The 57,671-nt window shown below is 39.1% G+C and carries 33 protein-coding genes (1 of these 33 running past the window's edge); 6 read left to right on the top strand and 27 right to left on the bottom strand.

Going from position 1 to position 57,671, the window contains the following annotated elements; genetic code table 11:
* A protein-coding gene (locus tag RM549_RS03980; RefSeq protein ID WP_311681730.1) for a glycosyl hydrolase 115 family protein crosses the window boundary here: on the top strand, positions 1-2,555 show its 3' portion. The gene continues 328 nt to the left of window position 1, outside the view; only the last 2,555 of its 2,883 coding nucleotides appear in the window; the start codon falls outside the window, past its left edge; the stop codon is at positions 2,553-2,555.
* A 180-nt stretch (positions 2,556-2,735) separates the two neighbouring features.
* On the opposite strand, the gene RM549_RS03975 is transcribed toward RM549_RS03980, so the two are convergent.
* The 12 genes from RM549_RS03975 to RM549_RS03920 all read right to left on the bottom strand — a co-directional run bounded on the left by RM549_RS03975 (position 2,736) and on the right by RM549_RS03920 (position 24,043).
* The gene (locus RM549_RS03975; protein ID WP_311681728.1) at positions 2,736-4,319 is read right to left on the bottom strand and encodes a rhamnogalacturonidase; all 1,584 of its coding nucleotides are present in this window, start codon (positions 4,317-4,319) and stop codon (positions 2,736-2,738) included.
* A 35-nt stretch (positions 4,320-4,354) separates the two neighbouring features.
* On the bottom strand, positions 4,355-4,669 hold the full coding sequence (gene rhaM, locus RM549_RS03970) for an L-rhamnose mutarotase (RefSeq protein WP_311681726.1): 315 nt from the start codon (positions 4,667-4,669) through the stop codon (positions 4,355-4,357).
* Positions 4,670-4,678: 9 nt separating this feature from the next.
* Positions 4,679-6,064 (bottom strand): TolB-like translocation protein, encoded by a 1,386-nt coding sequence (locus RM549_RS03965; protein WP_311681725.1) that lies wholly within the window; start codon positions 6,062-6,064, stop codon positions 4,679-4,681.
* Between the two features lie 32 nt (positions 6,065-6,096).
* On the bottom strand, positions 6,097-7,119 hold the full coding sequence (locus RM549_RS03960; protein ID WP_311681724.1) for an arabinan endo-1,5-alpha-L-arabinosidase: 1,023 nt from the start codon (positions 7,117-7,119) through the stop codon (positions 6,097-6,099).
* A 39-nt stretch (positions 7,120-7,158) separates the two neighbouring features.
* The gene (locus RM549_RS03955; RefSeq protein ID WP_311681723.1) at positions 7,159-8,490 is read right to left on the bottom strand and encodes a glycoside hydrolase family 88/105 protein; all 1,332 of its coding nucleotides are present in this window, start codon (positions 8,488-8,490) and stop codon (positions 7,159-7,161) included.
* 86 nt (positions 8,491-8,576) lie between these two features.
* On the bottom strand, positions 8,577-9,683 hold the full coding sequence (locus RM549_RS03950) for a PKD domain-containing protein (protein WP_311681722.1): 1,107 nt from the start codon (positions 9,681-9,683) through the stop codon (positions 8,577-8,579).
* Positions 9,684-9,804: 121 nt separating this feature from the next.
* Positions 9,805-11,373: a RagB/SusD family nutrient uptake outer membrane protein gene (locus tag RM549_RS03945; RefSeq protein WP_311681720.1), complete on the bottom strand. Its 1,569-nt coding sequence runs from the start codon at positions 11,371-11,373 to the stop codon at positions 9,805-9,807.
* A gap of 38 nt (positions 11,374-11,411) precedes the next feature.
* Positions 11,412-14,399, bottom strand: a complete 2,988-nt coding sequence (locus RM549_RS03940) for a SusC/RagA family TonB-linked outer membrane protein (RefSeq protein WP_311681718.1) — start codon at positions 14,397-14,399, stop codon at positions 11,412-11,414.
* Positions 14,400-14,820: 421 nt separating this feature from the next.
* Positions 14,821-16,221, bottom strand: a complete 1,401-nt coding sequence (locus RM549_RS03935) for a sulfatase-like hydrolase/transferase (RefSeq protein ID WP_311681716.1) — start codon at positions 16,219-16,221, stop codon at positions 14,821-14,823.
* Between the two features lie 5 nt (positions 16,222-16,226).
* On the bottom strand, positions 16,227-18,668 hold the full coding sequence (locus RM549_RS03930) for a glycoside hydrolase family 31 protein (RefSeq protein ID WP_311681714.1): 2,442 nt from the start codon (positions 18,666-18,668) through the stop codon (positions 16,227-16,229).
* 88 nt (positions 18,669-18,756) lie between these two features.
* Positions 18,757-20,847, bottom strand: coding sequence for a RagB/SusD family nutrient uptake outer membrane protein (locus RM549_RS03925; RefSeq protein WP_311681712.1), 2,091 nt, complete (start codon positions 20,845-20,847; stop codon positions 18,757-18,759).
* 40 nt (positions 20,848-20,887) lie between these two features.
* Positions 20,888-24,043: a SusC/RagA family TonB-linked outer membrane protein gene (locus tag RM549_RS03920; RefSeq protein WP_311681710.1), complete on the bottom strand. Its 3,156-nt coding sequence runs from the start codon at positions 24,041-24,043 to the stop codon at positions 20,888-20,890.
* Positions 24,044-24,479: 436 nt separating this feature from the next.
* Here RM549_RS03920 and RM549_RS03915 point away from each other — a divergent pair, with 436 nt between their 5' ends.
* The 4 genes from RM549_RS03915 (at position 24,480) to RM549_RS03900 (ending at position 31,481) form a co-directional block, all read left to right on the top strand.
* Positions 24,480-27,221 carry a glycosyl hydrolase gene (locus tag RM549_RS03915; RefSeq protein WP_311681708.1) on the top strand — a complete coding sequence of 914 codons (2,742 nt, stop codon included), beginning with the start codon at positions 24,480-24,482 and terminating at the stop codon, positions 27,219-27,221.
* Positions 27,222-27,252: 31 nt separating this feature from the next.
* Positions 27,253-28,380, top strand: coding sequence for a glycoside hydrolase family 88/105 protein (locus RM549_RS03910; RefSeq protein ID WP_311681706.1), 1,128 nt, complete (start codon positions 27,253-27,255; stop codon positions 28,378-28,380).
* Between the two features lie 49 nt (positions 28,381-28,429).
* On the top strand, positions 28,430-30,247 hold the full coding sequence (locus RM549_RS03905; RefSeq protein WP_311681704.1) for an alpha/beta hydrolase fold domain-containing protein: 1,818 nt from the start codon (positions 28,430-28,432) through the stop codon (positions 30,245-30,247).
* 118 nt (positions 30,248-30,365) lie between these two features.
* Positions 30,366-31,481 carry a formylglycine-generating enzyme family protein gene (locus RM549_RS03900; protein WP_311681702.1) on the top strand — a complete coding sequence of 372 codons (1,116 nt, stop codon included), beginning with the start codon at positions 30,366-30,368 and terminating at the stop codon, positions 31,479-31,481.
* Positions 31,482-31,641: 160 nt separating this feature from the next.
* Here RM549_RS03900 and RM549_RS03895 read toward each other — a convergent pair whose 3' ends face one another.
* The 12 genes from RM549_RS03895 to RM549_RS03840 form a co-directional block, all read right to left on the bottom strand.
* The gene (locus tag RM549_RS03895; protein WP_311681700.1) at positions 31,642-33,045 is read right to left on the bottom strand and encodes a Gfo/Idh/MocA family oxidoreductase; all 1,404 of its coding nucleotides are present in this window, start codon (positions 33,043-33,045) and stop codon (positions 31,642-31,644) included.
* 288 nt (positions 33,046-33,333) lie between these two features.
* The gene (locus tag RM549_RS03890) at positions 33,334-33,684 is read right to left on the bottom strand and encodes a cupin domain-containing protein (RefSeq protein ID WP_311681698.1); all 351 of its coding nucleotides are present in this window, start codon (positions 33,682-33,684) and stop codon (positions 33,334-33,336) included.
* 39 nt (positions 33,685-33,723) lie between these two features.
* Positions 33,724-34,731 (bottom strand): class 1 fructose-bisphosphatase, encoded by a 1,008-nt coding sequence (fbp, locus tag RM549_RS03885; protein WP_311681696.1) that lies wholly within the window; start codon positions 34,729-34,731, stop codon positions 33,724-33,726.
* Positions 34,732-34,802: 71 nt separating this feature from the next.
* Positions 34,803-36,602: a pectate lyase gene (gene pelA, locus RM549_RS03880; protein ID WP_311681690.1), complete on the bottom strand. Its 1,800-nt coding sequence runs from the start codon at positions 36,600-36,602 to the stop codon at positions 34,803-34,805.
* 12 nt (positions 36,603-36,614) lie between these two features.
* The gene (locus tag RM549_RS03875) at positions 36,615-38,504 is read right to left on the bottom strand and encodes a pectinesterase family protein (RefSeq protein WP_311681688.1); all 1,890 of its coding nucleotides are present in this window, start codon (positions 38,502-38,504) and stop codon (positions 36,615-36,617) included.
* 1 nt (position 38,505) lies between these two features.
* Complete coding sequence (locus tag RM549_RS03870) at positions 38,506-40,974, bottom strand: glycoside hydrolase family 95 protein (protein ID WP_311681685.1); 2,469 nt, start codon at positions 40,972-40,974, stop codon at positions 38,506-38,508.
* A complete protein-coding gene (locus RM549_RS03865; protein WP_311681683.1) occupies positions 40,974-41,783 on the bottom strand; it encodes a rhamnogalacturonan acetylesterase in 810 nt (269 codons plus the stop codon). The genes RM549_RS03870 and RM549_RS03865 overlap by 1 nt, the downstream gene beginning before the upstream one ends.
* A 309-nt stretch (positions 41,784-42,092) precedes the next feature.
* A complete protein-coding gene (locus tag RM549_RS03860; protein WP_311681680.1) occupies positions 42,093-43,742 on the bottom strand; it encodes a glycoside hydrolase family 43 protein in 1,650 nt (549 codons plus the stop codon).
* Between the two features lie 10 nt (positions 43,743-43,752).
* Positions 43,753-44,760: a DUF4861 family protein gene (locus RM549_RS03855; protein ID WP_311681678.1), complete on the bottom strand. Its 1,008-nt coding sequence runs from the start codon at positions 44,758-44,760 to the stop codon at positions 43,753-43,755.
* 40 nt (positions 44,761-44,800) lie between these two features.
* A complete protein-coding gene (locus tag RM549_RS03850; RefSeq protein ID WP_311681675.1) occupies positions 44,801-46,066 on the bottom strand; it encodes a glycoside hydrolase family 88/105 protein in 1,266 nt (421 codons plus the stop codon).
* A 290-nt stretch (positions 46,067-46,356) separates the two neighbouring features.
* Positions 46,357-47,808, bottom strand: a complete 1,452-nt coding sequence (locus RM549_RS03845; RefSeq protein WP_311681673.1) for a glycoside hydrolase family 28 protein — start codon at positions 47,806-47,808, stop codon at positions 46,357-46,359.
* A 47-nt stretch (positions 47,809-47,855) separates the two neighbouring features.
* Positions 47,856-48,896, bottom strand: a complete 1,041-nt coding sequence (locus RM549_RS03840) for a pectinesterase family protein (RefSeq protein WP_311681671.1) — start codon at positions 48,894-48,896, stop codon at positions 47,856-47,858.
* A 343-nt stretch (positions 48,897-49,239) separates the two neighbouring features.
* Between RM549_RS03840 and RM549_RS03835 the strand changes: the two genes are divergently transcribed.
* Positions 49,240-50,271, top strand: a complete 1,032-nt coding sequence (locus tag RM549_RS03835; RefSeq protein WP_311681669.1) for a LacI family DNA-binding transcriptional regulator — start codon at positions 49,240-49,242, stop codon at positions 50,269-50,271.
* A gap of 60 nt (positions 50,272-50,331) precedes the next feature.
* Here RM549_RS03835 and RM549_RS03830 read toward each other — a convergent pair whose 3' ends face one another.
* The 3 genes from RM549_RS03830 to RM549_RS03820 form a co-directional block, all read right to left on the bottom strand.
* Positions 50,332-51,708 carry a glycoside hydrolase family 28 protein gene (locus tag RM549_RS03830; protein WP_311681667.1) on the bottom strand — a complete coding sequence of 459 codons (1,377 nt, stop codon included), beginning with the start codon at positions 51,706-51,708 and terminating at the stop codon, positions 50,332-50,334.
* Between the two features lie 134 nt (positions 51,709-51,842).
* Positions 51,843-53,459, bottom strand: coding sequence for a RagB/SusD family nutrient uptake outer membrane protein (locus tag RM549_RS03825; protein ID WP_311681665.1), 1,617 nt, complete (start codon positions 53,457-53,459; stop codon positions 51,843-51,845).
* A 9-nt stretch (positions 53,460-53,468) separates the two neighbouring features.
* Complete coding sequence (locus RM549_RS03820) at positions 53,469-56,570, bottom strand: SusC/RagA family TonB-linked outer membrane protein (RefSeq protein ID WP_311681663.1); 3,102 nt, start codon at positions 56,568-56,570, stop codon at positions 53,469-53,471.
* Positions 56,571-57,671: the final 1,101 nt, after the last annotated feature.

Here is a 57,671-nt window from a genome sequence, read left to right as displayed (position 1 = left end):
TTGTTCATAAAACCATCCAGAACCCAAAATCTAACAACGACCAGGTTCTTGTAATTGCAGGAACCGATCCAAGAGGAACAGCTTATGGAGTTTTTGAATTTTCAGAAAAAATAGGAGTTTCTCCGTGGTACTGGTGGGCAGATGTGCCCGTGGATAAAAAAGAAGAAATTGTTCTAAATGATCCTGATTTTTTTTCCGAAGAACCCAGCGTGGAATACCGCGGAATCTTTTTAAACGATGAAGATTGGGGGCTGCAACCCTGGGCTGCTAAAACTTTTGAACCTGAAGTTGGTGATATTGGACCCAGAACTTACGCAAAGATTTTTGAACTATTGCTGCGGCTGAAGGCAAATACTATCTGGCCGGCAATGCATCCCAGCACAAAAGCCTTTTTTCACTACCCCGGCAACCCGGAAATGGCAAAAATGTATCACATAGTTTTGGGCAGTTCTCATGCAGAACCTATGCTGCGCAACAATGTGGATGAGTGGGATAAAGAGAAAATGGGATCTTTTAATTATCTCTCCAATCAGGAGAATGTTCAGCAATATTGGGAAGAAAGGGTTAAAGAGGCATCCAATCTCGATGCTATTTATACCGTTGGGATGCGTGGCATTCATGACAGCGGTATGGAAGGTGTGGAAGGTATTGAAGAAGCCACCGCTAACCTTCAAAATGTCATTAATGATCAGCGGGCAATGCTTGCCAAACACAATGATCAAAAAATTGAAGAAATCCCACAGGTTTTTACTGTTTACAAAGAAGTACTTGATCTTTATGATCACGGGCTGGATCTACCGGAAGATGTTACCATTATGTGGACTGATGATAACTACGGCTATATTCGTCGTCTCGCCAGCGAAAAAGAACGTGCAAGAAAAGGCGGCAGCGGAGTGTATTATCATGCTTCTTACTGGGGGCGTCCTCATGATTATTTATGGTTAAGTACTACCCATCCCGGCCTGATAAGGGAGGAAATGATGAAGGCCTATCAAACTGGTAATAAGAAGATCTGGATCCTTAATGTAGGTGATATAAAGCCCGCAGAATATAACATGCAGTTGTTTATGGATATGGCTTATGATGCCACAAAATTTGAAGATCCAGAATACGTAACAGAGCATTTAAAATCTTTCTATTCATCTACTTTTGGAAAAGATTTTGGATCGAAAATTGCCAATTTGAAGATGGCGTATTACCAACTGGCTTTTGAGCGTAAGCCGGAGTTTATGGGTTGGAGCCAAACGGAACCCACTACACAAACAGATACTACAGCTTATAGTCCGTTTTATTGGGGTGACGAAATTTCCAAGAGAATTAAGAGCTATAATGAACTGGAGGAGAACGCAGAGGAAATTAAGCAGCAGTTAGCCTCTAAATATCAGGATGCGTTTTTTCAACTGGTATACTATCCTGTAAAAGGCGCTTCTTTTATGAATAAGAAGTTTCTCTACCGCGATCTCGCCATAAAATATCAACAGCAGAAACGTCTGGAAGCAAAGGAAAACGCAGCATTATCTTTGCAGTATTATGACAGCATTATTGAAATTACTAAAAATTATAATAAGGAAATTGCCAACGGAAAATGGGAGCATATGATGGATATGCAACCGCGAAGATTGCCCGTTTATTCCAAACCTGAAATTTCACTTAAAACTTTAGAAGAAAAAAGCCAATTTCCGGCCAATATTGCTGTGGAAAATCAGAAGAATTCTAAGGGTCTAAATTTGCCGGTTTTCTACTCTGATTTTCCCAATGAACACTTCTTTGATATTTTTCTTACGCAGCCGAAAGAACTAAAATGGAAGATTGCAAAGTCTCTGGATTGGTTAATATTGAATAAAAAGAAAGGGAAACTAAATAACAACATTTCTTCCGTTAGAATTACTACTGAAGTTGACTGGGAACAATGGAAAAAAGCTGATAAACCTGAAAATGCTCACCTTCAGGTCGAAATTGATCAAAAAATCTATATTCTGCCTATCAAGATAAACACTTCCCTCCTCTCTTCTGAAAAAGAAAACGTTTTTATTGAAATGAATGGTGTGGTTTCCATGTATGCTGAAAACTTCAGCAGTAAAGAGGTTCACGGTGAATATAAATGGCGAAAATTGCCAAATTTAGGCTATAGCAACAATTTGATGCAGGCTTTACCGCTAGATAAAAAGCCTTTGGACACTTTGGAGCTCCAGGATAACGCGCCCTACCTTCAGTATAACATTTACACGGAAACTGAGACCGAAAATGCCAGGCTTATCCTAAATGCCCTGCCAACACATCCACTTACAAGTGAACATAGTGTCAGGATAGGTGTTCAGTGGAACAATAACCCGATTAAAATTGTGGATTTTAAAACTTTCGGCAGAAGTGAAGAATGGAAACAAAACGTACTTCGAAATTTGGCAATTATCGACCTTCCTGTGGAAATCGAGAAAACCGGACATCAAAAACTTAGAATATACATGATTGATGAAGGTGTATCCCTGGATTTCATGTACCTGAAATTAAAGGATGTCCCTCTTCCATATAGCCTTTTACAAGAAACACGACTCTAATTTCTTTTCATCTAAGTTCAGCTGAACTTTTTCAGAATGATTAAGGAAGCCTTACTATTCCAGGATTCATTTCCATGATGGATTAAGCTTATCTGGATATTATAGTTACTGCCTGTTCTCAGATGTTCCGTTCTGGTTGATGGTTATGCAAACGTCTGGTCCTTTTCACCTCAACATCTACTATCCGTAGTCCTTTGTTGTGGCTTGTGGTATTTTCTGATCTTCAATCGCTTCACAATCTTCAATTTCTATATTCCCGGAATTCTTCAACTTCAGCACAGGAGCATCTTCAGCTTTCTGAGCATCTACATTGTGCAGCTCTGCACCTTTAACATCATCAAAAATAATTGCCGGTCTTACTTCTTCACCTAAATGATAAATGTTGATATCATGCATTTCGATATTTTCAGCATGCCTTACAAAAAATCCATAAGAAGGCATTATACCCATTTTTGCCGGTTCCGGATAAGTTTTTATATGCTCCGGAACTACTTTTTGAATCTGTGCTTGTGCTGAATCCAGCGGCTTATACCAAATATTGATATTACTGAATCTAACATCTTTGATATTGTGACCGGGAATCCCGCTAACGATGCTGGAAAAATGGGAATCTGCGTTATAGACGTTGATGTTACTGATGTTTACTCTCCTCAATTCTCCCGGTTCTACACCTTCTGGTCCGCGCATTCTTCCGGCAAGTCGAAGAAAGAATGGTGAATTAGTAGTGTTACGCATAGTGATGTTACTAATTGTAACATCTTCTAATAAACCTCCATCCACAGTTTCCAGAGCCAGCCCCCGGGAACGGTCGAAAACACAATTGCTAATTGTAATATTTTTAAAGCCTCCGTTGGATTCGGTACCAAACTTAATCCTGCCGGTTGGCCCTTCCTGGTCGGGAACCAAATGTCCTTCATTTGTCTGATAAGTACCATCAATCATAGAACCAACATCATAACCGGAAACCTGGCAATTGGTGATCGATACATTTTCTGTAGCACGGGCAAAACCGAGTCCGAAAGAACTTTTTAAAACAATGGCATCATCGTTTGGTGAATTCACCGTACAGTTGGAAATGCGCACATTCCTGCAGACATCTATATCTATGCCGTCACGGTTAGTATCTATTTTAAGATTATCTATGGTAAAATTATCGATACCAGTGGCCAGAATCCCAAAATGCCCTCCTTTTATAATAGTAAAATCCTTAAAAATTACGTTGGTGCACAGCTTTAATGCAATGGCTTTATTTCCTCCACCTTCCCACATAAGATTCCCAGCCGGAATTCCTTTTTCACCCCATTTTTCATAATCGTAAAAGCCCCTGCTAAGGTTTTCCCCCTGTATAGTTCCCGGGCCGGAAATTGTTATATTATTTAAGTTTTCTCCCCAGATAAGGCTATTACGCCAATAGCTATGCCCATAATCCTGGTATTCATTACCCGCGCCTTCCCCGGGGTCATCATATTTTCCACCGTCATTTTTTCCTGCTGCTTTTAATACCGCACCGGCTGCCAGGTAAAGATGAATATCACTTTTAAGTCTAATAGAATAGCTTAAATAAGTTCCTGCAGGGAAATAAATCATTCCGCCACCATCTTCTGCTGCCGCAATGATTGCTTTATTAATAGCTTCTGTGTCCAGAGTCTGGCCGTTACCTGTAGCGCCGTAATCTTTTATATTATATTTTCCTTTAGCTGTACCAATTAAAGATGTGAATAAGAACAAGAGGCAAAGACTGAAATTTTTAATCTTTTCTGGCATATTTCTGTAATTTCTAATTTAAGATTTTGATTAATTTACTTCATGTAAAAGACTTGCTCTAAAGATTTTTCCACCGGAGAATTATCAGGATTTGTCTCCATAATATCTGCCATGTAATCCCACCATTTTCGTAAAACAGATTCTTGAGATAGGTTCTCTACCTCAGCGTTATCTTTTAATTTCTGAACGGCAAATAGCGTGAGGGTTTCTTCATCCAGAAATATACTGTAATCGTAAATTCCTCTTTCAGATAAAAGCCTGCTCAATTCCGGCCAGATTTCATCATGACGCTTTTTATACTCTTCCTTAAAACCCGGCAGAAGTTTCATTTTAAAAGCTTTGGATTCCATTTTCTATACTTATATTTTATTCGGATATGTTCTTTCCAGCCACTCTTCAGGCACAGGAACGACTACAATATTCATGGAGCGGCCATCTTCTGAAAGCATCGCAGACTGAATTTGAATCTTTGTACCATCTGGTTTGAAGGTTGGGTGAAGGTGATCTGCCGCCGTTACTTTATGCCCGGTGGTGAGCATCTTCATTTCCCGGTTATTTCGATCTATTAGATAAAGACTCCTGGAGAAATCATCACCCACTGCCCAACGGCCATCCGGAGACCCGTGTACATGCCATAATCCGCTACCTTCTGATGTTTGCCCCGCAATTAACATTTCCCTGGTTCTCAGGTTAACAATAGCAAGTCCTGTAGGTTTTTCCCTTGTTCCGGAAGGACCCCAACTGGTTTCCTGCCCCGGATTTTCAGGATTTCTTACGGCAGTACTGGTAGTCGATTCTTCTAAAGGCTGCTCTTCAATATCAACATCCCGGTGGCCCATAATGGCCATGGCTACTTCATCTTTGGAAATCACCGCCTCATGCGTCACCCACTCATAATCTGCTTCAGGATAAAGAGGTCTTAATCCTGTACCATCTGCCATTACCGTCCAGGTTCGTTGAGGAGATTTCCCTCCGGTTTCCCAGGAAAAAATTATTTCTCCAGGATTCCATGTATTGGACTGGATGTGGCCTACCTGAAAAGGCACAGAAATCACATGTTCAATTTCCCCGGTTTTTATATTCATTTTAGCAATCCCTCCAGGGCCCGCTCCCATATTTCTAGGTCCGAAATTTTCTTCTACTTCAACATCCGGAGGTAAATGTTTCGCTGCTTCCTCACTTCCTATTCTAAAATAAATCCATTCCTCTCCAGCATCGAGGGCCATATCCCCGCCTGCACCTATCTCTTTTGGCGTAACTCCGACCACTCTTTGGTAAGTTTCGGCAGACTTCATTGTACCAGCTTCACTATCAGCAAAAAGTTGGGCAAGATCTGTTTCAATTATTTCAAGAGACCGGTTTTTTCCCCAATCTCCTTCCTCTACATCTTCTACGTTCCTCATATAATAGAGTTTCATCGAATTTTGAGCAATATTGAGCATGCCTGAATATCCACCTTCAGAAACCTGTACTAAATCTCCCGTTTCTTCATTTACTGCCATAGCTTCTCCCTTTACCCTGTTGGAGCGGAATATTAACCATTCGCCATCTGCAGTCCATTGCGGATGGGTAGGATAAATTTTGGAATCCCCAGCCGGTGTACTGGTAAGAAAAATTAATTCAGTCCCTGTTACAGGATCTGTTACTATTTTCCGTTCAGAAGGAAAGCGTGTGCCAATCTGGGCATTAGCCAGAGTAGTAACCATTATGGCGCCTACAAGAAAAACTTTTAAATTGAGTTTCATATTTATTTAGTGCTAAATTAATTTACAGTGAATTATATTCCTGAAAATACCTTCTGCTGAAAGTCTGCCATCTGAAAATACTCTCCTGTTGGCTCTGTTCTGGGCCAGCCGTCTTTATTTACATATAAAGGTGCTATATTCAGAAGGGAGGCACCATCAGCAGAACGGGTATAAGCGTGGTAAACAAGGTAAGTAATACCGTCTTCCACAAAGAATCCGTTGTGGCCACGGCCCGGCTCTTCATGATCTCCGGCTAAAAAGACACTATATTTATTATCCAACCAGCTTTCCCCTTCTTTTGTAAAATAAGATCCTTCCAATTTTTTTGATCTTCCAATTACAACCTGATAATTGCTGTCAAGCCCTTTACAACAGATCCCCCTGGAAGCAAAAATGTAATAATATTCAGGTCCTTTTATTATGAAAACTCCTTCTCCAAGTGAAGTTGTTAATTTGGTAACTTCGGGCGGATTATTTTTTAGTTGTCCGGTTTCAGGGTTCAATTCCACCATACGTAAACCTGCCTGGTAAGAACCGTAGAGCAGCCAAACTTTTCCATCTTCAGCAACAAAAACATTAGGATCTATTACATTAACTCCTTCTCCTCCATTCTTAAAACTTATTACCTGCCCTTCGTCTTTCCATTTATAATCAGGATCATTTGGATCTAATGTGGTGTTAGTGGCATAGCCTATGCTGGAATTAAAATTCATCCAGGCTGAAACTGAATAATACAAATGGTATTTCCCATTCCTATAATGAATATCCGGTGCCCAAAGATGACCATCCTGTTCCGGAATATCTTTTTTGTGCCAGTCTGGTAAGGACAGAGAATCAAAGACTCTTCCTGCTCTTTTCCAGTTAACCATATCTTCTGAAGCTTTTATAGATACCCCCCTGCCGGTCGAAAAGATATAATAAGTGCTGTCTTGTTTTATCATCACAGGATCGTGTACCCGCAAATCCCCTTCTAATGAATCTAAAGCAGAATTTTGTGCCTGCACTGCGGCAGCAAAGAAAAAAATAAAGAAAAAAGATTTAAAAGTTTCAGTCATTTTTGAGACAATCAATTAAGTCGGCAGCTGATAAGCCTCTTAATTCACCTTTAGCTGAAGTGAACTATCGTTTATTTCGAAGGTGTTATCCTTCAGCATCAAAATTACTTCAGCTCCGGCCAAAAGAACAGGACCATAACCATGAGCTGCATATTTATTTATAGGTCTGTAGTAGTAAAAAGCAGGGTCAAAACCCATTCCTGTTCCTACACAGGTTCCTTCTACCTGGCCCTCATTATTGACCTGAGTAGATACGGCATTCCAACCTAAAATTGTCATTGGTCCGTAAGTCAATTTATCCACATATCCCCTATTGATAGCACGTGCTATAGAATAGGTGAAAATAGCAGTTGCGGAAGTTTCGAGATAAGTATCTGGTCTATCAAGCAGCTGATGCCAAAAGCCCGTACCATCCTGATATTTAGCCAACCCTCTAATATGAGCCTGTAACTGGTGTAATACCTCCTGATAACCGGAATGTTCTTCGGGAAGCACCTCCAGTAATTCCACCATTGCCATAACAGCCCATCCATTTGCTCTGGCCCAGTGATATTGTGGTTTCTCTTCCATAGCTTCTACCCAGCCATGCATATAAAGACCTTTATCTTCATTATACATTCTTTCTGAAAACTGTTTGACCTGCTTTACAGCATCATCAAAATACTTCTCCTCGCCCGTTAATTTTCCCATTTGAGCCAGTGCCGGAACACTCATAAATAAATCATCCAGCCACAAAGTGTTGTCCTGCGGCCTGTTTCGAGCTAATGTTCCATCTTCCAGCCGGTATTGCTTTTCACTTATATACTGAATAAAATTGTCGATAACAGGTCTTAGATCTGCATCCAAACCTCTTCGCTCTGCTTTAATCATTGCTGCACAAATGGCGCCGGCATCATCAAGGGCTCCCGGATGTAATACAGAATGTACAGGGGAATTTTCGTAAGATTTCCCTCTATGCTCCTTCGCTATCTCTGCCAAAAATTTTATTCGAGTGTCGGTATAATCTTCAAAATATTTCTTCCCGGTTGCTTCTGAAGCCAGAAGCATTCCTGCATAAGTCACCCCCCATTCATAGCTTGTTAATCTAAAAGTGGCAGGAGCAAAAGCGACATTACCATCCAGATTCTTGAAATCTATTACTTCTGACTGATCTCTGGTATTTATAATTTTAGCAGGCGTACCTTCATCTAAAAACTCATAAACCCGGTCTAAAACCTCCTCTACCTCAGCAATATCGGGCGTTCCATAAGGCGTGGGGTATTCAGGTTTTAAAAGATGTAGCGGAGTATTTGCATCATTAATTTGTGCTACCATTCCCTGACTCAAAAACAGAAAGCATACAATTGATAATTGTAATAATTTTTGGTTCATTTTAAAGTTCATTTTATTGTGCTTAAAATATCTTCTAATCTAAACAGCCTTTTGTTCTTGTGCATCCCGTCCTGTCCTGTAATTCTTCATTTCAACACTACATCCCACACTTTTGAATGCCGTGCCTCTCCCTCGGGTCCTGTAATTTTTAGCACCACCACATATTTTCCACGCTTCTTATAGATATGCACTGGATTTTGTTCTTCGGAAGTATTTTCGTCTCCAAAATTCCAGTTCCATGAAGTCACTTCTCCCTCAGATTCATCATAAAAAGCTACTTGCCTCCTATTCATATTCAGAATTTTATGCGACCAGTCTGCCTTTAATTCTTCCCGGAATTCCGGTTCTAAAGGCATCAAAGTAAACGGTAGCGCATACGAAGCATTTCCGTACATAGTATGTTCTTCGGAAAGATTCCAGAAGCCGTTATTTGCCATTTTTTGAACATCATCATAATCTATAATTGCCCAGGATAATCCAATATTTTTATTCTCTTTGAGAAGAGATTCTACGGCACGGGCAGGATCATTACCGGCATAATCAAAAGGTGTGATCCAGAATTCCAGTATGAGCTTACCACTTTCCCCTGGTTTAAAATCATAATTATAGGCGGCATTAGCATATGGCAATTCTTTTATCCAGGGCTGACTTCCCCACACCATCGTCCACTCCTTACCCTGAGCGGGAGTGAAAATGTGGTAATTTTGAGCATGAACGCCGTGAAAAGAAAAAAAAGCGTCCATGGAGTCAAGTTCTCTATTAGGATGAAACCGATCTATAAACGGCCCACCGGACTGGTCTCCATCAACGATTACCTCAAAGGTATCATTCTGTAATCCCGGTAAGGAAAAATCCCAATAATCATCATAAGCCTCATATAAGAAATACAACCGGCTCATTCCCTTTACCCAACCTACTTTTACTTTCACATCCAGATTGTCTGGATTTGCCGCTGAATGCTTCCCACTGTCTTCCCAAAGCTCATCCATTCCTACTGCATAACTCTCTGGCACCATGTCCCAATCTAAAGGTTCTCCATCTACTGAAGGAATTTTGTCTGCAGGAAATTGAAATATTTTAAAACTTCTGTTCTCCTGGGACCAGCCGGTGCAGGTTATAATCAACATGAGGAGACCTAGCAACAGCCATGAAAACTTAAAGCTTCCTTTATCTTCTCTTAAATTTTTCCTCATTTGAAGAGCATTAAAATTTTACAATTTTCGGCATATATTAAATTACTGATATTACGCGCAAATGGGTTATGCCTATCACATAACCCATTTTACTCATCAACTTTAATAAAAAACAAATCTTTTAATAACCCGGATTCTGCTCTAAATTAGGGTTTGCATCAATGGCTGTTCGTGGGATCGGAAAAATTGTACGGAAAGGTTCAGATTCTTCCTTAAATTCCCAGGAATCTGTAAACTTCCCAAATCTAATTAAATCTCTCCTCCTGGTCATCTCAAAGGCTAATTCTCTCCCTCTTTCATCCAGAATATCATCCAAATTAATGGAATCTAACGGTGTAGCACCACTTCTCCCTCTTATTTCATTAATTATAAGACGTGCAGCTTCAAAATCTCCTTGTCTTGCCAAAGCTTCAGCTTTTGTAAGAAGTACATCTGCATATCTTATAAACGCCACGTCATTACTCGCGTTTCCTCCATTAGTATTTGGATCTATTTGCCACTTAATCCATTTAATTCCTGCATTCATAGGCTGGTTTCTTATTCCGGTAGCAGGTATAATGACATATGGAACCGGACCGGAATTAGAACGTTCAGGATCGTATAGTTGAGAATTATTATCTGGGACAATTCTTTCTACCATAACCACTTCTCCATTTCTTGGATCCCTTAGTTCACCATGTGATAAGAACATCGATTTTCTTGCATCTTCTTCGCTGTATAGAGCTTCAACAGAAGGTCTTGTTCCAAATCCATTTTGAGGTGTATATGGAAGTCCAAATAATCCGCCACTTATCCCTGGTAGTACTTTTTGAACAAATGGCTGCCCTATCCCACCGGGAACATTAGGAGTATAAACCCCTCCAAAAATAAATTCACTATTCCTCTCATTATCGGGTGCAAAATTTTCAAAATATTCCGGTAATAAAGTGTAGGCTCCAGATTCTATAACCCTGTTGGCGTAATCTATAGCCTCAGCATTGTAGGCTGTACCGGTATAAACTTCTCCATTTAAATACGTTGTAGCTAAGAGAGCATAAACTGCTTCTTTAGTTAATCTTCCATAATACTCGGCACCTACCGTAGTTTTGGAAGGTAACATTTCCGCAGCCTCCTGTAGTTCACTTACAACGAAATCGAATACTTCAGCCCTTGAATTTTGTTGAGGCAGGTTATTTGGATCTACTCTTGGCTCCAGAAAAATTGGCACACTACCAAAAAGATCCATCAAATAGAAATAGGCGTACGCTCTCAATGCCTTCAGCTCTGCTTTTGGACCTTCAATATCCTCCATTCCAGAAGCTTCCAGGGATGCAATAAGGCCATTGGTTTGTCCAACTGTGGCAAAGAAGGTATTCCACGTTGTTGTGAAGTAAGCATGACTGGCATCCCATTTATGTTCCATTAATTGTTCAGAATCTGTGTTTGCCCACCAGCCCTGGATCTTACCATGCAACAGGACCTGATCTGCAGGCAGTTCTAAAACTCTGTACTCAATACCCATTCCTGTAATTAAAGCAAAATTTCTGTAAACTCCAGATAAGGATGACAATACAGATTCTTCACTTGAATAAAATGTTTCTGGTGTATAAACGGAATATACTTCTTCGTCCAGTCCACAGCCAACCAGCATCAGCAAAGCAGCAACACCTATCGTGAACTTCTTATATAATATGTATTTATACTTTTTCATTTTGTATATTTTTCTTGTAATATTTATATGACTAAATTTTAGAAAGAGAGACTAACCCCAAGTTGGTAAACACTTGGTCTTGGATAAGCCAGGTAATCTATACCTATAGGTGCTGTCCCACCCTGATTTGTATTTGTTCTTACTTCCGGATCAAAACCTGAATAATTTGTTATTACAAAAAGGTTTTGTCCTGTAACGTAAACTCTTGCACGCTGAAGAACAGTATTTTCAGTATTAATTGTGTATCCAATGTTGATATTATCTAAACGTAAGTAACTACCATCTTCTATCCAGCGTGAAGAAATTTGTGGCGCCTGACTCCTACTTATTTCTGTGTCTTCAATAGCAGTACGCAAAACATTTAATCCGGGAGCTGATGACGGATAAGAAAATTCTGCCGCTGTATTATTCATAATATCATTTCCAACAACTCCACGTAAAGTGACAGAAGCATCAAAATCTCCCCATCTGAAATTATTTGTAAAACCATAAAGAAAATCTGGTTGGGCATTCCCTATTACCACTAAATCTGCACCTTCAACCCCATCTACATCCAAATATGTTTCCATCCCTTCATCATCATATCCCGTAAATTGTCTTCCATAAAAAGTTCCTATTGGAAGACCAGGACGAATAATTTGGGAAAAATCTTTAGGTGTTACAACACCAGATAGAGGGGCAGTTCTTATTTCATCCCTGGAAAACTGGTCATTAGAAAGAGAAATTACTTCATTCCTGTTTCTCGTCCAGTTAAAATTTGTATTCCAGCTAAAATTTTCATTTTGAATTATGGCTGCATCTATTGCCAGTTCAAATCCTTCGTTTTGAACCTCTCCGACGTTTGCCCATTGAGTATTCACAACAGATGGAGCTGTTGTCGAAAACTGTAAAAGAAGATCTGTAGTATTCTTTTTATAATAATCTATAGATCCGGAGATTCTTTCGTTCAGAATTCCAAAGTCCAATCCAATATTTAATTGGGAGGTTTGTTCCCATTGCAAATCTGGATTAGCATAATTACTTGGGAGTACACTAGGAATAGTTTCCCCTCCTAAATTATAAGATGCAGATCCTGAAATTGTTAATTGTTGCCTGTAAAGATCATTGGGTATTTCCTGATTACCCGTTATACCATATCCTGTTCTTAACTTTAAATTACTAATCGGCTCATAGTTAAAAAACTCTTCATCTGATATTCTCCAGGCAAAAGCACCAGATGGAAAAAGGCCATAACGATTATTCTCACCAAACCTACTGGATCCATCATTTCTTAATGTAAAAGTGAAAATATAGCGGTTGTCCATTAACTTATAATTTAATCTTCCGAAAATTGATTCCAAACGGTTAGCCGTTTTAAACGAATTATTAGCTAAGGTGTTACCAGACTGTATTAAATTCCATTTTACAGAACTTGATACAAATTGATTTGCTTCCGTAAAGGTGTATTCGTAAACGAACCTTTGGAAAGAATATCCTGCTAGAATATCAAGATGACTATTATCTGTAATGGCTTTTGAGTAATTTAAGGTCGTTTCAAGCAGCGTACTATAATTTTTTGCTTTATTAATTGAAGCACGGCCCCTATCTGTTTCACCCGATGGATGTGTAGCAGGTAAATTTGTAAAGCGCTGAACATTTTCATTGGATAAACCAAGATTTACCCTAAAGGTAAGTGCATTTGTAATGTCATAAGAAAAGTTTCCGCTCCCAAGAAAAAATTCTGTATTTCTTTCGTCATCTACCTCTGTCCAGGAAACAGGGTTAATGCGCAGTTCGCCAAGTTGGTAAAAAGAACCATCTTCATTGCGCACGGGCAATGTAGGCGCCCATCTTAATGCATCCTTTAATAAATTACCTCCTTCATTATTTACGTTCGAGGACACAGGAGTATTGTCTTCAGCAACATTCCCATAAGTCATATTAAACCCAATTTTGAGCCTGTCATCCAACGCTCTATGATTTGCGTTTAATCTACCTGTATATTTCTCCAATCCGGAAGAAAGTATTATCCCTTCCTGGGAGGTATACCCTAAGGATGCACGATAATTACTCTCTGCATTACCACCACCAAATGCAAGGTTGTGATTGTGACTAATTGCAGTGCGGAATATCTCATCCTGCCAGTTAGTATTAGCTCCTTCATCTGGATACTCCAGATCATTGTTTTCAGCATAATTTCTATATTCACTGGCAGATAAAAAGGGTAAGGTTTCCCTTATTGTGGAGACACCAACATAACTGTCATACGTCAGCGTTTCATTGGCCTTTCTACTTTTGGTTGTTATTACAATTACACCATTAGCACCACGAGAACCATATATAGCTGTTGCAGAAGCATCCTTTAATATATCAATAGATTCTATATCTGCTGGGTTTAAAGTATTCAGCGGATTAGTTGGCTGAGAGGAAAAAGGAGAAGATCCCTGCATTCCTGACACAAAATTATTTGATGATCCAAATTGAAGAGGAACTCCATCTATTACATAGAGCGGATCACTCCCGGCTGATATAGAACTTGAACCCCTTATTTGTACAGTTGAGGCAGCTCCAGGCTGACCACTGTTCTGAACAATGTTAACACCTGCAACTTTCCCCTGCATCAGCTGTTCAGGTGCTACAGCTACCCCGGCATTAAAATCTTCTGAACTAACAGAAGAAACGGCTCCGGTAAGATCTCTTCTTTGCTCTGTTCCATAACCAATAACTACAACCTCTTGTAGACTTGCATTATCAGCTTCCATTATTACATCATAATTATCCTCGGCACCTACCCGCACCTCCATAGTTTGAAGCCCCATAAATGAAAAAACAAGAACATCTCCACGAGAAGCCTCCAGGGAATACTGCCCATCAAAATTAGTTTGCGTACCCTCGGATGTCCCGTCAATTAAGATATTCACTCCCGGCATTGGGACACCATTATTATCTGTAACTGTTCCTGTCACGGTTTTTTCCTGAGCGAATAGCACCAGATTGAAAAACAAACAACAGAAGAAAACAATAAGTTTTTTAGGAAATTGTTTCATATGATATTAATTATAATTTTTGAAATAGTTAACATCTCAAATATATCTTCTTAAATTTCATAAGGCATCCTGCACTATGCTGTTTTGTTAAGGATTCGATAATAATTTTAGTTAAAAATCAGATAAATTATCATTTAAAAGAATTTTCACAAACTATAATTTTAATTTCGAAATGTCCTATACCCCAGATTAACCACCCTCTCACAAGATTATTTATGATTATATTTTACTAATATTAGAGAAAGAAGATCATGCCACCATTTTCTAATTATTCTTTTCTTTTGGATAGAAAATGATTGGTAAGGAAGAGAGATTCTAAAAAATGTTCAGTAGTAATGAAATTTAGAAATGATATCCTCAAAAAACATATAAAGCGTTTTCTAACGAGAATTATATGAAGTTTATAGTAAGTAATACTATTTTAATCCTGTAATTCCAGATTTACTTCCTTTGCATCCTTGGCAAATTGGTTTTTCAAATCATCCTCAAGACGTGAAGCGATATTAGGATGACCCTCTACCACATTTTCCTGTTCTTCAGGATCTTCCTCTATATTATATAATTCGAATTCTGACGGGGCATCTAAATGCCTTGTCCTTATAAACTTCCAGGGCTTATTAATAATACTCTCCTGGAGGTGTCCTCTGATATAAATAGGATTCTCCCAAGATTTTTCCGCTCCCGTTATTGCAGGCCAGGCATTTTTTCCTTCTATACTTTCTGGAATATTTTCTACTCCTGCAAGGGCAAGAAAGGTTGGCATAACATCAGCAGCAGAAAGATATGTTTTATTCACATCAGCGGAAAGATGGCCTTTCCAGTTTATAAGTGCCGGCACTCGTATAGCTCCTTCATAATTTGAAGTTTTCCAATCCCTTAAGGGTTCATTATTCCCAAGGACTGGATTAGGTCCAAATTTTCCATTATATTGATCTGTAGGGTACCAGCTTTCCATGGCACCATTGTCACTTATAAATAAAACAACAGTGTTTTTATCCAGACCTTTCTCTTTAAGAGAGGCAAGCAATTTACCTACACTATGGTCCATATGCGCCAAAGCAGCTGCATAATCCCGACGGGAAGGCTCTTCAAAAACCTCCTTATAAGGTTCCTTCCACTTATCCTCTTCCTGAAGTGGAAAATGAGGCGCACTATATGCTACCTGCATAAAAAAGTTTCCTGTAGAATAACTTTGTTTTTCCAACCATTCTATGGCTTCATCGGTAATAAGATCTGTAGCATGACCTTCTTCAGTTATAAATTTATCATTCCTGTACCAACTGGAATCACCGTTTTTATATCTATGGGTATATTGATCGATCTGGCCATGTAAAAAACCATAAGAATAATCGAACCCATAAGCTTTTGGGCCGCTTTCAGTCCGCAGTCCCAGATGCCATTTTCCAAAAAGAGCCGTACGATAATCTCTTTCTTTTAAAGCCTGTGGTAAAGTAGTAAGACTATCGGGAAGGCTTAGCTCACTTTTACCACTAATAGGAGCGACAATTCCCATTCTACTTGCTGGTCTACCCGTTAATAGACTTGCCCTAGATGGGGAACAGGTTGGAGCGACATAAAACCGTTCCAGCTGTACACCGGTTTCGGCAAGAGAATCAATTACAGGAGTTTGAATTTTAGATCCATGGTAGCTAAAATCCCCCCAGCCTGCATCATCTGCAATTATGACAAGGAAATTTGGAGTAATATCTCCCTTGTCTTTCGGATTATTATTTTCTTCTTTGCAGCTATAGATACTAATGGTAAGGATAAAAATTAAAACCTTTAGGAAAAAACTTCTTTTTCTTAACATATTGCTTCTCATTTCTATTACCTTTTTAAAATAATTTCGATTGTTTCATTATTGGTTTGAGGAGGTTTTATTTTCAGGATTCCTTCCTGTTTGAAATTGATCATCTCACCTTTTGAAATTTCTACTTCTTTACCATTAATGCTTAACTTCTTATAATTTTCTTCTGAATGGATTTTAACCACATAATTTCTTGCTCCCACATTATATTTTCCTTCTGAAGCATTAATAAGAACTTTTAGATAACCATTTTCTTTTATTGATTCAATTTTTGTAGTGCTGAAATGGCCATCCTGATATTCCAGGCTTCTTCCATCATCATCGTAAAGTTGAAAGTAAGAACTACCTTCCGGGTAGATATCCAGTTTTGTCTGGTTAATTTTTCTTTCACCAACATAATTAACCACTTCTTGAGTTGGAATAATAGCTCCTGCTTTTACGAAAATCGGCATTTCTTCTAACGGACACAGAACATTAAGATACTGCTGGCCATCAAATTTTTCACCTGTCCAGTAATTAATCCACTTACCTTCTGGTAAGTATACTACGCGTGTTTTGGCTCCTTTTGTTGTAACAGGACAGATCATTAGACTTTCCCCTAAAAGATATTGATCTGATAAATTATAAACATTCGGGTCGTCCTGGTAGTTCAAAACTAGGGCACGCATTAATGGCATGCCGGTTTTGTGCATCTCATAAGAATAGCTGTATAGATATGGGATGAGACTGTACCGAAGCCGGTCATATTTCTTAAATATTTCCTGTGCTTCTTCACCGTAATTCCAAGGCTCCTTATAATTTGGATGTTCCATCCCAAACAAATGAGCTATTGGACTTAACATCCCAAACTGACACCAGCGGATATAAAGTTCTGGATCTGCTACATGTTCAAAACCTCCCATGTTATGGCTCCAGTATCCAACTCCAGACATTCCAATATTTAACCCTGCTTTAATTACCGGCTCAAAATATTGCCATTCACTTGGCCAATCTCCTGCCCAGATAAAGGGGTAGCGTTGAATACCTGCATAACCTTCACGGGTATGGTTCATTCCTCTCATGTTGTTGTGCTGCTCAAATTTTTCAAATGGTGCTTTGGCATAAGCAACAGGAAACAGGTTGTGCAACGCTTTTATATCCTTGCCTTGAGGTCCTGTCTTATTGCTTTCATTAGCCTTTCTCCCAAAGGCACTGCCTTCATCCGTTTTAAAAAACATAACACCTTCTTCGACAACTCTCATTGCACCATTTTCCCACCACCAGTCAACACTTTCCTCATTAAAAAAGTTCACAAATTCTCCGGGGTTCTTCTCTTCAGGATATACATGACCGGCATCTCTTGCCTCATCCAGTAATTTTAATTTATTTCCATTGTCAAATCTTGGTCTCACATGAAGCCCCACCATGTTTAAATTCAAATCATAAAGACTATCAAACATAGCTTCTGTATTCTGGAAAGTCTCACGCCATTCAAACGTTGTAGCCCCACTTCCTCCGTTTTCTCCAAACATCCTCCAGGTAGAATCAAGATGTAGCACATCTATAGGAATTTCCAAATCTCGGAATTGCTCAACTAAAGCAACAGGATAGTTTGCTGAAGTCTGCTCCTCATGTCCCCAAGTTCCACCACTGTAAGTTCCTACATGCAATCCCAGGGCAAATTTCGGGAGTAGAGGGGATTTACCAGTAATTGAAGTGTATCCATCAAGAATCTTGGAAAACTCTGGTCCATAAATAAAATAATATTCCAGTTCTCCACCTTCTGCCTCGAAACTGTAAATCTGGGGATTCCTCATCCCCATATCCCATATTGAAGGATAAGCGGTATGGAAAAATATCCCGTAACCCTTTGTACTCATAAAGAAGGGGACCGGGGCATAATTAGCTTCCAATACATTGTAAGCACCAATAATATGAGGTTTTCCCATTCCCCTACCTACATCCAGTCTTAACCTTTTCCCTTTCCTGTCTAAGAAATCCATGCGCTCCCCAAAACCAAAAAAATGTTCTTCAGGAAACATGCTTTTTTGCACACCTATTAATTCATCCAATTTATATGCACCACCTTTAGAAGAATTGACAGCATCTGAAGAAATAATGCTTCCTTCAATATCTAAAATCGAAATGCGCAACGGATTTTTTAAAATTCTTACCTGAAGGCTATCACTCTTAAAAGTTAATGTTTCGTCGCTTTCTAATACTTCAAAAGGAACTTTGGGCCAGTTATACTTATTTACAAGAAGAGATTTTTCTTCAGAAAACTTGCCTTTCCAGGATGTCCTGAAGCGGACAATCGTGGGCGAACAGAATTTTATTTGAAATTGGGCATTTTCACCATTTATATGCACTACATGATCTTCCTGAATTCTGTAACTCAAAAGATTCCCTACCATCCTCTGGCTATAAGAAAAAAAGACTGATAAAAGAGTGAAAATTGTAAAAATTACCCTGTAACTTTTCATGAGTTTATAATTAAAAAATAAACGCCATATCTAATGATTATGGCGTTTATACTATATTAAATTATAAGTTTATTATTTCTAGATTCTATTAATAACCAGGATTTTGCCATGCATCTCTATCTCCCTGGGATAAATTAGATCCATCCTCATTTAAGAGCCCGTCAATAAAAGACTGAGGGATTGGTCTAAGTTCGTGTTTATTTGGTGTAATTGCTGTTGCTTCAGGATTAAATGTAGTAGCACGTAGAATTAGGGTTCCTGTTCTGGAAAGGGTTTCCCATCGTTGCCATTCTCCCAGTAATTCACGAGTGCGTTCATTTAAAATGAAATGTAATGCTCGTTCATAGGCTCCAGAGACACCCAATTCCGCAAGTATAGCTTCATCCTCATCAGGTAGATTATCCGGAAATGATGTCAAAGTTAATTCTGATGCAGCTGTGGTTACCTCTAGATCTGGATTAGATAGGTAATAGGTATTCATATTCAAATTAGAATTGATATAATTTTCTGCTGCACTACCTTCATTTAAAGAATTGTTTTCGAACGCCACTGAACCATCGATGTAGTATGACCTATTCTCCCCTTCATCCCATTCCGCTCTTGCTCTTATCGTATTAATATCATCCATAGCACTACCATACTGGCCTTGACGTGCATAACATTCTGCACGAATTAAATAAGTTTCTGCCAATCTGGCCATAGTCACATCACGATGGGCATCACCTTTTTCAGCAAAGCGGGAACCATCATCAGTTTTATTAATACCCGCAAAAAAATTCGAAATTGGGGTACTTTTAAATTGTGGTGAAACATATTCCCCGTTTTGGTATAGCACTAATGAGTTAGGTACATACTGACCTGGATTACTGGTTAATGAACCTGAGAATTCTGTTTGACGGGAACCCAATTCCCATTCAGGTAACCGTCCTTCAACATCCCTCCAGTCAGGGTTTTGTATGGCAGCCCCAAATGTAAAATTATCGTATGTATTATCATCTTGTGTATTCAAAATCATAACTATTCCCGGGTCTCCAAGTTCAACTCCCATATCATTATCAATAATATTGTTTGCTCCATAAACCGTTTTAAAAGTTTTCCACATTCTGGAATCATTTACATGATCAAATACAGCATAACTATATTCAGTTGGTCTCAATCTTTGAAAATCCATTCCACCAATCCAAACACCTCTTCTTACCCATCCTCCGGAAAAATTCGAGAATTGAGGAGTGAAATAATTATAAGTACGGTTTCCAAATCGTCCAGAAGTAGAAGCATCTGCATTATGAGGAGCAGCCATTAGTATCTCGTCAAGCTGCTCTGCTTCACTATCCACACCTGTCCAGTTAGCGTAAAGATCCCGGTAATCGTTGGCTAATGATCTTGCATTAATTGTGTAAGTGGCGGCTTCAATTGCCTCAGCCAAATCTGCTTCTTTATAACTGTCGTTCCAGGAATCATTACGTTCAGAAGATCTGAATAACAATGATTTTGCTAAGAAATGTCCAGCAGTCGCTTTGGTCCAGGTCACACCCTTACCATAAGTATAAACTTCACCTTCAAAAAGCTCGTAAGCATTCCGAAAATCTGAAATAACCTGCGCCCAGGATTCTTCTTCACTTGAACGTTCGAAGTTTCTTACTACCCCCATTGCAGGCTCTAACTGAAGTACTACTCCTCCATACTGTGCTATTAGACGATAATAATTATATCCTCTCATAAAATAAGCATGAGCCAAAGAGCGATTACGCAGTTCATCATTTTCCACAAAATCGGCATTGGCAATTATGGTATTGGCTGAAGCAATTCCATAATACATTTGATCCCAAAGAGACGCCGGAGATGTTGCGTTGTTGTTAGCAGCTCCCGTTGCTGGTGTAGCTCCCTGAGGTCCTAACCGGTTATCATAAGTATTCCACATTTCATTGGTCAAATCATTGGCATTTGTAAATTCATCTGTACCATAGAGCGTCAGTCCATAGGCCCATTCATAACCGAAATGCCAGCGGATATTGCCATATAACGACACCGTTAGATCTTCAATACCTTCAGCTGTTTGAAAATAATCTGTAGAATATTGGTTCTTTAATTCTTCATCTAGGAAATCTTTTTCACAAGAGGAAAGTGCTAATGCTATCATGATAATAAGAGCTTTACCACTATTTTTAAATGTTTTCATTTTCATCTTTTATCAAATTTGTTCTTACAGAATTTTTACTTTATATACCAATATCAAGACCCAAGGAGAAACTTCTATTAAAAATGGAAGAGTTCACATCAAAATCATACCAGTCTACTGCCTGATAAATACTTCCCGGGTTAAGAGCCTGCACATAAATTCTAAAGTTATTCAATCCCATTCTTGAATTAAATTCTGGTGAGAAATTGTATCCTAATGAGATATTTCTGATTTTTACAAACCCTGCATCTCTAATTCCTAACAGACCTGAAAATTCATCCAGAGATCCGGAGGTAGCCTGGCCAAGAATAGGTTTCTGAAAATTTGAATTAGGATTATCAGGTGTCCAGTAATCAACTTCTCGTTGGTTAGAACGAGCCGTCATAGCCTCTCCTCCTATTGAGGCGGTATAATCCAGCCTTGAAATGATCAACATACTTAATTCAAAACCTTTATAACCAAAGGAGTTGTTCCATCCTAGGGTCCATCTCGGATTAGTATTACCTAATATTGTTCTGTCATCTATAGTCATTTCATAATCTCCATCAAGGTCTCTAGGCCTTACATTACCTGGAGTAAAGCTATATCCGTTTGCATTCCATAATTCTATTTCAGCCTGATCTTGCGGAGTATCCTGCCAGATTCCTTCGTTGTCATAAGCATATATAACACCAATAGATTCACCAATAAACCAGTTATTATCCACCATATCATTTTCACCATAAGCAAGTTCATCAATTTCATCCACTTGCCAGGCAGCATTAAAATTAGACTCCCAGTAAAATCCATCTTCAGTTTCTATCGGAATTACGTTTAAAGAAACTTCCACTCCACGATTATTCGTTTTGCCAATATTTGCTATAGTTGAAGGAAATCCCGTTAGGGTAGGTATATTCACAGACATCAGCAAATCTGAAGTAAATGATCTATAGGCATTCAAATTTCCTGAAACACGATTATTAAATAATCCGAAATCTAATCCTATATTATATTGTGTTGTTTTTTCCCAGCCAATGTTAGGATTTGCCATAGATAATTGATCTCCGGAATAGTAAGGCTCATTAGTTGTATACCCAATCTGGTTGGACATCCCATTAAAAGGAAGAAAGACTGAAAGAATATCTCCTTTTGTTTCATAAGGATCAACTGCCGAATTCCCAGTTGTACCATATCCCAACCTAAGCTTTAACATATTTACCCAATCCGTATCAGCCAGAAAATCTTCCTGATCTAATCTCCATGCGAAAGCAGCTGACGAGAAAAAATCCCATTTACGTCCTTCACCAAGTTGAGAGGCTCCGTCCCACCGACCGGAAACCGTTAATAAATAGCGATCATCAAAGCCATAATGAACTCTCATCATATAAGAACTTAATTGTCGTTCGTTTAATCCTGATCCCATACCTGCATTATTCTCGGAATTTGTGATATCTATAGCTCCAAAGTTATTCCAGAGCATTGATTCTTTTGGAATATTATTAGCTGACATTTGGGAGTTTTCAATATTCCACGAAGATGCTGTTTGAAGTAAGGTTACATCAAAATTATGAACATCGGCTATTGTACGATTATAATTAATTTGGTTGTCTAATGTCCAGGAAAGATCCCTTCTGTTATTCAATCTTGCAAAATTAGTACCTTCACTTCCATCTGAATTAATCCTGTGCGCTGATGTTCCGTCTATATATACTCCTTCTCTCCAGTGACGAAAATCGGGGCCAAAATTTATCTTGTATCTTAAGCCCTCTAGTGGTCGCCACATTTCTCCAATATCAAATGTTGCAGATATGCTTCCCAAACCACGCATGGTTTGAGATAATTGCGTACTCTTATCCCATTCATTCATAACAGTATAAATAGTAGATTCTCCTCCTGGATTAATAACCAGGTTACCATCATTATCATACGGAACCGCAAAGTTATAGATGCTTTTGGCTGCGCCATAAATTGCGTTCGGACCTGAACTACTACGACCTCCAAGAGTTGAAAAGCCATAATCCTGTTCACTCCAGGAAAGGTTAAAATTAGCATCCAGAGAAAACCATTCTACAGGATCTATTGTAGTGCTAACATTAGCGGTATATCTTTCATAAAACTGGCCCTTTTGCGTGCCTTTATTATTTAAATACCCCACTGAAGCATATGCCTTCATCTTTTCTGTACCCCCACTAGCACTGATGGTGTGTTCGTTAAGAATTCCTGTTTGAGTAACATAATCTGTCCAATCTGTATTTGTAACTCTGGATGGATTAAAATTTCCATTCTCCCAGCCCTGCAATACGTTATCCCTTGAAGTTTGGCCATCTAGGGCACTATCAAAAATAAGTGCATCATTTTCCCGGGTAGGAGAATTCGGATTTGCATAAACTTCAGGATCTAAATTATAGGCAGCCCAACGTCTAAATTCTATGAAGTCTCCAGCACTCATTGCCGGCGCCCTGTCAACAATTTCGGATGCAGTTGCTGTTCCTGAATAATTTAAGCTGAACCTGCCTGTTTTCCCTTTTTTGGTAGTAACAATTATTACCCCGTTTGCTCCCCTGGAACCGTAAACAGCAGTTGCCGAAGCATCCTTAAGTACATCAATGGACGCAATATCCCGTGGGTTAATTGTTTCAATAGCCGAAGCCGATAACAGTGGAACCCCATCTACCACATAAAGAGGAGCATTACTTGCCGTTAAAGACCTGTTACCCCTAATACGTACAGTACCAATGGTGCCGGGTCGTTGATTGCTTGTAATATCAACACCTGCTGCCTTTCCCTGCAAAGCCTCGAAAACGTTACTTACAGGCTGGGTAAGAAGCTCTTCAGAACTTACGCTGGAAACTGCTCCGGTAACGTCAGATTTTTTCTGAGTACCATAACCTACTACCACTACTTCCTCCAGAATTGCGTTGTCCTGCTCTAAAACTACATTATAATTATCACTTTGACCAATTGTTCTTTCAATCGTTGTAGTCCCTATAAAAGAAAAAACAAGTACATCTCCCGGACTAGCTTCTAAACTATACTCCCCGTCAAAATCTGTCTGTGTGCCTTCACTTGTGCCCCTTAACATTACATTTACTCCCGGCATAGGAATACCATCTTGATCTGTAACTACACCAGTTACTGTTTTCTCTTGCGAAAAAGCAGAAAGACTGAAGAGAATACATGAAAAAGACATAAGGATCTTTAAAAATCTGTGTTTCATCTCGATCTCAAAATTTAGAATTTTACGTTTGTTTAACATTTTTTCAAATTTATCCTGTTGTAGAAGGAAAGCCATCCTGTACTGTACTGCCTGTAGAAAAAAAATTAAAATAAATCTTAACCTCTGTTTGCCAGTTAGGTCCAGCTTCTTATAATTAAAGGACAACACGTGTTTTGAAAAGGCCAGGATTATTTATTTAATTTTTGTCATTCTTAATATTTTTATGATTTATAAGAAAATTTTGCTTTTCTTGAAAGGGAACTATAGTTCATTAAAAATGCACAAATACAGGACGGCACAGGATGCTTTAAGAGACTGTAATTTCTATTTTTCGCTCATATTTTCGATTGAAACTTAAAACGTGCTTGGCTTCTCTAATAGCCAATCATAAAAATTCTGAAAGATTTATTATTAATTCGCACAAACAGTACTCGTAGTGTATAAAAAGACCCTCTTATTCTTACTTTTAGCAAGTATGATTGGCCAGGAATTTGTTGCTCAGGAAAATAGTTCATTAGACAAATCAAATCCCTTTCCCGAAATCACCAATACCACTAAACCCTGGACGCGCTGGTGGTGGATGGGAAATGCCGTGGATAAAGAAAATATCCTGAAAAATCTTGCGAAATTACAAAAAGCGGGCATTGGAGGTGTTGAAATTACGCCTATTTATGGTGTAAAAGGGGAAGAAGAAAATTATCTCGATTATCTTTCTCCCGAATATATGGAAGTTTTAGATTATACCATTCGCACAGCCGACAGTCTGGGAATGGAGGTAGATATGGTTCTGGGAACAGGATGGCCTTATGGAGGGCCACACGTAAGCCGGGAACATGCAGCTACAAAGTTGGTTACCCGTAAATTCGACCTAAAAAAAGGACAACGACTTAAAGAAAAAATAACTGTAGATACTTCCAAAGAAAAGCAACCTGCAAATCTACTATATGTATTGGCTTATGCCGAAAATGGTGATTTTAAAGACCTTACTAATAAGCTAGAAAAAGATAATTTTCTTAACTGGAAAGCAAAAGACTCAAATTATAAAATATATGCTGTTTTTACAGGAAAAACAGGCCAACAGGTGAAAAGGGCTGCCCCGGGAGGACAGGGTTATACGCTGGATCATTATTCAAAAAAGGCATTAGAAGCTTACGTAGAACCGTTTGACGAGGCTTTTTCAAACAGTTCTGAAAAAGTGCGTGCGATCTTTAATGACAGCTATGAAGTTTATGGTACAGATTTCACCGCGGCCTTCTTTAAAGAGTTCGAAGAGCGAAGAGGTTATGATCTTAAACCATACATCCCGCACTTATTAGAGGAATCCAGTGCTGAAGAAGCCAACCGTGTCAAGAGTGATTACAGGGAAACAATTTCAGATTTACTTTTAGAAGAATTTAATAAACCCTGGACAGCGTGGGCAAATAATCATGGCTTTAAAACAAGGCTGCAGGCTCATGGTTCCCCGGGTAATTTACTGGATATGTATGCCGCTGCAGATATTCCCGAATGTGAAACTTTTGGATCTATGCCTTTCGATATTCCTGGGTTAAGAAGGGAAAAGGAAGATATAAGGGAAGGTGATGCCGATCCTGTTATGCTGAAATTTTCATCTTCGGCAGCACACATTGCCGGAAAACCATTAACTTCTTCAGAAAGTTTTACATGGTTGAGGGATCATTTTAAAACAGCACTTTCCCAGACTAAACCTGAAGCTGAAGAACTCTTTCTTAACGGCATAAATCATATGTTCCTTCACGGCACCACCTATTCGCCTGAACGTGCCGGCTGGCCTGGCTGGAAATTTTATGCTTCCGTAAATTTTAGTCCGAACAATACAATCTGGGAAGATGCGCCACAACTATTTTCTTATATCGCCAACTGCCAGTCCATGCTTCAGTCTGGAAAACCGGATAATGAAAATCTGGTTTACTGGCCTATACATGATGAGTGGAACAAATTTCATGACGGAAAATTATTTTTTCAGTTTAAAATCCATTCCCTGGACGAATGGTTACATGGAACATCTTTCTATAAGGTGACACAGGAAATGATGAACAAAGGATTTGGAGTTGATTTTATATCTGACAGGTTTATTGCTGAAGCCACAGTAAGAGATGGATTAATTCAATTACCGGGGGGAGATTTCAAAAGTCTTGTCATACCCAATAGCGACAAAATGCCTTTGGAAACATTAAAAAAGCTGCTGGAGCTTAAAGAGCAGGGAGCAAAGATTATTTTTGAAGGCCTTCCGGAATCAGTACCGGGAATGTACAAGTATAAAGAACAGAATCGCGAGTTACAGGCTCTTCTTCAAAATAGTTCCATACAAACGGTAGAACTTTCTCAGCTTTCCGATGAATTAAAAAATAGTGGCATTTCTCCCGAAATCTTGGTTGACACGGGATTGAAATATATACGTAGAGAAGTAGATGCAGAAAAAATATATTTCGTTGTAAATCATACTTCAGAAGCAATAAAGGAATATATTCCGTTACAAACAAAGGCAGAAAATGTGATTATGTTTGATCCGTTGACGGGCAGACATGGTAAAGCTGAAATTAAAACTGAAGGTAATATCACCAAGGTAAGGGTAAATATCGCTTCCGGAGAATCTTTCTTCCTTAAAACCGAAGAAAATACGACTGTAACTCCATGGAAATATTATGAACCGGTTGGAAACCCTTTAGATATTACCGGCGAATGGAAAATTTCTTTTGAAAAAGGCGGACCGGAATTGCCTTCTGATAAACAAATAAACAAATTAGAATCCTGGACAGAACTAGGAGATGATGCTGAAGCATTCTCCGGAACTGCTGTGTATGAAACTCAATTTAACAAGCCTGATTTCGATGCAGATAGCTGGCAATTAAATTTAGGAGATGTTCGAGAAAGTGCACAAGTCTGGATTAATGATGAGTATGTGGGAACTGCATGGTCTGTTCCATTTAAATTAATTATTGGTAACCTCAACAAAGGACAAAACACGTTAAAAATAAAAGTAACAAATCTGGCAGCTAATCGAATTCGTGCCAAAGAGCAAAGGGGTGAAGAATGGAAAATCTTTCATGAAATTAATATGGTTGATAAAGATTACCAGGAGTTCGATGCCACAAAATGGGACGCTATGCCTTCAGGGCTTTTAGGCCCCGTTACCATAACTCCGTTAGAAGAAAAATAAATTAAAGAATAGTAATAATAGATTAAACCTAATGAAAAAAGTTTTCCTGTTTTTAAGTCTTACAATAGCAATTAATACTGTATCAACGGCTCAACAACCATTTGATCGGGAAGAAGTTTTAGAACAAATGCAATTGGCCAATAAATACTTTATGCAAAAATGGCCAGATGTAGGTAAAACCATTATTACCAACAAAGAACGCCCAAGCCATATCTGGACACGTGCGGTTTACTATGAAGGGCTTATGGCATTGCATGAAATCTTTCCTAAAAAAGAATACTACAACTATGCTCTGGACTGGGCCAATTTTCACAATTGGGGTTTTAGAAGTGGGAACGAAACAAGGAATGCAGATGATTACTGTGCAGCTCAGACTTATATAGATCTTTATAATCTGGAGCCAAAACCAGAAAAACTTACAAACACAAGGGCAGCCATGCAAAAATTTTTGCATACACCGCAAAACGGGGACTGGGATTGGATAGATGCAATACAAATGGGCATGCCTGTTTTTGCAAAAATGGGTGTTCTTGAAAATGACGAACGGTATTTTGTAAAAATGTACGATATGTATATGTATTCCAGAAATATCGAAGGTGAGAACGGACTCTTTAATGAAGAGGAAGGGCTATGGTGGCGGGATGCCGATTTTGATCCTCCCTATACCGAACCTAACGGTGAAGACAGCTACTGGAGTCGTGGAAATGGGTGGGTTATTGCCGCTTTGGCCAAAGTTTTGGATATAATTCCAGAAGATGCACCACACCGCCAACAGTATATAGATGATTTAGAAATTATGGCAGATGCGCTTATTAAGGTACAGCGTGAAGATGGCTTCTGGAACGTAAGCTTACATGATGAAAATCACTTTGGAGGCAAAGAATTAACCGGAACAGCCTTTTTCGTTTACGGAATGGCTTATGGAGTTAACAACGGCTTTCTTGATAAAGAAAAGTATCTTCCTGCAATCGAAAAGGGTTGGAACGCCATGATTAACGATGGACTTCATGACGATGGTTTCCTTGGCTATGTACAATCTACCGGAAAAGAACCTAAAGACGGGCAGCCTCTTTCGTATGATAAAGTTCCTGATTTTGAAGATTATGGTTTAGGAGGTTTTCTTCTGGCCGGATCTGAAATCTATAAAATGGAATTCTAGCTAAAATTTTATAATTGTATTTTTAGCATCAAATAATTTATAGCAAATAATGGCAGGTTTTCAATTTATCAAATTCAAATATCTTTTTCTTCTAATTTGCTTTAGCGCCACTGGAAAAATGTTTTGCCAGGATAAAGTATTCAATCTTTGGGAAAATACGGTTCCCGGTGCTGTAACCACCAAAGAATATAAGGAGGAATACAGAAAAGATGCTGAAGGAAATATTACGGGTATAAGTAAAGTCTCCACTCCTACCCTCAGTTTATTTCTTCCAAAAGAGGAAAAAGAGAATGGAACTGCTGTAATTATTCTTCCCGGCGGTGGTTATGGCCATCTTGCAGTAGAAAAGGAAGGATATAAAGTCGCCCGATGGTTCAACGAAGCCGGAGTAACGGCCTTTGTGCTGAAGTACCGTTTGCCTTCAGATAAAATCATGAAAAAAAAAGCCATCGCTCCTTTAGCAGATGCACAACAGGCAGTTCGATATGTGAGGAAGAATGCTGAAAAATGGAATTTAGATCCTGAAAAAGTCGGTGTTATAGGGTTTTCAGCGGGAGGACACCTGGCGGCAAGTTTGTCCACCCGCTATGATGAAAAGCTTATGGTGAAAATTGACAAAATTAGTGCCCGACCAGATTTTAGCATATTGATCTATCCGGTAATTTCTATGAAGGATTCCCTTACTCATGAAGGTTCCCGGACGAACCTCCTTGGAGCTAACGTCAGCGAATCATTAAAAAATCAGTTTTCCAATGAGAATCTTGTCAGCTCCTCGACTCCGCCTACATTTCTTGTCCACGCCACAGACGATCATGCAGTTCCTGTAGAGAACAGTTTGGTTTATTATTCAGCACTTAAAGGTAAAAATGTACCGGTTGAACTTCATATTTACGAAAAAGGTGGACATGGATTTGGAATGGGAACAAACGGTACCAACCAATACTGGCCGCAATCTCTTAAAAAATGGCTGCAACAGAATAACTTTCTTGAAGAAGAGCAGGCGCTCTTATTTTCCTATTTTAAAGGTAATGGAGAGGACGGTTTACATCTCGCATATAGCGAAGATGGTTACAAATGGGAAGCTTTAAATAACGACCAATCGTTTCTTACACCAGAACTGGGCAATGAAAAACTAATGCGCGATCCCTGCATAATAAAAGGTGGAGATGGCAAATACCATATGGTTTGGACAGTCGGCTGGACAGAAAAAGGTGTTGGTTATGCCACTTCAGAAGATTTAATTAACTGGTCCAAACAGCAATTCTTACCTGTTATGGAACATGAAGAAAATGCCAGGAATACCTGGGCTCCTGAAATTACTTACGATGAAGAAAATAATGAATACGTGATTTACTGGGCGACAACAATTAGAGGTAGATTTCCGGAAACGCAAATTGATGCCGATGATGGTTATAACCACCGCATGTATTACACCACCACTACGGACTTTCAAAATTTTTCCCCCACTAAGCTGCTTTACGAACCCGGCTTCAATGTTATAGACGCAACCATTCAGAAAAAACAAGATCAATATGTTATGTTTCTGAAAGATGAAACCAGAGACCCTGCTCAAAAGAACATCAGGATAGCCTACGGAAAGAATTTAACGGGACCTTATTCTGAAGCCGGCGAACCTATTACAGGAGATTACTGGGCAGAAGGTCCTACAGCAACGGTAATTGATGGCACATGGATGGTCTATTTCGATAAATATATAGAGAAAGAATTTGGTGCTGTTAGATCTGAAGATTTGGAAAATTGGGAGGATATATCCGATAAAATTTCATTTCCGGAAGGAACAAGGCACGGCAGTGTTATAAAGGTTCCGAATAAAATCCTGGAAAATTTGAAGAACCTGGAAAACTAAGTTTCTGTTGAAGGCTTTTTTCCTTTGAATATATTTTTTGATTTTCTGAAGTATAAATGCCTGCAGGGCAACTATACTACTATAATAGTTTCTGAAAATTTCTTACCGGTTTAAAACTATGAATAAACTTCAACTTTCAGCATTCAGTTTATTTCTAATTCTGAATCTTGGCTGCAGGCAATCAGCTGAAAATTCCGAAGAGAAATCCCCAGTTTCCATAATCCTGAAGGAGAAACCTGGAGATATTGAAGTACCTGAAGGGATGGTTTGGATACCAGGAGGACAATTTATGCAGGGCGCCTTAGAAAATGACCCCCAGGCACTAAACCATGAAAAACCAGCTCATCAGGTAATTCTCGATGGTTTCTTTATGAGCGAAACCGAGGTGACCAATGCTGATTTCAGGAAATTTGTAGATAAAACCGGATATATTACTATTGCTGAGCGCGAGATAGACTGGGACGAAATTAAAAAACAATTACCTCCCGGTGCCTCAAAGCCCCACGATTCTATTCTTCAACCTGGTTCGCTGATCTTTAAAAAGACCCCAAAGAGCTTAGCTAACCTGTATGATCATTCCCAGTGGTGGGAATGGAGAATTGGAGCGAACTGGAAGCATCCAAAAGGCCCGGGGAGTAGTATAGCTGGAAAAGGCAATTATCCGGTGGTACATATCACCTTTGAAGATGCAGTGGCTTATTGCAATTGGTCTGGAACTACATTGCCAACAGAAGCCCAGTGGGAGTATGCCGCAAGAGGAGGATTTGACGATGTTCTTTATTTCTGGGGAGATGACTCTGATAAACTTTCAGAAATGGCTAATACCTGGGAAGGGGAATTTCCGACTAAAAACACACGAGAGGATGGTTTTGAAGGGCTTGCACCTGTAAAATCCTTTCCACCAAATAAATTCGGGCTGTATGAAATGGCAGGAAATGTTTGGGAATTTACAAAAGACTGGTACAATATTAACTATTACAAAACCGCTTTGGATAAAGGGATTTCTAAAAACCCTGAAGGTGCAAAGACCCCTTATAATCCTCAAAATCCACAGATGGAACAAAAAATTATTAAAGGCGGATCCTTTTTATGCAATGCTTCCTATTGCGCAAGCTACAGAATTTCAGCACGTATGGCCAATTCTTTGGATTCTTCACAGGAACATCTTGGATTCCGCGTAATGGCCACTCCGGAAATGATGAGGGAAAGAAAAAACAGGAAAACTGGTTCTTGAAAATTTGGTACTCCAACTAATATACGGCCGAAAACTGGCATTTTAGAGCATGGCCTGAAAATGCCAGTTTTCGACTCTAAATAAACAAGATATCAGGTTAACTCCTTTAAAGCATAAATTAACCGTCATTAAGTAGAATCCCATTAACCACAGGGCTAAGTTACTCCAATATTCTCTTCACCTGAGGCTCTAGATCAGTTAAATCTGCTATTTGCACAGGCTTTCCGCTCTCTATGCTTTTTCTGGCTGCGATACCTATTAAGATAGACATGGCACCGTCACGTAATCCCGCTGCCCTGTCATAACGATCCTTCTGTTCCGGGTGTTCAAAAACCTGTTCATGTAGACGTTTATCTCCTCCTCCATGACCAGCTCTTTCCATGGGCACTTCAACCGTTTCAAAATCCTCCCAAAGCTTATGTGTAATAACCGGTTCATAGGACAATTCATCATTTTCCTGAGACATTTCTGCAGCATGTAACTCTTCCTGACTCATGTTGACGTTCTGGTTATAGGGAATATCAAGTGAGGCTTCAATTCTTCCTTTAGTTCCGTTAAAAGCAATACGCCAGCCTTCAAAAGGAGAATAGGTAGTAAGCGAATAATTGACCACTACATTATTCATATACTTAATCTGGGCCGACATTTTATCGTAGATGTTAATTTCTTTTCCCCACACGCAGTTGTCACGAATATAGCCATCGTGCTCCTCGTTTTTGACATAAAGATCCATCGAGCGTCGATCCTTTGTAATATCCCAGTAAAAATCACATTCAGATTTATGAGGGCAGACTCTGCAAAAATCTCCACGGAATGGATGGTTATGTCCATAGAATTCAAGATCTCCGTAAGCAAATACTTCTTCAGGATCAGAATCCAGCCACCAGTTTAGAAGGTCAAAATGATGCGTGGATTTGTGCACTAATAAAGTTCCTCCCTTTTCCCGCAATCCATGCCATCTTCTAAAATATGAGGCTCCGTGATAAGTATTTAAATACCAGTGAAAATCTACTGATGTAACTTTTCCAATTGTTCCTTCAGAAATTAATTCTTTTACTTTTGTATTATAGGGACTCCAGCGATAATTAAAACCTACAATAAGTTTTTTATCATATTTTCTCTCAGCATTAATTATTTCCTGACACTTCTGTTCATCTGTGGTTAAAGGTTTTTCTGAAAGCACATCGCACCCCATCTCTAATCCTTTCACAATAAATTCATGATGTGTGGAATCTACAGTTGTTACAATTACAAGATCAGGTTTGGATTTGTTTACCATCTTACCAAAATCAGTATATGTAGGACAGTCAACTTGCATATACTGGCGGGCATATTCAAGCCTTCCAGGATTTATATCACAGAGTCCGACGAATTCCAGGTCGTCTGGATACTTTTCAACCAATTCTCTTCCCCAATAACTGGTACCACGAATACCTGTACCCACTAAAGCGATTTTTAGTTTTCTATCTCCCAGCCCAAACCCCCAGGAAGGCAAAGGCAGAAAAGTGCCTGCAGCTAAAATACTCATGGATTTAAGAAAAGCTCTTCTGGAATCTTCCATCATAATTGAAGTATTAAGGACGTAATGAATTGTCGACCTCTTGAAGTTCTGGTTTTAAGCCAAAAGAACCATCCTGTACTTACCTGAATTTCAAAATTTTGTAGACCAATAGAAAAAATGATAATCACTTTTAGGTGATACTTTATAAATTTAAAGGTCGATAATGGACATTTTGAAGCATGCTCTAAAATGTCAATTATCGACCTTTTTATCCTGTTTTAATTCTGGATATTATTATAGAAGAATACTACCCGCTAAATTCAATTTTTCAGAATTTACTTTACTGAATTCCTACTTCAAAAAATCTTCCCTCACGGGGCTAAAAACATCTACCAAAACTCCTGCCTCCAAACATTCTGCACCGTGTTTAGCATTAGGCGGAACAAAGAATCCGTCGCCTGCACTCAAAACTTCCGATTTTCCTTCTATTGTAATTTTAAATTTACCCGAAGCAACATAAGAACCCTGACTGTGAAAATGATCATGCACATATCCCACCGCACCTTTTTCGAACTTGACCTTTACAAGCATAAGTTGCGTGTTATAACCCATGATCTGGCGGGTGATCCCTTTATCTGCTTTTTCCCACGGAGAAGTTTCTTCTGTAAAAAAGTTATCTCCGTTTAATTTTATATTTTTCATATTCTTTATTCTTCTTCAGTAATAACTACTGAAATGTTTCTATTGGTTGTCCCTCATAAATTCTTCGGCCTTTTCTACCATTTCTCTGTTTCCGCAAAAGAAAGGTACCCTTTCATGAAGTTCTGTAGGTTTAATTTTCATTATTCTTATAAAGCCATCGGTACATTTCCCTCCAGCCTGTTCAGTTAAAAAAGCCATAGGATTACATTCGTACAAGAGCCGTAATTTACCTTTTGGCGACGTGGTTCCTGTAGGATACAAATAGATCCCGCCCAACAACATATTGCGATGAAAATCTGCTACCAGGGAACCGGTATATCTTGAAGTATAAGGTCTTCCATCCTCTTCATCTATATCCTGCACCCATTTGATGAATTTCTTTACTCCCATAGGAAAATGCACATAGTTCCCTTCGTTTACGGAATATATTTTACCATGATCAGGAAATTTAATTTCGGGATGAGATAGGAAAAAAGAGCCTATTCCGGGGTCAAAAGTAAATCCGTTTACGCCATTGCCCGTAGTGTAAACGAGAATAGTTGAAGTCCCGTAAATAATATAGCCCGCTGCAACCTGATTCTCTCCGGGTTGCAGAAAATCTTCCTTCGTTACCGGCGTACCAGGTTTGGAAATTCTCCTGTATATGCTAAAAATTGTTCCAACAGTTATATCAACATCTATATTGGAAGAGCCATCTAAAGGATCCAGTAGAACGATATACTTAGCATCCTTGTGCATATCTTCATCAAAAACCAGGTAATCTTCCATCTCCTCTGATGCCAATCCACAAATTTCTCCGCGGTTTTTTAATGTACTTATAAAAACATCATTTGCCATTACGTCCAATTTCGCCTGGTCCTCTCCCTGTACGTTTTCATTTCCGGCTTTTCCCAATATTTCTGAAAGTCCGGCTTTATTAATCGCCTGATTCACCACTTTTCCTGCAAGCCGAATCGAACTTAAAAGTGCACTTAATTCGCCTTTCGCGTACGGAAAGTCCTTCTGATTTTCTATTATAAATTCCCCAAGTGTAATATGTCTTTCCATTTCAATCTTTTTTTAATTTTTATCCTGATTCCCTGTACGGAAATTTTATTCTGCCAGAGGATAGTAAAATTCTAGTTCTTTTCCTCCCACTCTGGAAAATCTTCTTTTAAAAGATCTTCGGCATAATTACCGATGTAGCTGTAACCGATTCGCCGTTCATGCTCGATTTCAGATAAATTATATTTTACAATTCCATCACGACCTACAAACATCGGTTTATTGGTTCCAATCTCGTAGAACCTTGCCCAAAGCAGATCAGCATCGGGGTCTTCAACCAGCACCCGATCATAACCTCTAGGCAAGGAACTGTCATTTTTCCGCACTAACTTTTTTCCGGTAACTTTGGAATCCTCAAACCATTTAACGGCACTTCTTATAGCATTCTTCACCTGCTCATTGGGTTCTTCTATTTTCATTAGATATTCAACAATGTCCACGCTTTCTTTTCCGCTGAGGGAAGGCAGTTCATAAGACCTGGCTTTAGCTGGTTCTAAGCTATTTTTATCATGTTGAGCTGCCCAGGCAGTAAGTTTACCATCCACTTTTATTTGGGTTTTCAGAATTATTTCCAGACCTTTTTCTATAGCTTTTTGAGCATCTTCCTGCCGCTCTGCATCCACAAATATAAAAGGCTCCTCCTCCAGGGCTACATCCCTCAATAAATTCATAACGCCTATCATAGCACCGTCATTAAAGGTAATATGTTCATAATAACCTTCACGAATTGGATAAAACTGAGGCCAACCCCCATTTTCGTATTGCGCTTCTAAAAGGAAATCAATTCCCTGTAAAAATGATTGTTTATAAGCCTCTTCTCCCGTAGCATCATAAACTTTGGCCAGATAACGCATCTGTTTTACAGTTGCACCATTGTCTATAGTAGTTCCTGTTTCTTCTGCCTTTTCTTTCTGTAGCTGGCGTTTTTCAGCAGGAGTAAGTTCATCAGCCATGTTGATGTTCTTGTTCCAGCCACCATTGTTATTCTGATAAAGCATTACATTATCTGCTATTCTTTGTGCTTCTCTACTTCCATACCAACTATCTTCCTGCCGTTGTGCTTCCCTCCACGTCATCTTCTTTGCAGATTGGACGTTGTTATTATTCATTCCAAATCCAGGATTTTGAAGAGTCTCCTTCTTAATATATCCGAATAATTCCAGATTTTGCCTTGCGATTTCCTGCAGGGCCAGCGTAGCGACCAATGTTGCTCCTTTTTTGGAGAGGTGAGTATCATCTTCCAATCCCTCAGGTTTATAGTCGTTTTCCCCCGGTTCAAGATGTAAATGAAGATCTTTGGATTTTTCTGGACCGTATGCGATCTCCATCTTTTCGGTGAGCCACTGTAAATCTACAAAAGGCACTTCCAGGTTTCTAGCCACCATTCTTACAACCAGCGGATATTCTCCGTGCGTATCAACCAGAACGCCATGTTCATTAAAATTGCGACGTACAATAGAACTGAATAGAAGAGGTGTGGCTCCTCTTTCCCTGGTCTCTTTAACAAATCGTTCAAGATTGTAGCGGTATTGGGTAAACGGATTAGTATAACGTGTAGCATCTTTTATTTTCTGGTCATTATGTCCAAACTGGATAAAAACATAATCTCCTTCCTTGAGCTGCTCTCTGACTTTCTCCCATCTTCCTTCGGAAATAAAACTGCGGCTGCTTCTGCCATTTACAGCATGATTTTCTACTTTAATTCCATCTGTTAATAATTCCGGAAGCATCTGTCCCCAGCCGTGCTCAGGATTTTGTTCCGGATCTTTTTTATCAGACATTGTGGAATCGCCAATCAGGTATATTGTAGGCGTTTCCTGCGCTGAAAGATTTATCACAAGCAGTAGTATTATTCCTGAAAAAAGAGATTTCATAAATTAAATTTTTTATTTCTGAAGCGGTCTCCAGTGATCTTTTCCGCCTAAAATATTGTTTACAGTATACTTCTGAACTTCTTCTGAAGTTAACTGATGCGACCATTCCACCCGCGTTTCAGGAGAAGCACCTGCGCCGGAACTATTATATTCCGCGTAAAACGTTGTTCTCTCCTTATTAGGAAACATCTCATCCCCTTCCCATGCATCCCAACCTTCAGAAACAATATGATTTCCCATTTCCGAATTGATGAATACCGTTTGAGCACTTGGGCGCCACGGCCTTCCCAGGTAAACTTTATCAACATCATCTTCAGCAATAAGTTCACAATCAAAGAACACAAATCCAAATTCCTGATTGGGCGTAGTGGCCGCAGCTGTGATATAGGAATTTTGCAAGCTCTTAATCGTACAGTTTTTAAAGACAGCTGTTGCCTGACCAAAAATAAAATCGGTCGTGCCCTCTATATAACAATTCAGGTAAAGTTGCCGGCTGCCTGCTGTTGCCGCATAAATAGTATCCTGGCAGCCAAGAATCCGGGAATTTTTAATAATAAAATGGTCACCTTCTACATGTAGAGCAACGGCTTGTCCCCTATTGCACCAGGTATTTTCTATGGTGATATTTTCAATTTTTATATCATCTCCCTGCACCAGCACGGTATAGGAAGTGAAGGTATTCAGCGTTTTTTGAGTAACCGAATCTGTTTTGCCGGAATAATCACTATTGCTGATAATTGTCTTTTCTGGATCCTCTCCTACAAAAGAAAGTTTGTGTTTCCAAGAAGGTATCACCAGCTTTTCATTATACGTACCATTTTTAATATGAATAATCACCTCACCGGGACCTAAATCGCGCGTAGAATTTACCGCTTCCTGGATTGTTGAAAATTCCCCACTGCCATCTTTTGCCACGGTAATTTCCCGGTAAGCCTGCTGCTTTTTTTCAGCATTTTTGACAAAAATTTTATTCAGAAAGTCTACAGTGTAATTGAGTGTGGTTTCATGCCAGGGATGCATAAGCCAGAAAGAGTGCGGCGACTGCGGAATGGTATGAACTTCATTGTAAATTCCGTTTTTATTCAGGATTTGAATCATATTATCACGGCCGGCGTGAAAACGAGGTTGTGCACTGTTGATAAAGAGCGTTGGCGGCGTATTTTGATCTACATATTCCAACGGAGAAGCTTCTTTCCATTTTTCCCGGTTTTCTTCTTCGGAACCTCCGAGCCAAATGCCCGCCATTGTGCCTTCTTCGGCATCGGGATGAATAAAAGAGACAATCCCGTCGATGTTTACAATTGCCTGGACCTCATCTGAAACTTCAGTATTATCTCCGCTGTAAATTGAAGCATTGGGAGTCACTCCAATAAGCGTCGCCAGTTGCGCTCCTGCCGAGGCTCCCAAAATGGCAATTTTCGACCTGTCGATATTATATTTTTCTGCATTTTTTCGCATCCATTTTACCGCATCTTTGAGATCCACCACTGCTGCCGGATAAGATGCCCTGGCGCCCAGCCGGTAGGTTGCAGTGATAGCAACATAGCCGTTTTTTGCCAAATCCTGAGCCATTGGACGAAGATTTTCTTTGCTTCCGGTAAGCCAACCACCGCCATGGATCAATAAAACCGCAGGGTAATTTTGCCCATTTTCGGTCTTGGGTGCATAAATGTCTGCTTTTAGAATTTCATCATCCACTTCTTTATAAACAACATTTTCTGCTGAAAATATTTCTTCAGAAACTTTAGATTCCAACGGACTAATGAACGGATAATCTTTTTTCAGTTTCTCGTAGGTAGTGCCAATGGTATAAGGCCTGATTTTATTTTTTTCCTGTGCCTCCATCTTGAGTCCGAAGCAAAAAAGAAGAAGTACTAAAAAAAGGCTTTTCTGAATCTTCATTTTATTTGGTTTTAAACGTGTAGGACTTTCCTTTTTCAGTTTGAACATCATAGATATTATATTCCGGCAGTTCGGGAAGTTCCACCTGTGCATTTTCTGAAATGATTGGCATTTTGATTCGGGGATTTTGATAATATTTGTTTGAATTCTCCTGGAGAGCCCGTGGCAGTTCGTTACCATCTGTGTCTAGAAGTACTTCTTCTGTTCTTATCCTGAGAAGTCCCCCAAGTTCAGAATCGATTATTACTGTTTTGAGGCTGTTATCCTGCCAGTCGATGTCCACCTCGAATCCTCCCCGGGCTTTAATGCCCTTTACAGAACCTTTCTTCCAGGCATCTGGTAATGCCGGAAGCAAATGCACTGCACCATCGTGCGACTGAAGCAGCATTTCGGCAATACCCGCAGTACATCCAAAATTCCCGTCTATCTGGAATGGGGGGTGCGCATCAAGCAGGTTAGGATACGTACCGCCTTCTTCTGTACCGTCCTCCACCAGCGTGAGCTGGGTTTTTATAAGATCGTATGCCCTATTTCCGTTAAGCAAACGTGCCCAGAAATTCACCTTCCAGCCCATTGACCAACCGGTAGATTTATCTCCACGGAATTCCAGCGTCTTTTTAGCTGCTGAAAACAATTCGGGATTTTCAAAGGGTGAGATCTGGGCGGCAGGATGTAAACCATATAAATGGGAAATATGCCGGTGTTTGTTCCCTGGATCATCCCAATCCTTGATCCATTCCTGTAATTGCGCATGCTGACCAATTTGCATAGGCGGAAGACGTTTTCTGAAATTCTTTAATTTTTCTGAAAAATCCTGATCCTGCCCCAGTTCTTCAGCTGCCCGAATGGCATTGGAAAAAACATCGAACACCAGCTGATTATCCATCGTGGTTCCATAGGTGATTCCCACGTCATCCTGATATTTGTTTTCAGGAGACATAGAAGGTGCAACTACAAGCCATTGGTTTTCGGGTTCTTCTTGTAGTACATCTGCATAAAATTCAGCCGTAGATCTTAAAACAGGATAATATTCTTTCAGAAACTCCCGGTCTCCTGTGTAAAGGTAGTGTTGCCAAAGGTGCTGACTAAGCCAGGCGCCACCCATAGGCCACATTCCGTAGAAACCCCCATCTATAATTCCTGTAACCCTCCAAATGTCTGTATTATGGTGCATGTTCCACCCACTGACATTGTACATTTCCCGGGCACTTTCCCGGCCGGTATTTGCCAGTTCTTTCAGCATCTGAAACAGTGGCTCGTGAAGTTCAGAAAGATTTGTCACCTCAGCGGGCCAGTAATTCATTTCGGTATTAATATTCACGGTGTATTTGCTGTCCCAGGGAGGAGTTAATTGATGGTTCCATATTCCCTGTAAATTGGCTGGCTGACCACCGGGCCTGGAGCTGGAAATTAGCAAATAACGCCCAAATTGGAAATATAGCGAAACAAGTGAAAGATCATCTGTCCCCGAGAAATTTTCGAGCCGCTCATCTGTTGGAAGATTAGAACCAGTTCCGCTGCCAAACTTTAAGTTTACGCGATCAAATAAGTATTTATAATCCTGAATGTGCGATTCCTTTAATTCAGCAAAAGATTTAGACCGTGCTCTTTCCAGATAATCTACTGCAACTTTTTCGGCAGAATTGCTCAAATCCTGGTAATTCTTGAAATTAGTACCAATGCTTAGAAATATAAGGACCTCATCTGCATCCTTTATTTCAATGCTCTTTTCCTTCTGAAGGATGCTGCCCGAAACTACAATAGGATAGGCAAGGGATTGAAATTCTACCTTACCCGATTTATTATCAATATCTCCGCTCTTACCGTCGAGCTGAAGCATTTGGTTTTGAACTGAAATTTGATGCTTTTCCTGAATGCTTTCAAAATTAAGTTCTGTCGAAATTTTTCCCGGTTGGCTTGAGGTAAGATGAATCACCATTACCTGATCAGGATAAGAAACAAAATAGTTCCTTTTGAAATGTACGCCGTCGATATCGTATTCCACAGCAGCTATTGCATTGCCAATATCCAGATCTCTCCTGTAATTTTCGACCTTCTGATGGTCAGGAAAAGTTAACAGAAATTCACCAACGGTTTGATATGGCATTCCATAGTTACTGTTCTGTGGTGCCTGCCTCGGAAACGTTTCATTTGCCAGATTTTGTGCTTTTTCATTTTGACCCGAAAAAAGAAGCTTCCTTAACTCCTGAATTTGAGGGTATACATCTTGAGGTACATTATTGCCTGGTTCCCCCGCCCATACTGTCTCTTCATTAAGCTGGATTCTTTCCTCCTCAATTCCTCCGAAAATCATTCCACCAATCCTGCCATTTCCAACAGGCAACGCTTCATTCCAGTTTGCAGCAGGTTCATCATACCACAAAACATTCTCATTGTTTACCTCCTGTGCTTTACATACAAGACAGGTAAGTAAACAAAACAATGATAATGTGCTCTTTGTCCTTGCCATTATTTAGTTTTTTTATTCAATTCCTGCATCCCTTCAAAAACCAGCCGCGCCACAGCTTTGGCTCCTTCTGGCTGAAAATGGGTGTTATCTTCCTGCCCTTCAGGATAGGCTTCATACTTTCCTGCCGGAAGGTTCATAAAATAATTGTTAGTCACATAATCCTTTCCTTTTTCAGAAAAATGATCCATCGATTTTTGATTGAGGTCTATAAACATCACTTCAAGTTCTTTGGCTACATCTTTTGCTGCCTGGTCGTACTCTCCATGTACATTTTGCAAGTGGCCGTTTTCCCAAGGATAATTTCTGGCCACGGGAGTAAGGATAACAGGATAGGCTCCTTTTTGACGGGTCTGGGAAACATACAATCGCAGAAATTCTTTATAACCTTCCACATCCACATACCGCTCAGTTTTATTTTCAGCAGCATCGTTGTGTCCGAATTGCATAAGGACGACATCATTTTTTTCCAAATTTTCGTAAACAGAACGCCATCTGCCTTCCTGGAAAAAAGTACGTGTACTGCGGCCACCCCTGGCACGGTCATCTACAATTACACTATCTGCGGAAATAATTGCGCGGACTTTCTGCAGGCTGTCTGGTGTCATAAATTGCTGAAAAACCTGTCCCCAGCCGGTAACAGGATAGCGGGTTTTCATATAATCCTTTCCGGGATCATAATTATCGCTGTAATCTGCCATTGTTGAGTCGCCGATGAGGTAAATCGTAATGGTTTTTTGCTGAAAAGAGAATGCTGATAAAACCAGCACCAACACTAAAAAGCTAATCGGAAATAAAATCTTTTCTTTCATCTGAAATAGTCAATTTTAAGAGAGAAGCGTCAAAGACACCTCCTGAAAATGACAATTATCGACCTGCTATTCCTTTAATCATTACTTTGACAAGCAATTTTCTCAGGTTTTTGGCTTTTTTGCAGGTTTTGCACCGCTTTTCTCTTCAAAAACGGCTAGAAATTGCCTGAAGAACATCAATTTTCACAGAAATTCTAAAAAAAGAATGTTTCCTGAAGCTCAGGAACTATTCTTCCGGTTTTTAAAAAAAGAAGGGCTGTTTTTTTCATATTCAACCTGAACAAAAACAGAGGTCTTTCTTTTTCACAATTAGTTACCCGTAAACCGGAAATAGTCAAAATCGGCGTATCCGGAATCATTCGTTTTTTGATCTTTTAATGCAAAAAGCCCGACCTTCGCACCTATCCATTTTCCGGGGACTGCAGTAAAAGTTTCTTCAACTTCAGTAAAATTATTTCCGTCTTCACTATAACTAAAAGTACATTTAGCTCCTTTATCTATTTTTACCCGAAAATGGACCGCATTTCCGTCTAACGTTCCCACAACCTTCTCTTGTTCAGGCTTACCGTGCTCTGCATCTTCTGCAACCACGTATTTAATCACAGTTCCATTTTCAGTACTTTCAACAGCCAGATAAGCATAGGACATTCCCATGACTATCAAACCTGCTTTTTCGTTCTGCAAATCTTCATTAGGATGAAAAGTGAATTTTGTGGAGGTCGTGAATTCTTCCGCAGGAAATTTTTGTAACAAAAAATTTGGTGCATCCCAGAGATTTTTAGCACTTTCAGGTAACAGCTGCGTGTAAAGTCTTAATTGACCTTTCGCCGGATTTGCAAAAGCCCACGTAGCATGCGGATTTGCCTGCCACTGCCATTGAAGGCCATTGTCATTTCCATCAAATTCATCTGAATCCTTCGGAGTAACTACAGGATATTCTTTACTTAAATTAGGTTTCTTATGAGACAAAACCGGCTCTCCCGTACCATCGCCATCTTCGTCTTTTCCCATAGTAGGCCAATCATTCTCCCATACCATGGGCTGTAAATGAACGATTCTTCCATAAGCTTCCTTATCCTGAAAATGGATAAACCAGTCTTCTCCATTCTCCAGCTCGATCCATGCACCCTGATGCGGACCGTTAATTTCAGTATTTCCCTGTTCTAAAGAAATATGTTCCTCGTAAGGGCCGTAAGGATTTTTTGATCTTAATATTGTTTGCCAACCCGTGGACACTCCTCCTGCCGGGGCAAAAATGTAGTAATAGCCGTTTCTTTTATAGAATTTGGTTCCTTCAACCGTTGGATGATCTTCATGACCATCAAATACGATTTTACCTGCTCCGGTGGTTTTAGTGCCTTCAGCATTCATCGGCTTTACCACGAGAATACTTTTAATTCCTGCACGACTTCCTGCATAGGCATGGGATAGATAAGCTTTGCCGTCATCATCCCACAGCGGGGCAGGATCTATAAGGCCTTTTCCCTCTTCTACAAGAACAGGTTCTTCCCACTCTCCTTCCGGATCTTTTGTTTTCACCATGTAAATCCCAAAATCGGGATCTCCCCAGTAGATATAATATTCTCCTTCGTGATATCGAATCGCCGGTGCCCAGACTCCATTCCCGTGTTGCGGCTCACTAAAATGATTAAGAGGAACCTGCCGGTCTAAAGCGTGTCCAACAAGTTTCCAGTTCACCAGATCCTTTGAATGCAAAATAGGCAGTCCCGGAGCAACATTAAATGATGAAGCTGTCATATAAAAATCGTCACCAACCCGAACTACATCTGGATCTGAATAATCTGCGTGGAGAATCGGATTTTTATATGTTCCATCACCCTGGTCTGCCACCCAAACTTCAGAAATATAATTTTCCTTTTTCTGCGCAACGCTTTGCTGAATTCCGCTGAAAAGAAAAAGCATTACTACAATACTTGTGAAGCTGGATTTCTGAAGCATTTGCGAGATTTTATTCAAGACTTCCTTCTTCCTGAAGCGTGCTTAGCTGAGCGTCCAGATTTGACACAAATTCTTCTTCAGAAGTGATTCCGTTGGGCTCCTGTTCCCAGGCTGCAAGAAAATAATAGGTTGGCTCTGCATCTTCATTAAAAACCACAAGATGATCATGCGGTCCTTCTTTTACTTCTTTAACCTGATCAGTTTTATAGAAAATTGCCATTCCAAGCTTATCTTCATCGCTTACCAGCGTTTGGTTACCATAAGTTGCAATATATGCCCACTCACCGTTTTCGCTCTCTTTCTGCTTTAGATCAATTCCATTGAATTTTACAATTCCGGTGGTCAAACCTTCAAGAGATTCTGAAGGATTTAATTCTACTTTTGTAAAACGGCCTTCAGGATAAATAGTTAAAGTAGAATTGAGGTCTATAGTGTCCTGACCAGTTACCCAATCTGAATACTCAATCTCAACCTGGGAAGAACCTTCAAGATTAGAAACGCTGGCGCGGGTATTTTGAACATTTCGGAAATGCGCAACAGAATCGTTCATAAACCTGCCGTAACTTCCTATCCCGAGAGATTGTCCTGCTTTTAAAATATCCATACCCCATGGAGACTCATCGTGGTACGAATCAAAATTATCCTTACCTACCTGGTGCAAAACCATTGTGTCTGTCTTTTTACCAAAAATATCTATCGCATTCCGCCAATCCAGGTAAAGACGGTATCCCACCTGAGCATTCTCCCACCCCGGTCCTTCATATCTTATATAATATGAATGATCGGTATGATCTTCAGGCAAAGTTACTTCGTCAACATTTTTAAATGTTCCGCCTTTATATTCTCTTCCTTCCCACTGGCCTCCTTCTTTAATGGAAATTTCAGCATAAGTTTCACGTTCAGTTTCCTGAACAGTTTCCTCCTGGATTTCTGTTTGTTCCTGCTCTTTGTTGTCTTTACAGGAAATGACCACTACAGAAGAGATGGCCATTAGTAAAATTCCGGTTTTAAATTTCATGATTTTTGTATTTGATGGATTGGTTATTAAAGATAAGAATTTACTGCTGTTCAAGTTCTTCATATTCAAGTGAGGCGAGGATAAAAGGACCTACTCCCTTAGGGTCATTGTCCCTGATTATTTCATTTACATAATATTCAAAAGAACCATCGCGATAGGGATCTCCACCTAAACCTGCAACACCATTAATGTCGGTTAAACTAATGCCTCCATCGTCATCTTTTCTTATAAATTGTTCCAAAACACCTTCATACGCTTCTATGCCATCTTTCCTGTACTTTACATCGAGATAACCTTCATCAACTCCCTTTAGCAAAAAGTAGGCATACATGCTGGACGCAGAAGCTTCAAGGTAATTCCCTTCTCTATCCCCCTGGTCTAAAACCTGGTACCACACGCCGGTTTCTTCATCCTGATATCTTACAATACCATCAGCTATTTTTTGAGCTATTTCAACTATTTGATCCCTTTTTGGGTGATCTTCAGGCATATAATCGAGAACATCTACCACAGCCATACTTAACCAGCCAATACTTCTCCCCCAGTAATTTGAGGAAAGACCGGTTTCGGGATCTGCCCATCGCTGCTCTTTACTCTCGTCCCAGGCGTGATGATAAAGACCAGTCTCTTCGGTATAGGTGTACTTATCTATCAGGTAAAATTGATTTGCCACATCATCAAACAATTCGGGTTCATCAAACTCGGCTGCATATCGAGCAAGGAAAGTGGAGCCCATGTATAAACCATCCAGCCACATCTGGGAAGGATAAATTTTCTTGTGCCAAAATCCGCCTTCAGAAGTCCGGGGATGCTCCCGCATTTGATCCCTCAATTCTTCAATAGCAAGCCTGTATTTCTCTTTATCTGTTTCCTCGTAAAGGCCAATCAAGAACCGTCCACCTTGCACACGGTCAATATTATAATCAGATTTTTTATAGGTTTTAATATCCCCGTTTTCTTCCACCATAAAGTCTGCAAAATTCTTGATATAGTCCAGGTACTTTTCATCGCCTGTTTCTTGATGGACTTTTTCCATTGCCGTCATCACAAGTCCGTGGGTATATTCCCATTTCGGCTTCTCATTAAAATCCAGGGTCCAGCCTTCAGGATTTCTTTTAATTTCTGAATCGGCCATCCAGGTAGAGTAATTTTTCTCCTGCTCATAATCGGTTACTGGCTCCTGTAACTCTGCCTTATCTGAATTTTCTTCTTTGCTCTTACAGCTCACAGCGGCACCTGAGCAGATAAAGACTAGCAGCAAAGCCGATAATTGCCAAAATACAGGAATGATCTTATTTGTTATCATATTTTTAAAATTTTAATTTTAAGTAGAAAACCTTTCAATAGGAAACTAATAGCACAACTGAAGCTATATCGTTTTCGAAATTAAAAAAGCTAGTCACCATGTAATCGATTACACAAACATAAGCTATAGATTCATTTAAAGCAAAAAATTTGCTGAAAAAGATAATGATCTTATTTCACGGTTTAACCATTTGAAAATTGTTCAATTTAATGGTAATCCAAAGCTTAAAAATAAATTATATATTTCAATTAAAAACTGAAATTAAGATCATCTATCTCCTCGTGTTTATATTAATTAGTTATTTCCTTCCCGTTTATCGTAACATTTTTAAATGAAATTGGTTCGGCATTTTCCACTAACATGGGTGTTTCAGCATTCTTAATATGCACATTGGTTAGATTGACATTTCCAACAGGTGATTCTTCCCTTCCTCTTATCAAAATTCCATATTCTCCTCCATTTTCAACATTTATATCTTCCAGAAAAATATTCCTAATTACCGGCATATGTTCCCCTTCCTGGTTGTCATAAATCGCATAATGAGTGTTGATTTTTAGAACAGCTTCTTTTACTTGTCCAACTTCAATATTCTTCACATAAATATTCTCTATAGTCCCTCCACGCCTGGTATTGGTTTTAATCCTTATAGCGCGATCGAGGTTTGGACTGTTCATTTCGCAATTTCTAACGTAAACATTACTTACACCGCCAGAAATCTCGCTTCCCATAACCACTCCGCCATGGCCGTCTTTCATTATACAATCTTCAACAACAATATTCTCACTTTTTATACCTACTCGTCTTCCGTCATTATCACGGCCAGATTTTATAGCAATACAATCATCGCCGGTGTCAAAAAGGCAATTTTTAATATGCACATTTTTGCTGTACTCGGGGTTACAACCATCATTATTTGGTCCGTGGCTTTCTACGGTTACCCCATCTACAGTTACATTGTTTGATTTAATGGGATGCATCACCCAAAAAGGCGCATTTATAAATTTCACGTCTTTAATTAAGACATTACTACATTCAAAAGGTTCAAAAAATGTAGGTCTGAACTGATGACCTTCCCCAAAAACCCGGTCCTCGACGGCCACCCCGTCTTCTACCATTTTGCTCAACCTGGGGAGGTTATGCTCATCACGCTGATTTGGATCTCCCTTTTTATAACCATAGCGTTCTGCGCCACTCCATGGCCACCAATTGTCATTTCCAGCCTGGCCGTTAAAGGTTCCTTTACCAGTAACGGCTATATTTTCCTGCTGATAGGCATAAATAAGAGGAGAATAATCCATCATTTCCATCCCCTCGTAAGACGTGTGTACCACAGGTAAATAATCACTTTTGTTGGTAGAAAATAAAATTTCTGCTCCCTCTTCAATATGAAAATCCACATTACTTTTAAGATGGATAGGACCTGTTAGATATTTTCCTGAAGGAACAACAACTCTACCGCCGCCGTCTTCATTACATGCTGCTATTGCATCTGCAAAAGCTTTTGTATTATCTGTCGTACCATCAGCTTTTGCACCGTAATCCTGAACATTAAAGCTCGTGTCGGGAAAAGTAGGAACAGTAATATTTTTAATAATTTCATCTGCCTTATCCCACGGATCTGTCATTTCGGAATTTTCGACAGCTGCAGTTTCTTTTTCTTCTGAATTGTTTTTACAGGAATACAGACCACCTAAAAGCAGGCACAGGATTAATAACTTGTAATTAAATTTAGTAAGATTCATAGTTTGTATAATTAATATTTGGATGAATGTTGAATTTTTAGATTGATTTAATTTCCTGACGGAAGCCAGTTATCTTTTCCCTTTAAAACATTTTGGACTGAAAATTTTTCTGCTTGTCCAGAAGTAAGTTGATGTGACCATTCCACTCTCTCCTCTGGCGCTGCGCCGGGTCCTTCGGAAGCAAATTCGGCATAAAAGGCAGTTTTTTCAGCTTCAGGTTTATCCCAGTTGTGCCAACCTTCTTTTTTTATGTGGTCTCCCATTGTAGTATTAATAAAGACGGTCTGTGCATATTCTCGCCAGGGCCTGCCCAGATACACTTCCTCTTTGGGAGCATCGCCAGTAAGTTTGCAGTTTATAAAAATGAAACCGAAAGGAGAGTCTTTCTCTGTTGAAGCTGCTGTAATGTAATGCCCTCCTTCTTTGGAGTAGATTTCACAGTCTTCAAAAACAGCTGTGGACCAGCCAAAAATAAAGTCGGTTGTACCTTCTATATAACAGTTTTTGTAATACTGCCGACTGTTGCGGCCGTGGGGATACAATGTATCCTGAAACCCCAAAAATCTACAATTTTCGAAAATGACCCGATCACCATCTATTCTTACTGCTACGGCCTGACCTACAGGACCTGAAGAATTTTCGAAGGTGATATTTTTCGCGGTAAAATCATTAGCAAAAATAAAAAATGAAGAAGATCCTGTTGTCCCCATTTCTTCTCCAAACCTGTTATGTTTTTTAGAGTAATCATCATAGGTAAGGACGGTTTTTACCCTATCCTCACCAATAAAGGTGACGTTTGTTTTAGAAGCGGGAAGAACTAATTTTTCCTTATATACTCCTTCTTTAATATAGACTGTGGTTGTATTTTTTCTAAAATCTGGAATAGCATTTATTGTCTCCTGAACAGTGGTAAAATCCCCCGAGCCATCCTTAGCTATAACAAAATCATATTCGGCATCAGGTTGATAACCATCTTCAGAGATGAATCCATTAATTTTTATTCGATCGTTCTTTACCTCAATACCGGCATAACAGGAAGAACCTACATTAAATATCAAACAAATTACTACAAAAAATATTTTTTGCATAAATTTTATATTAATCAATGTTAACTGCATAATAGATATGCTATAATTACATCTACAAAATCGGACGACTATTTACTAATAACCAATAATCAAATCTTTCATTATCTTTGCATAGTTCTAAAGAACCGTTTTGAGCATACAAATCACGCATTTTGTAATCGATTGCGTTAATATATATGTTTTTGCTCATTAACACAAAAAATTCCTTATTTTTAAAGAAATTAAGTTTTACCAACCGAAGAATTCCAATACGGAACGGATTCATTTTTATCGAATCCCGCGCCCAGGATGTATTCTTTCAGCTGACTGAAAAAAGTGAATCTATCGCAACCTTAATAATCGAATGAGCGGAAAAGAAAAAGTTACTATTTACGATATTTCAAAAAAATTAAATGTGAGTGCCGCAACTGTTTCAAGGGCCCTGAATCAGAATCCGAAGATCAGTGTCAAAACTAGGGAGCTGGTCGCAAAGACTGCTGCGGAAATGAATTACAAACAGAACCGACTTGCACAGGCACTTAAAAGCGGTAGAACAAATAATATAGGCGTAATCGTACCTTACATTAACCGGAGTTTCTTTTCTTCTGTTATTAGAGGGATTGAGGAAGAACTAAGACCTCATGGATATCATGTAATTATTTGCCAGTCTCATGAAGAAGTTAGCAATGAGGTAGAACAAATAAATACCCTCTTAAATACCCAGATTGATTGTATTTTTATGTCTGTATCTAAAACCACGCAAAATTCTGATCACATAAAAAAAGTTCTTGAAGAAAATACTCCTCTGGTCTTTTTTGATAGAAAGATGGAAGTACCTGGGGTGAGTTCTGTAGTTATAGATGATTTTAAAGCAGGATTTATGGTCACTGAGCACCTTATTAAACAGGGCTGCACGCGCATCGCTCACCTATCTGGTGAGAGCAACCTCGAAATTTACAAATATAGACATGAAGGTTATTGTGCTGCCCTTGAAAAATACGGACTGGATTATGTGCCGGAGTATGTGATAAAAGCGAATAGTAAAATTGAATCTGGAATAGAGGCTGTCACCCAGTTATGGGACCTGGAATTAAAACCTGATGCAATTTTTGCTGCCGGGGATTATGTTGCCCTTGGTGCGATACAGGAGTTAAGAGACCGAAATATAAAAATCCCTGAAGAAGTATGTGTGGCAGGTTTTAGTAACGAACCTTTTACAAAATATATGGAACTTCCAATAACCTCTATAGACCAGACACCTCAGCTTATGGGTAAAATCGCTGCACAGGTTTTTCTGGAACAGGTAAAACAAAATCAAACTATAACTATTGAAAAGAAAGTAGTTCTCCCTCCTGAATTGTTTGTGAGAGATTCTTCGGATAGAGGTTTAAAATAGAAAAGAGTCCGGATAACCGAACTCTTTTCATTACTTTCTTCCCGTAAACAGCAGAATCTTTTAGAATTTGGAGACTTCTTCTGTTGTGGCAGTAGTTGGGACTCCTGCTTCTTCACCAATTATCACCTGTTCAAAAACTACATTCTCAGTGTTTTTAATCGTAATAGCGTTACTTGCTTTTTTTACGTGTATATTATTTAATTTCACATTTTCCACCTTACTATCTTCATATCCTTCAATTACTATAGCAGTTCCTGTAGCCTCTTCAGATGTTACATTATTAATATAAATATCAGAGATTTTGGAATTAAAACCTTCACCTTCTCCATGATAATTTGCCGTGATAAAGAAAAGATCTTCTACTTTACCCAACTCTATGTTGCTAACATAAATATCCTTCATGTATCCACCTCTGTCCGGGTTCGTTTTAAAATAAATTCCACGTTTTAAATCCCCCCATGCCTTACAATTATCCACAAATATATTCTTCACTCCTGCAGACATTTCGCTTCCAATAACTACCCCATGCAAGCCTTTCAATAAACAATTCCTCATCACGATATTTTGAGATGCCTGATCTGCATTAGAACGACCTTCATGATCCCTTCCAGCTTTAATGGCAAGATTATCATCGCCATTATCAAACTTTACATTCTCTATTAAAATATCCCGGGTATATTCCAGATCTATCCCATCATTGTTATAGTTATGAGCATCATATTTTAAACCTCTTAATGTAGCACTACTACATTTTAAAAGATGCAAACACCAAAATGGTGCATCTTCTATGGTCACATCCTCGATTAAAATATTCCGGGAATTAACAAATTGAATTAACTGTGGCCGCAGGTAGTGACCTTCACCAAAAATCCTTTCTTCTACCGGGACATTGTTATGATTCATTTCCCTGCTCAATAACTGATCTTTTTCCTGAAGCTCCCTCCAATTTGCCCATGAATTTTTTGCTTCCCCGTCTATTGTTCCTTTGCCAGTAATAGCAATATTTTCCAGATCTATTCCATAAATCATAGGACTGTAATTATAAAGCATCGTACCCTCCCAGCTGGTTAGCACCAATGGATAATCTTTGGGATTGGAACCAAATTTTAATCTCGCCCCTTCTTCTAATTTCAGGTTTACATTATCTACAAAATGAATTGGTCCATTAATGTTATAGATCCCTTTTGGAACAACTATCGTACCCCCTCCATTTTCTTTAATAGCCTGCATCGCCTTATCAAATGCCTGCTTATTATCTGTCAAAGAATCTCCTTTTGCGTTAAACTGCATAATGGAAATTGTATAGTCTGGAATGGCAGGTAATTCTATACGATTTATGATCTCGCCCATCACTTTCTCACGAGCTGTTTCGTCTAATTGAGCACTCATGATATTAGTAATCATAAAGATTACCAGCACTATTATATATCTTTTCATCTCTTAAAAATTTGTTGCTATTTTAAATTATGAAATCATAATTTTATATGATTTTTTGTCGGTAAAATACATAAGCCCGGTATAAACCGGGCTCATGATCCTAACTCAAAACTAAAAATACAAAAACAAGAAGATTATTGGTAAGCAGGATTCTGTGGGAAATCCTGATTTTGATTTAGATCCATAGCTGCCTGAGGAATAGGTCTTAGTATTTTAAGCTCCCCATTATTTCCGGCAAAATTGCTCTCTTCAACTAAAAAGTGGTGTGCAGAAGCACGCTCTACCAATGTTCCGGTTCTTTTTAAATCGAACCATCTTTGATATTCACCCAGAAGCTCTCTTGCTCTTTCATCAAGAATAAAATCAATATCAAAGTCGGCCATTGTTGCCGGTTCCACACCTGCACGCTCTCTAACTTCATTTAACCTCATTAATCCTGTTGCAGCGTCTCCTGCCTGGAAATAAGCTTCAGCAGCAATTAAATAAGTTTCTGCCAGACGGGATAAAATAATATCACGAGTACTGGTACTTTCTCCAAATGGAGCTGAAGGATCATCAAATTTCTTTACAGGAATAGTCTCATAGTCAAAATTTGGGTTTTCTGAAGGTACATAACTACCATAAGGGTGATATGTTACCCCGGGATGAGCAGCTTCGTAAGCCGCCTGATCTTCGGCAGAGCTTTCCCATTGCGGAGCATAATATTCGCTAACTCCCAATGTAGAATGATCTTCTACTTCATAATAGTCAAAATATCGATCAAAGACTTCTACCATAAATGTTGCATCCCAACGCTCATCATCCTCACTATAAAGGTCAATAGCGAATTGTGTGGGAGTAAGCGTATAAGTCCTGTAAGGAGCATCCCCTGCCACTTCAGATCCACCCTGGTACGGGCCAAAATAAGAGGACTGCATATGCCCCAGTTCAAAAGGATCTGTACTTACAGAAGAATCATCATACTGCACAGAAAAAATCACTTCTTCATTTAATTCATTTCCAGGCCACCATACTTCTTCAAAAGAAAGATTAAGATCCTGACCGGCGATGGCTTCATCTGCATAATTTGCAGCTGTTGTAAAATCTGATTGATCACCAAAATCTTCATATCCCCGTGTTAGATATACTTTTGCAAGTAAATGCCTCACTGCACGTTTATTTACTCTTCCTGCATAAGCTTCTTCCTCTACAAGGTTAAGAGCCTCCTCAAGTTCTGCGATAATAAAGCTATAAACTTCTTCCGCAGAATTTCGGTCGAATTGGAGAACGGGGTTAGAAATATAATCTGTTACAAGACCCACCCCTCCATAAGTTTGGACCATTAGAAAATAGGCATTAGCACGTAAATATTTCACCTCTCCAACGCGATTGTCTAATAGTGGTGTTTCTTCAGTTAGATCTGCAAAATGTAACGCCATATTTGCCACCTGAACTGCACGATATCCAGTATTATACAAATGGCCTACTCCTTCTGAAGCCGGATTTAATTGGGTATACCTACTTAGCCCAGGTGGTTCAGCGTCACGTCCTTCAGCATAGAGATCTGTTCCGGCAGAAAACAACCAGGGCTCATTTCCATAAATTTCCCTAAGCTGCGAATAATTGGCGTTTACAAGGCTTTCAAAACCTTCTTCAGTTGCGTAGAATTCTTCTCCCGTAACATTTGAAAGGTTTTCCTCCTCAAGATAATCTTCGCAGGAGCTAAATAAAAAGCTCAATACTGCTATACCTAAAAATATCTTTCTCATCATTACTACTTTTTAAAATTTTAAACTAAAACCTAATTGATAAGTAATAGAACTTACCCGGCCAATTCCAAGATCGGCTTGAGCCCATTCGGGATCATATCCTTCATAATCTGTAAATACAAATGGGTTCAAAACATTCGCATATATCCTCAACTTATCGATATCAAGACGATCATTAATATTATCTGCAAATGTATATCCAAGTGCTATGTTTTTCACTTTAATGAAGGATGCGTCCTTATAGTAACCTACACCATCATTTCTCCAGAAGCTCCCTTCATTTCTTGGTTGTGGATGAGTGTTGGAAGCCCTTGCAGGAAGTCCTGCATCGTTTGCAGGAACATACCAATCGATATCCAACTTCTGTCTACCTCTGTCTCTTGTATCTGCAAAATTTGAATGAAAAGGACTATATACAAATACTCCCTGATTTGTAATTGCTGAAGCTGATAAATCAAAATTTCCAACTTTTAAGCTACTGAAAATACTTCCGCTCCACTTAGGATCAGAAGAGCCCAGAATAATTCTGTCTCCATCGGGAGTGTATCTGCCGTCACCGTTAACATCAAGAATTTTCTCCTGTCCTTCTTCCATTCCATAAGACGCAGCTTCATCAGCCTCGTCTGCCTGCCAGATTCCGGTAAATCTATAGTTATAATGCGCATCAATAGATTCTCCAATAAAGAGGTTGTTCCCTATATCATCTTCTACATCCTGACCATAGATAGATTCAATACTATTGGTGTTTTTTGTAAAAGTGAAGGATGTTGTCCAGGTTACATCTTCAGTTTGAATATTTCTGGTAGTTAATGCTACTTCGACCCCTTTGTTACTCACAGAACCTACGTTGGCATTAATAGACGCCCATCCTGTTTCCAACGGAAGCTGTTGCTGCAATAATAAATCGTCAGATAATCTGTCGTATACATCCACACTTCCTGTAATGCGATCATGAAAAAATCCGAAATCTACACCAAAGTTCACCTCCCTGGTCTTTTCCCATCCCAGTTGAGAGTTCGCAATATTTGCCGGTAACCATCCATTAGCCGTATTACCATTAAAGTCATAAAAGGTTTGGGTATCCAAAGTGTTTAATGTAGAATACGGTGCTATAATATTATTTCCTGTAAAACCATAACTTAGACGTGCTTTAAGGTTGCTTATCGTCTCCTGGTTACGTAGAAAGGCTTCTTCACTAATTCTCCAGGCAATGGCACCTGAAGGAAAAGAATCCCAGCGATTTTCTTCTGAAAGCAAAGAAGAGCCATCCCATCTATTGGAAAGAGTGATTAAATAACGATCTAAAAAGCCATAGTTTAAACGTAGAGCATAAGATGTAAGCGTCTGCTTCATAAAATTAGAACCTACGTTAAAAGTGCTCTGCTCACCACTGCCAATATTATAAAAACCGGTGTCAAATGGCATATTTCTGGAACTGCCAAAAGAACTTTCGGTTCTATTAGAATACATACTGAACAATCCTAACAGGTTAAATGCATGATCATCATTAATTGTATGGTTAATATTGAATTGGTTATCCCACGTGTAATTGAAATTCTCAAGACGCTCCATATCTGCAGAAGGTAAATTATTATTGCTAACCCCTCTGTTGGTCATTGCTCCCCAGGAACGTCCTCTCCTGTTGTTTTCAACACCTACCGAAAAAGTGGTTTTAAGGGATAGCCATTCTATGGGATCATACTGGAAATAAGTATTTCCAATCATGTTCCACCTGCGGATCTCATCTGCACTGTTGCTAATTTCTAATATTGGATTGTACGTACTGGTTTTATTTATGAGGAAATCACCATTCTCATCAGTTAATTTTCCAGGCATAGGAAAAAGTTCTCCATCTAATCCATAAGGAGTTAAAAACGGATTTAATCTGAAAGCTTCCCTCATAGCAAGGTCACTACCTAAGTTTTGTTCAGTAAGTGCCACTGTTAAATTGGCCCCTGCGGTAAACTTGTCATTGATTTGATGATTAAGACCAGCCTTAAAGGAATATTTTTCCAAGGACTCATTTTCTACGTTTCCGGTTTCTTTTTGATAACCGAGCCCCAGGTTATAGCCTAAACCGTTATCTGCTGTTCCGGAAATATTTAGATAACTATTCTGCTGAATTCCACTCTGTAAAACAGCATCATACCAATCAAAAGCATCGTTCTCTGTTGCCCTTCTTAGTAATTCAGCATTGGCATCACCAATTACAGCATCAAATAAAGTTTCTTCAGTAACATTTCCGGTTACCGGATCTGTACCCGCAGTTGCTAAATAAGCAGATTGGTGATAGTCCCACCAGGTTTGCGAATCCATCATTTCCGGCAGTCTGGCTACCTCCTTGATACCCACAAAATTTTCAAAAGAAATGTTTATTCCTGGTTTAGCCGAAGCACCACTCTTTGTAGTTACAATTACAACCCCGTTAGATCCACGTGATCCATAAATGGCTGTAGAAGATGCATCTTTAAGTACATCTATTCGATCTATATCCTGTGGATTTAAAAAATCAATATCATTGGCTGGAACCCCATCAACAATATACAATGGCTCAACGTTGCCACCCATGGAATTTTTACCACGTACAACAATATCAAAACCATCCCCTATTCTACCAGTGGATGTGGTAATCTGAACTCCAGGCATATTCCCCTGAAGTGCCTCCAACGGATTGGTTAAATTTCTCTCTGTTAAATCTTCTGAACTAACACTACTTACAGACCCGGTTAAATCGGTCTTTTTTAAGGTACCATAACCCACTACAACGATTTCGTCCATAGCTTCAAGATCAGGCTGAAGTATAAATTGAATATATTCCTGGCCGTCTACCGCAATTTCTTCTGTGCGATATCCAATGAAACTAGCAAGAAGAACCGCATCTGATGGAACAGTTATAGAGAAGTTTCCGTCAAAATCTGTTGCTGTACCATTTGAAGTTCCCTCCTGAACAATAGTCACTCCAGGCAGTGGTGCCTGAGTATCAGCTTCAATTACAGTTCCGGTTACAGTAATATTATCCTGTGCCTGCATTGTAAAACCAGTTACAAGCATTAGCAAAAAGAAAACAAAGGAAACGGATCCATGCTCCCTCTCTATCCATTTATTTCTTTTCATAATTTAATGTTTTTAAAAATATTAGTTGAAAAAAGAGTTTCAGATCCTCTTATTGTGTAGAAAATCTCTGCGGAGTTCCCTGCTGAAGGATCATTAAGGAGTTTCTCCACCGGAGAACTAACCTGAATGAAAAAGCTTATGTTTTCTTCGGGAAACAAGCTCCTCCTTAGCTCGTGTAATTTTAAATAAAGTTGAGTCATAAAAGTTGATTTAGTTAATTTATTAAAGATGTTAGTTATAGGCGATTACATAGATTATATCAGAAATAGAATTGAACAACATCCTTCTTCTTAAAGAAAACTAAAACTTTTTACGTGTTAAAACCGCTAAAGTCCCTGAGTAGGCTGAAAGAACTACTATTTCGTAAAATTTTTAACAATGTAATCGATTACGTAAATATATTTATAAAATGTCAAGTACAAAATTTTTAAGCCTAAAAATTATTATTATAATGATTTTAATAGGTTAGATAAGAGAATTTGAAGAGGAAAGAAGCGGGAAATACTTAATTTGAAGATTCAAAGCTGTTAATTTCGCCATTATTATTCTTTTCGATATCTCTGCGCAATCGATAACAACAATAAAAGGTAATGGTCTTTTGGAGAAATAATCCAATAAGAACTTTTTCAAAGTGAATAAACGGAGAGATAGATTAACAACCGTACAGGACTGCATGCCGATAATTGTCATTTTTAAGGCCTGCCTTTGAAAAAATTCGAAAACAAACAAAATTCCTCAAATAGCTCCTTCCTTTTTAAGGGAAGGTGACTTTATCAGCGACAGCTGATAAAGAAGTAGGGCTAAAAACAGGATTCAGAATAAAATATTAACTCTGAGCTCGAGTTTTTTAAAAACGGCTATTAACAGTACATCCTTTCTTCCTGGGAAGACTTCCAAGACGATAACTAACATTTTTCAGTTCTCCCAAGAATGTACGCTTACAGGAATGTGTAGAAAAAACCTACAAGGTTCTAAAATCCTTGCAGGATTCCCTGCAGATAATTGGCATTCTAAGGTATCAACTTTTAATAAAAGAGACATGGAATTAAAGGGCAGGAAGATTAGTAACTATATACAATGTATTTTCAGCTATAACACCAA

This window comes from Autumnicola patrickiae (assembly GCF_031846525.1).
In the GTDB taxonomy this organism is placed as follows: Bacteria; Bacteroidota; Bacteroidia; order Flavobacteriales; family Flavobacteriaceae; genus Autumnicola; species Autumnicola patrickiae.
Note: the sequence above shows the minus strand (reverse complement) of the source record. Positions and strands in the feature narration are given on the sequence as shown.

What these genes read in the sequence shown, in the direction of transcription:
- rhaM (WP_311681726.1), bottom strand. Translation starts at nt 4,669, where the DNA reads ATGGAATCCAAAGCTTTTAAAATGAAACTTCTGCCGGGTTTTAAGGAA.
- RM549_RS03860 (WP_311681680.1), bottom strand. Translation starts at nt 43,742, where the DNA reads ATGCTTCAGAAATCCAGCTTCACAAGTATTGTAGTAATGCTTTTTCTT.
- RM549_RS03935 (WP_311681716.1), bottom strand. Translation starts at nt 16,221, where the DNA reads ATGAGAAGCAATATGTTAAGAAAAAGAAGTTTTTTCCTAAAGGTTTTA.
- RM549_RS03945 (WP_311681720.1), bottom strand. Translation starts at nt 11,373, where the DNA reads ATGAAAAAGTATAAATACATATTATATAAGAAGTTCACGATAGGTGTT.
- pelA (WP_311681690.1), bottom strand. Translation starts at nt 36,602, where the DNA reads ATGAAATCTCTTTTTTCAGGAATAATACTACTGCTTGTGATAAATCTT.
- RM549_RS03925 (WP_311681712.1), bottom strand. Translation starts at nt 20,847, where the DNA reads ATGAAAACATTTAAAAATAGTGGTAAAGCTCTTATTATCATGATAGCA.
- RM549_RS03940 (WP_311681718.1), bottom strand. Translation starts at nt 14,399, where the DNA reads ATGAAACAATTTCCTAAAAAACTTATTGTTTTCTTCTGTTGTTTGTTT.
- RM549_RS03965 (WP_311681725.1), bottom strand. Translation starts at nt 6,064, where the DNA reads ATGAAACTCAATTTAAAAGTTTTTCTTGTAGGCGCCATAATGGTTACT.
- RM549_RS03865 (WP_311681683.1), bottom strand. Translation starts at nt 41,783, where the DNA reads ATGAAAGAAAAGATTTTATTTCCGATTAGCTTTTTAGTGTTGGTGCTG.
- RM549_RS03910 (WP_311681706.1), top strand. Translation starts at nt 27,253, where the DNA reads ATGAAAAAAGTTTTCCTGTTTTTAAGTCTTACAATAGCAATTAATACT.
- RM549_RS03850 (WP_311681675.1), bottom strand. Translation starts at nt 46,066, where the DNA reads ATGATAACAAATAAGATCATTCCTGTATTTTGGCAATTATCGGCTTTG.
- RM549_RS03875 (WP_311681688.1), bottom strand. Translation starts at nt 38,504, where the DNA reads ATGAAGATTCAGAAAAGCCTTTTTTTAGTACTTCTTCTTTTTTGCTTC.
- RM549_RS03920 (WP_311681710.1), bottom strand. Translation starts at nt 24,043, where the DNA reads ATGAAACACAGATTTTTAAAGATCCTTATGTCTTTTTCATGTATTCTC.
- RM549_RS03855 (WP_311681678.1), bottom strand. Translation starts at nt 44,760, where the DNA reads ATGAAATTTAAAACCGGAATTTTACTAATGGCCATCTCTTCTGTAGTG.
- RM549_RS03975 (WP_311681728.1), bottom strand. Translation starts at nt 4,319, where the DNA reads ATGCCAGAAAAGATTAAAAATTTCAGTCTTTGCCTCTTGTTCTTATTC.
- RM549_RS03900 (WP_311681702.1), top strand. Translation starts at nt 30,366, where the DNA reads ATGAATAAACTTCAACTTTCAGCATTCAGTTTATTTCTAATTCTGAAT.
- RM549_RS03955 (WP_311681723.1), bottom strand. Translation starts at nt 8,490, where the DNA reads ATGAACCAAAAATTATTACAATTATCAATTGTATGCTTTCTGTTTTTG.
- RM549_RS03845 (WP_311681673.1), bottom strand. Translation starts at nt 47,808, where the DNA reads ATGAATCTTACTAAATTTAATTACAAGTTATTAATCCTGTGCCTGCTT.
- RM549_RS03820 (WP_311681663.1), bottom strand. Translation starts at nt 56,570, where the DNA reads ATGAAAAGAAATAAATGGATAGAGAGGGAGCATGGATCCGTTTCCTTT.
- RM549_RS03950 (WP_311681722.1), bottom strand. Translation starts at nt 9,683, where the DNA reads ATGAGGAAAAATTTAAGAGAAGATAAAGGAAGCTTTAAGTTTTCATGG.
- RM549_RS03960 (WP_311681724.1), bottom strand. Translation starts at nt 7,119, where the DNA reads ATGACTGAAACTTTTAAATCTTTTTTCTTTATTTTTTTCTTTGCTGCC.
- RM549_RS03895 (WP_311681700.1), bottom strand. Translation starts at nt 33,045, where the DNA reads ATGATGGAAGATTCCAGAAGAGCTTTTCTTAAATCCATGAGTATTTTA.
- fbp (WP_311681696.1), bottom strand. Translation starts at nt 34,731, where the DNA reads ATGGAAAGACATATTACACTTGGGGAATTTATAATAGAAAATCAGAAG.
- RM549_RS03870 (WP_311681685.1), bottom strand. Translation starts at nt 40,974, where the DNA reads ATGGCAAGGACAAAGAGCACATTATCATTGTTTTGTTTACTTACCTGT.
- RM549_RS03930 (WP_311681714.1), bottom strand. Translation starts at nt 18,668, where the DNA reads ATGAAAAGTTACAGGGTAATTTTTACAATTTTCACTCTTTTATCAGTC.
- RM549_RS03835 (WP_311681669.1), top strand. Translation starts at nt 49,240, where the DNA reads ATGAGCGGAAAAGAAAAAGTTACTATTTACGATATTTCAAAAAAATTA.
- RM549_RS03840 (WP_311681671.1), bottom strand. Translation starts at nt 48,896, where the DNA reads ATGCAAAAAATATTTTTTGTAGTAATTTGTTTGATATTTAATGTAGGT.
- RM549_RS03825 (WP_311681665.1), bottom strand. Translation starts at nt 53,459, where the DNA reads ATGATGAGAAAGATATTTTTAGGTATAGCAGTATTGAGCTTTTTATTT.
- RM549_RS03905 (WP_311681704.1), top strand. Translation starts at nt 28,430, where the DNA reads ATGGCAGGTTTTCAATTTATCAAATTCAAATATCTTTTTCTTCTAATT.
- RM549_RS03890 (WP_311681698.1), bottom strand. Translation starts at nt 33,684, where the DNA reads ATGAAAAATATAAAATTAAACGGAGATAACTTTTTTACAGAAGAAACT.
- RM549_RS03830 (WP_311681667.1), bottom strand. Translation starts at nt 51,708, where the DNA reads ATGAAAAGATATATAATAGTGCTGGTAATCTTTATGATTACTAATATC.